The sequence below is a fragment of the Massiliimicrobium timonense genome (genome assembly GCF_002160865.1).
Taxonomy (GTDB): domain Bacteria; phylum Bacillota_I; class Bacilli_A; order Erysipelotrichales; family Coprobacillaceae; genus Allocoprobacillus.
In genome coordinates, this window is sequence record NZ_NFLJ01000012.1 from 1 (window position 1) to 57,671 (window position 57,671).

The 57,671-nt window shown below is 30.9% G+C and carries 53 protein-coding genes (1 of these 53 running past the window's edge); 30 read left to right on the top strand and 23 right to left on the bottom strand.

Going from position 1 to position 57,671, the window contains the following annotated elements; genetic code table 11:
- Positions 1 to 155: 155 nt before the first annotated feature.
- From rbr to B5E75_RS05190, 3 genes are read right to left on the bottom strand one after another with little or no spacing between them, the layout of a single operon-like run.
- Complete coding sequence (gene rbr / locus B5E75_RS05180) at positions 156 to 743, bottom strand: rubrerythrin (protein WP_087357724.1); 588 nt, start codon at positions 741 to 743, stop codon at positions 156 to 158.
- A 16-nt stretch (positions 744 to 759) separates the two neighbouring features.
- Complete coding sequence (locus B5E75_RS05185) at positions 760 to 1,164, bottom strand: Fur family transcriptional regulator (protein WP_087357725.1); 405 nt, start codon at positions 1,162 to 1,164, stop codon at positions 760 to 762.
- A gap of 49 nt (positions 1,165 to 1,213) precedes the next feature.
- On the bottom strand, positions 1,214 to 2,131 hold the full coding sequence (locus tag B5E75_RS05190; protein ID WP_087357726.1) for a nucleoside recognition domain-containing protein: 918 nt from the start codon (positions 2,129 to 2,131) through the stop codon (positions 1,214 to 1,216).
- Positions 2,132 to 2,162: 31 nt separating this feature from the next.
- Between B5E75_RS05190 and hflX the strand changes: the two genes are divergently transcribed.
- Complete coding sequence (hflX, locus tag B5E75_RS05195; RefSeq protein WP_087357727.1) at positions 2,163 to 3,383, top strand: GTPase HflX; 1,221 nt, start codon at positions 2,163 to 2,165, stop codon at positions 3,381 to 3,383.
- 4 nt (positions 3,384 to 3,387) lie between these two features.
- Here hflX and B5E75_RS05200 read toward each other — a convergent pair whose 3' ends face one another.
- Both B5E75_RS05200 and B5E75_RS05205 read right to left on the bottom strand, forming a co-directional pair.
- A complete protein-coding gene (locus tag B5E75_RS05200) occupies positions 3,388 to 4,986 on the bottom strand; it encodes an aryl-sulfate sulfotransferase (RefSeq protein WP_241146627.1) in 1,599 nt (532 codons plus the stop codon).
- A gap of 174 nt (positions 4,987 to 5,160) precedes the next feature.
- Entirely contained in the window at positions 5,161 to 5,793 is a 633-nt protein-coding gene (locus B5E75_RS05205) for a PTS sugar transporter subunit IIB (RefSeq protein WP_087357729.1), read from the bottom strand.
- A gap of 136 nt (positions 5,794 to 5,929) precedes the next feature.
- Here B5E75_RS05205 and B5E75_RS05210 point away from each other — a divergent pair, with 136 nt between their 5' ends.
- The 3 genes from B5E75_RS05210 to B5E75_RS05220 all read left to right on the top strand — a co-directional run bounded on the left by B5E75_RS05210 (position 5,930) and on the right by B5E75_RS05220 (position 8,007).
- Positions 5,930 to 6,298 (top strand): DUF11 domain-containing protein, encoded by a 369-nt coding sequence (locus tag B5E75_RS05210; protein ID WP_087357730.1) that lies wholly within the window; start codon positions 5,930 to 5,932, stop codon positions 6,296 to 6,298.
- 117 nt (positions 6,299 to 6,415) lie between these two features.
- Complete coding sequence (locus tag B5E75_RS05215) at positions 6,416 to 7,177, top strand: metallophosphoesterase (protein ID WP_087357731.1); 762 nt, start codon at positions 6,416 to 6,418, stop codon at positions 7,175 to 7,177.
- Positions 7,174 to 8,007 carry a MurR/RpiR family transcriptional regulator gene (locus B5E75_RS05220; RefSeq protein ID WP_087357732.1) on the top strand — a complete coding sequence of 278 codons (834 nt, stop codon included), beginning with the start codon at positions 7,174 to 7,176 and terminating at the stop codon, positions 8,005 to 8,007. The genes B5E75_RS05215 and B5E75_RS05220 overlap by 4 nt, the downstream gene beginning before the upstream one ends.
- Here the strand turns inward: B5E75_RS05220 and B5E75_RS05225 are convergent.
- The 3 genes from B5E75_RS05225 to B5E75_RS05235 all read right to left on the bottom strand — a co-directional run bounded on the left by B5E75_RS05225 (position 8,004) and on the right by B5E75_RS05235 (position 11,671).
- Complete coding sequence (locus B5E75_RS05225) at positions 8,004 to 8,819, bottom strand: metallophosphoesterase (RefSeq protein WP_087357733.1); 816 nt, start codon at positions 8,817 to 8,819, stop codon at positions 8,004 to 8,006. The genes B5E75_RS05220 and B5E75_RS05225 overlap by 4 nt on opposite strands.
- Complete coding sequence (rnjA, locus tag B5E75_RS05230) at positions 8,816 to 10,561, bottom strand: ribonuclease J1 (RefSeq protein WP_087357734.1); 1,746 nt, start codon at positions 10,559 to 10,561, stop codon at positions 8,816 to 8,818. Before rnjA ends, B5E75_RS05225 begins: the two co-directional genes overlap by 4 nt.
- Positions 10,562 to 10,801: 240 nt before the next feature.
- On the bottom strand, positions 10,802 to 11,671 hold the full coding sequence (locus B5E75_RS05235) for a DegV family protein (RefSeq protein WP_087357735.1): 870 nt from the start codon (positions 11,669 to 11,671) through the stop codon (positions 10,802 to 10,804).
- Between the two features lie 150 nt (positions 11,672 to 11,821).
- Here B5E75_RS05235 and B5E75_RS05240 point away from each other — a divergent pair, with 150 nt between their 5' ends.
- From B5E75_RS05240 to B5E75_RS05265, 6 genes are all read left to right on the top strand, one after another.
- Positions 11,822 to 12,628: a mechanosensitive ion channel family protein gene (locus B5E75_RS05240; protein WP_087357736.1), complete on the top strand. Its 807-nt coding sequence runs from the start codon at positions 11,822 to 11,824 to the stop codon at positions 12,626 to 12,628.
- Positions 12,629 to 12,853: 225 nt separating this feature from the next.
- Positions 12,854 to 14,524, top strand: a complete 1,671-nt coding sequence (locus tag B5E75_RS05245; protein ID WP_087357737.1) for a peptide ABC transporter substrate-binding protein — start codon at positions 12,854 to 12,856, stop codon at positions 14,522 to 14,524.
- Positions 14,525 to 14,632: 108 nt separating this feature from the next.
- Positions 14,633 to 15,577, top strand: coding sequence for an ABC transporter permease (locus tag B5E75_RS05250; RefSeq protein WP_087357738.1), 945 nt, complete (start codon positions 14,633 to 14,635; stop codon positions 15,575 to 15,577).
- A 6-nt stretch (positions 15,578 to 15,583) separates the two neighbouring features.
- Complete coding sequence (locus B5E75_RS05255) at positions 15,584 to 16,573, top strand: ABC transporter permease (RefSeq protein ID WP_087357739.1); 990 nt, start codon at positions 15,584 to 15,586, stop codon at positions 16,571 to 16,573.
- A 6-nt stretch (positions 16,574 to 16,579) separates the two neighbouring features.
- A complete protein-coding gene (locus tag B5E75_RS05260) occupies positions 16,580 to 17,581 on the top strand; it encodes an ABC transporter ATP-binding protein (protein ID WP_164483491.1) in 1,002 nt (333 codons plus the stop codon).
- Complete coding sequence (locus tag B5E75_RS05265) at positions 17,581 to 18,546, top strand: ABC transporter ATP-binding protein (protein ID WP_087244505.1); 966 nt, start codon at positions 17,581 to 17,583, stop codon at positions 18,544 to 18,546. The genes B5E75_RS05260 and B5E75_RS05265 overlap by 1 nt, the downstream gene beginning before the upstream one ends.
- 30 nt (positions 18,547 to 18,576) lie before the next feature.
- On the opposite strand, the gene B5E75_RS05270 is transcribed toward B5E75_RS05265, so the two are convergent.
- The 3 genes from B5E75_RS05270 to pepT all read right to left on the bottom strand — a co-directional run bounded on the left by B5E75_RS05270 (position 18,577) and on the right by pepT (position 22,316).
- Positions 18,577 to 19,638 (bottom strand): hypothetical protein, encoded by a 1,062-nt coding sequence (locus B5E75_RS05270; protein WP_087357740.1) that lies wholly within the window; start codon positions 19,636 to 19,638, stop codon positions 18,577 to 18,579.
- An 83-nt stretch (positions 19,639 to 19,721) separates the two neighbouring features.
- Positions 19,722 to 21,092, bottom strand: coding sequence for an aminopeptidase (locus B5E75_RS05275; protein ID WP_087357741.1), 1,371 nt, complete (start codon positions 21,090 to 21,092; stop codon positions 19,722 to 19,724).
- Positions 21,093 to 22,316, bottom strand: a complete 1,224-nt coding sequence (pepT, locus tag B5E75_RS05280) for a peptidase T (protein ID WP_087357742.1) — start codon at positions 22,314 to 22,316, stop codon at positions 21,093 to 21,095.
- A gap of 95 nt (positions 22,317 to 22,411) precedes the next feature.
- Between pepT and B5E75_RS05285 the strand changes: the two genes are divergently transcribed.
- Complete coding sequence (locus tag B5E75_RS05285; protein WP_087357743.1) at positions 22,412 to 23,146, top strand: nitroreductase family protein; 735 nt, start codon at positions 22,412 to 22,414, stop codon at positions 23,144 to 23,146.
- 24 nt (positions 23,147 to 23,170) lie between these two features.
- Here B5E75_RS05285 and B5E75_RS05290 read toward each other — a convergent pair whose 3' ends face one another.
- On the bottom strand, positions 23,171 to 24,340 hold the full coding sequence (locus B5E75_RS05290) for an AI-2E family transporter (protein ID WP_087357744.1): 1,170 nt from the start codon (positions 24,338 to 24,340) through the stop codon (positions 23,171 to 23,173).
- A 108-nt stretch (positions 24,341 to 24,448) separates the two neighbouring features.
- On the opposite strand from B5E75_RS05290, the gene B5E75_RS05295 reads away from it, so the two are divergent.
- Positions 24,449 to 24,994 (top strand): DJ-1 family glyoxalase III, encoded by a 546-nt coding sequence (locus B5E75_RS05295; RefSeq protein ID WP_087357745.1) that lies wholly within the window; start codon positions 24,449 to 24,451, stop codon positions 24,992 to 24,994.
- Between the two features lie 26 nt (positions 24,995 to 25,020).
- On the opposite strand, the gene B5E75_RS05300 is transcribed toward B5E75_RS05295, so the two are convergent.
- Genes B5E75_RS05300 through B5E75_RS05315 form a run of 4 tightly spaced genes read right to left on the bottom strand, consistent with a single transcriptional unit; the run spans position 25,021 to position 26,940 of the window.
- On the bottom strand, positions 25,021 to 25,350 hold the full coding sequence (locus tag B5E75_RS05300; protein ID WP_087357746.1) for an inorganic pyrophosphatase: 330 nt from the start codon (positions 25,348 to 25,350) through the stop codon (positions 25,021 to 25,023).
- A gap of 2 nt (positions 25,351 to 25,352) precedes the next feature.
- Positions 25,353 to 25,988 (bottom strand): GNAT family N-acetyltransferase, encoded by a 636-nt coding sequence (locus B5E75_RS05305; RefSeq protein WP_087357747.1) that lies wholly within the window; start codon positions 25,986 to 25,988, stop codon positions 25,353 to 25,355.
- On the bottom strand, positions 25,985 to 26,224 hold the full coding sequence (locus B5E75_RS05310) for a hypothetical protein (protein WP_087357748.1): 240 nt from the start codon (positions 26,222 to 26,224) through the stop codon (positions 25,985 to 25,987). The genes B5E75_RS05305 and B5E75_RS05310 overlap by 4 nt, the downstream gene beginning before the upstream one ends.
- A gap of 11 nt (positions 26,225 to 26,235) precedes the next feature.
- A complete protein-coding gene (locus B5E75_RS05315) occupies positions 26,236 to 26,940 on the bottom strand; it encodes a YaaA family protein (RefSeq protein ID WP_087357749.1) in 705 nt (234 codons plus the stop codon).
- A gap of 77 nt (positions 26,941 to 27,017) precedes the next feature.
- On the opposite strand from B5E75_RS05315, the gene B5E75_RS05320 reads away from it, so the two are divergent.
- The 8 genes from B5E75_RS05320 (at position 27,018) to mfd (ending at position 41,437) form a co-directional block, all read left to right on the top strand.
- Positions 27,018 to 28,004 (top strand): nucleoid-associated protein, encoded by a 987-nt coding sequence (locus tag B5E75_RS05320; RefSeq protein ID WP_087357750.1) that lies wholly within the window; start codon positions 27,018 to 27,020, stop codon positions 28,002 to 28,004.
- A 232-nt stretch (positions 28,005 to 28,236) separates the two neighbouring features.
- Positions 28,237 to 28,452 (top strand): helix-turn-helix domain-containing protein, encoded by a 216-nt coding sequence (locus B5E75_RS05325; RefSeq protein WP_087357751.1) that lies wholly within the window; start codon positions 28,237 to 28,239, stop codon positions 28,450 to 28,452.
- Positions 28,453 to 28,761: 309 nt separating this feature from the next.
- The gene (glgB, locus tag B5E75_RS05330) at positions 28,762 to 30,633 is read left to right on the top strand and encodes a 1,4-alpha-glucan branching protein GlgB (RefSeq protein ID WP_087357752.1); all 1,872 of its coding nucleotides are present in this window, start codon (positions 28,762 to 28,764) and stop codon (positions 30,631 to 30,633) included.
- Positions 30,634 to 30,649: 16 nt separating this feature from the next.
- Entirely contained in the window at positions 30,650 to 33,046 is a 2,397-nt protein-coding gene (locus B5E75_RS05335) for a glycogen/starch/alpha-glucan phosphorylase (protein WP_087357753.1), read from the top strand.
- Positions 33,047 to 33,491: 445 nt separating this feature from the next.
- Positions 33,492 to 35,159, top strand: coding sequence for a Na/Pi cotransporter family protein (locus B5E75_RS05340; RefSeq protein ID WP_087357754.1), 1,668 nt, complete (start codon positions 33,492 to 33,494; stop codon positions 35,157 to 35,159).
- Positions 35,160 to 35,331: 172 nt separating this feature from the next.
- Positions 35,332 to 37,428 carry a type I pullulanase gene (pulA, locus tag B5E75_RS05345; protein ID WP_087357755.1) on the top strand — a complete coding sequence of 699 codons (2,097 nt, stop codon included), beginning with the start codon at positions 35,332 to 35,334 and terminating at the stop codon, positions 37,426 to 37,428.
- Positions 37,429 to 37,437: 9 nt separating this feature from the next.
- Complete coding sequence (pth, locus tag B5E75_RS05350; protein ID WP_087357756.1) at positions 37,438 to 37,992, top strand: aminoacyl-tRNA hydrolase; 555 nt, start codon at positions 37,438 to 37,440, stop codon at positions 37,990 to 37,992.
- Positions 37,993 to 38,005: 13 nt separating this feature from the next.
- Complete coding sequence (mfd, locus tag B5E75_RS05355; protein ID WP_087357757.1) at positions 38,006 to 41,437, top strand: transcription-repair coupling factor; 3,432 nt, start codon at positions 38,006 to 38,008, stop codon at positions 41,435 to 41,437.
- 521 nt (positions 41,438 to 41,958) lie between these two features.
- Here the strand turns inward: mfd and B5E75_RS05360 are convergent.
- Positions 41,959 to 42,411, bottom strand: coding sequence for a dUTP diphosphatase (locus B5E75_RS05360; protein WP_087357758.1), 453 nt, complete (start codon positions 42,409 to 42,411; stop codon positions 41,959 to 41,961).
- Between the two features lie 151 nt (positions 42,412 to 42,562).
- On the opposite strand from B5E75_RS05360, the gene B5E75_RS05365 reads away from it, so the two are divergent.
- Positions 42,563 to 43,477, top strand: coding sequence for a restriction endonuclease (locus B5E75_RS05365; protein ID WP_087357759.1), 915 nt, complete (start codon positions 42,563 to 42,565; stop codon positions 43,475 to 43,477).
- 124 nt (positions 43,478 to 43,601) lie between these two features.
- Here the strand turns inward: B5E75_RS05365 and B5E75_RS05370 are convergent, their stop codons facing one another.
- Both B5E75_RS05370 and B5E75_RS05375 read right to left on the bottom strand, forming a co-directional pair.
- Positions 43,602 to 44,159, bottom strand: coding sequence for a manganese efflux pump MntP (locus B5E75_RS05370; protein ID WP_087357760.1), 558 nt, complete (start codon positions 44,157 to 44,159; stop codon positions 43,602 to 43,604).
- Between the two features lie 95 nt (positions 44,160 to 44,254).
- Positions 44,255 to 44,851 carry a YigZ family protein gene (locus tag B5E75_RS05375; protein WP_087357761.1) on the bottom strand — a complete coding sequence of 199 codons (597 nt, stop codon included), beginning with the start codon at positions 44,849 to 44,851 and terminating at the stop codon, positions 44,255 to 44,257.
- Positions 44,852 to 44,952: 101 nt separating this feature from the next.
- Between B5E75_RS05375 and B5E75_RS05380 the strand changes: the two genes are divergently transcribed.
- From B5E75_RS05380 to B5E75_RS05420, 9 genes are all read left to right on the top strand, one after another.
- Complete coding sequence (locus B5E75_RS05380) at positions 44,953 to 45,816, top strand: DegV family protein (RefSeq protein ID WP_087357762.1); 864 nt, start codon at positions 44,953 to 44,955, stop codon at positions 45,814 to 45,816.
- Between the two features lie 11 nt (positions 45,817 to 45,827).
- Positions 45,828 to 46,103, top strand: coding sequence for a hypothetical protein (locus tag B5E75_RS05385; protein ID WP_087357763.1), 276 nt, complete (start codon positions 45,828 to 45,830; stop codon positions 46,101 to 46,103).
- A gap of 67 nt (positions 46,104 to 46,170) precedes the next feature.
- Positions 46,171 to 47,238 (top strand): hypothetical protein, encoded by a 1,068-nt coding sequence (locus tag B5E75_RS05390; protein WP_087357764.1) that lies wholly within the window; start codon positions 46,171 to 46,173, stop codon positions 47,236 to 47,238.
- 130 nt (positions 47,239 to 47,368) lie between these two features.
- Positions 47,369 to 47,971 carry a hypothetical protein gene (locus B5E75_RS05395; RefSeq protein ID WP_087357765.1) on the top strand — a complete coding sequence of 201 codons (603 nt, stop codon included), beginning with the start codon at positions 47,369 to 47,371 and terminating at the stop codon, positions 47,969 to 47,971.
- Positions 47,972 to 47,980: 9 nt separating this feature from the next.
- Positions 47,981 to 48,976 carry a helix-turn-helix transcriptional regulator gene (locus tag B5E75_RS05400; RefSeq protein ID WP_087357766.1) on the top strand — a complete coding sequence of 332 codons (996 nt, stop codon included), beginning with the start codon at positions 47,981 to 47,983 and terminating at the stop codon, positions 48,974 to 48,976.
- Between the two features lie 19 nt (positions 48,977 to 48,995).
- The gene (locus tag B5E75_RS05405) at positions 48,996 to 49,673 is read left to right on the top strand and encodes a response regulator transcription factor (RefSeq protein ID WP_087357767.1); all 678 of its coding nucleotides are present in this window, start codon (positions 48,996 to 48,998) and stop codon (positions 49,671 to 49,673) included.
- Positions 49,666 to 50,649 carry a sensor histidine kinase gene (locus B5E75_RS05410; RefSeq protein WP_087357768.1) on the top strand — a complete coding sequence of 328 codons (984 nt, stop codon included), beginning with the start codon at positions 49,666 to 49,668 and terminating at the stop codon, positions 50,647 to 50,649. Before B5E75_RS05405 ends, B5E75_RS05410 begins: the two co-directional genes overlap by 8 nt.
- A 103-nt stretch (positions 50,650 to 50,752) precedes the next feature.
- Positions 50,753 to 51,511: an ABC transporter ATP-binding protein gene (locus tag B5E75_RS05415; protein WP_087357769.1), complete on the top strand. Its 759-nt coding sequence runs from the start codon at positions 50,753 to 50,755 to the stop codon at positions 51,509 to 51,511.
- A 1-nt stretch (position 51,512) separates the two neighbouring features.
- Complete coding sequence (locus B5E75_RS05420) at positions 51,513 to 53,531, top strand: ABC transporter permease (RefSeq protein ID WP_087357770.1); 2,019 nt, start codon at positions 51,513 to 51,515, stop codon at positions 53,529 to 53,531.
- Between the two features lie 644 nt (positions 53,532 to 54,175).
- Here B5E75_RS05420 and B5E75_RS05425 read toward each other — a convergent pair.
- The 4 genes in view from B5E75_RS05425 to B5E75_RS05440 are tightly spaced (at most 13 nt apart) and all read right to left on the bottom strand, a layout consistent with a single transcriptional unit that may run on beyond the window.
- Complete coding sequence (locus tag B5E75_RS05425) at positions 54,176 to 54,520, bottom strand: DUF2200 domain-containing protein (RefSeq protein WP_239480147.1); 345 nt, start codon at positions 54,518 to 54,520, stop codon at positions 54,176 to 54,178.
- Entirely contained in the window at positions 54,520 to 55,554 is a 1,035-nt protein-coding gene (locus B5E75_RS05430) for an aspartate-semialdehyde dehydrogenase (RefSeq protein WP_087357772.1), read from the bottom strand. The genes B5E75_RS05425 and B5E75_RS05430 overlap by 1 nt, the downstream gene beginning before the upstream one ends.
- Positions 55,555 to 55,567: 13 nt before the next feature.
- Complete coding sequence (locus B5E75_RS05435) at positions 55,568 to 56,797, bottom strand: aspartate kinase (RefSeq protein WP_087357773.1); 1,230 nt, start codon at positions 56,795 to 56,797, stop codon at positions 55,568 to 55,570.
- 6 nt (positions 56,798 to 56,803) lie between these two features.
- A protein-coding gene (locus B5E75_RS05440; RefSeq protein ID WP_087357774.1) for a homoserine dehydrogenase crosses the window boundary here: on the bottom strand, positions 56,804 to 57,671 show its 3' portion. It continues 287 nt past the right edge of the window; only the last 868 of its 1,155 coding nucleotides appear in the window; its start codon lies off the right edge, out of view; the stop codon is at positions 56,804 to 56,806.

The following is a 57,671-nucleotide window of genomic DNA, read 5'->3' on the forward strand; positions in this document are numbered from 1 at the left end:
TACGGATACACATTATGTTTTAGCAACAGATGAAGAATTGAAAGATTTCTTAAAACACCAAAATGATTTGTTCTAATATAAATAAATCTCTCATTTTTTGAGAGATTTTATTAATTTAAAAACCCAATCATGCAATGCATCATTGGGTTTCAATATTATCCTTTAAAGAAAGTATATGCTTCAAAATGAGCTTGTGGATGATCACATGCAGGACATCTTTCAGGTGCTTCTTTTCCTTCAAAAATAAATCCACAGTTATTACATTTCCACATCACAATTTCATCTTTTTTGAAAACTGTACCATTTTCAAGATTTTCTAATAATTTTAAATATCTTGCTTCATGCATTTTTTCAGCAACAGCAATGCTTCTACAAACATTAGCAATTTCAGGGAAACCTTCTTCATCAGCAATTTTTGCAAATTCTGGATACATATCAGTCCATTCTTCATTTTCTCCAGCAGCAGCAGCTTTTAAACATTCAGCAGTTGTTCCAAGCATGATTGGGAAATCACCTTCAACATGTAAAGCTTCACCTTTTAATTCAGCATTTAATAGTTTCATTAATCTTTTTGCATGTTCTTTTTCTTGATTAGCTGTTTCTTCAAAAATATTAGCAATTTGTACGTATCCTTCTTTTTTAGCGATTGAAGAATAATAAGTGTAACGATTTCTTGCTTGAGATTCTCCAGCAAAAGCATGTAATAAGTTGTTAGCAGTTTTTGTTCCTTTTAATGTAGGCATCATGATGCCCTCCTTCCTATGATTTTTGTTTTAAACAATGTAAACATGTTCCATGAAAAAGAATTTGTGCACTCTCAACAACATGTTCAGATTGTTCATTGACCTTATTAATAAGTTCTTCAAGTATTGCTGGTTGACAAACAATATCTTGAATTGATCCACATTGTTTACAAATCATATGAAAATGTGAATCCATACGTGCATCAAAACGAATCACTCCATCACCAATATCTAAGCGTGTAATTCTATGATGATCGGCCAGTAAATTCAAATTACGATAAACTGTTCCTAAACTAATGTCTGGAAGTAATTGTTTGACTTTTGTATAAATATCATCAACACAGGGATGGGTACAATCATTTTTTAAAACATCATAAATTGTTTCCCTTTGTTTAGAATATCTTAATTTTGTTTCAGACATACGCTCAACCCCTTATTAATAATGGTTACTATTATTATAGCATACATCTTTATATTGTCAAATATTGTAAACCTAAACAAATAAAAAATGAACATACACCATGCAATAATCTTGATAAGACATATGATTTAAATGAATAAGGAATACCATCTAATATATTATCAACTTGCATTAAAACAGATAATCCCGAAAAAGATAAATAAAAACTGACAAAAGGATAAACTAAAAAATGCTGATATTGTAAAAGTTGAATGGAACCAGAACTAAACTCTAAAAATCCTTTGATAATACTTAATAAAAATGGATCATGAATAATGGCTTGAAGACTATAACCAACAAATTGAAAGACAAGCATATAACCTAAAATAAAAATAAACGCAGTTAAAGAAGTCGTGATGCTTTTTTTTAATGCCTCAACAAAGCGTATATGAGGATGAATAATGGGAGTTAAACTTTGTTGAAAAGACATCCATTGATAATCATGGTGATAAAAAAGTGCTTTGAAAATGCTAGGAAGAATATGACTGAAATAAATCATCAAAGCGATAGAAAAAGGAAGTTTTAAAGAAACAAAGATAAAACTTAATGATGAAAAAGAGGCAATGGAAAGAAGATGCTGAAGTTGAGAAATATTGATATATCCTAGTTCATAAGATTCCTTTAACATTTTCGCGTTGGTTGGATAACCACAAAAAAATGACATAAAATATAAAGAGGACATATGAGGTGTTAGATGAAAGAGGGGAGAAAAGAGAAATTGGATAAAATAACTGATGAGTTGAAAGATTCCTAAGGATAAACATAAAGAAATGAGAATCATAAAGGGTAATAAAGAAGGTAATAAATTGGTGAGGACTATTTGAATGACTTGAGAAGATATTTTAACAATTTGAAACATATTAAAAAAAGAAAAAAGAGTTGTAAAAAGAACAAGGCAAAGTGTAAAATAATAATTAGCTTTTTTCATAAAGACTCCTTATTGAAAGTGGTGAATACATATGAAAGGAATATTAGTCGGTGTCAAATATCCTCAAATGACTTATGATTTTGAGGTTTCTATGCAGGAATTAGAACAGTTAGCTTTTGCTTGTGATATAGAAGTGAAGACAGTTGTTATTCAAAATTTAGAAGTGATTTCTCCTAAATATTATATTGGAAAAGGAAAAGTCATGGACATTGGGGAACTTTTAGAAACGGATGATATTGTTATCTTCAATGAAGAATTAACACCTTTACAAATGAAAAATCTAACAGATATCTGGCAGGTTGAAGTGACGGATCGCAGTGATTTGATATTACGTATATTTGCTTTAAGAGCTAAAACAAAAGAAGCCAAGTTACAGGTAGAAATGGCAAGACTGGAATATACTTTACCAAGACTGGCAGGAATGAAACAGAACCTTTATTCACAACAGGGAGGAATGGGATTTCGTGGTGCTGGGGAAAAGCAGATTGAATTGGATCGTCGCCGTATTCACCGTCAATTGACACAAGCCAAAAAAGAATTGGAAGCTATTGAAAAACAACGTCAAACACAAAGACAGTTAAGAAAACATCATCAAGAAAAGGTTGTTTGCCTTGTTGGTTATACTAATAGTGGAAAATCGTCTTTATTAAATCATTTTACAAAGAAAAAAGTAGACGCTAAGGATATGCTTTTTGCTTCGCTTCAAACAGCATCAAGACGAATTTATTTTAAAAAACATCATTTGATTATGAATGATACAGTAGGTTTTATACATCAATTGCCTCATTCTTTTGTACAGGCCTTTCGTTCTACATTAGAAGAAGTCAAAGAAGCAGATTTACTTTTACATATCATTGATGTTTCTTCACCATATTATCATAATCAAATAGAAACAACCTTATCTGTATTAAAAGATATTGGTGCTCATCATATTCCTATGATTTATGTGTATAATAAAATAGATTTGCTTCCTCAATTACCCATCTTTGAACAAGAAAACAGTATCGGAATATCAGTCAAAGAAAACTTATATTTCAACGAATTAGAAGATATGATTATTCATACTCTCTTTAAAGATTATGAATTAATACATGTATATATTCCCTATGAACAAGGAGATATTTTTAGTAATATTGAATATCAATATGAGATTGTTCAATTAGAATATTTAGACAACGGCATTGATGTGAGTTTCTATGTGAATCAGGCTCATAAATCACGTTATCTTCCTTTTATAAAAACTGACGGTTAATCCGTCAGTTTTCATCTTGAAACCAGAAATGATTATAAGTATATTTAAAGACACGGTACCACCAAGTATCACCTGTTCCTTTGATTGTTTGTATGATATTGTTTTGATCGTCTAATTCCACTGTTTCAAAAGCACTGCCACTATCAATAATTTTATGATTTTCATGTTCCTGTACAGAACTCACATAACCAGAATAAGTGACAGGAATACTTTCAACTAATTCAAATGTTCTTTCATTTTCATCAATGAGATATTTATAGTAGTATGATTGTTTACCTTTATTCCCTTCTCCTGTATCATAATAATAAGGATCATTTTTATAGTCATAATCACGTGTCGTAGAAATCGTGTTATTATTGTTGTAGAAGTACAAATAATATTGTCCATCAGCAAGTTTGTCATCTTGTTGATAAGTCACACAATGTTGACCCGCATTTAAAGAAAAATCACCGATTTGTGTTAAAAGGAATTCATCATAGCCACTTTCCTGCCAAAAAAGAGGAGAACCAATCATATAGTCTATAGTGGGAGAATCATAAATAGAATTGATTTTAATGATTGTTGATGTTTCTCTTGAACTGATGATTAAACTGTCTTTATCGACCAGCTGCAGGGCATTAATATGCATCCAGTCCAGAGCTTTATCTTGTGATGAATCTAAATTCTGACGATAGTTGATAAAGAGTTCTTCAAGATCAATAACTTTTTTGATTTCATGTGTTTCTTTATCAATACTGATGATTTTATCTTCTTCAGTATCTGTATTGCTTTGTGTTGCTAGAACAAGAAAATCATTGTTTGAACCATTAATATAATCATGATGTAAACGATAATGCCCTGTATCATAGAACTGTGTGATTTGTCCCAGTCTGTTCATTCCAGCTAAAAGTGAAGATGAAACACTATAATACATTGCATCATCATCAAAGAGTAAACGATGAGCACGATAGGAAATGATAGGAATTTCACTTCGAATGACACCATTATTATCATATAAGAAAATATAATCAATATCATCATCGTTTTCACTTGTGTCATTACCCAGTATTGTATAAAGACCATTGCTGAGTTGTTGTGTACTGTTTCCTTTTTCAATGGAAACATAGGCATTTTCATGACCACTTAATAATGCAGGAGCATCATAAGTCCATTGATAACTGGTAATAATGTCACCATCTTGATTTGTAGCAGTGAGCGTTAATGTGTTTTTTCGATTTGGAACAATACCGATTAATTGATATTCATGTTCAGTTGTATAATCACCGTACAGTTTACGGGAAAAATCTTCTAATCCATCTACATGAACTTGATAGGAAATAACGGCTGGTTCTTTTGTATAAAAATAAACATATAGACTGGTTGTATTTGTTTGGAAAGGATTTTCTAATATTAAAGGATCATCGAGTGTATAATTCTTATTTTTCATCACATTAATATTGTCTTTGATTTGATTTTGATAGGTTGGGGTATAGACTTCTTGAATATGTGATAATAATTCACTGGAGTGTGTTTGTACATTATCTAATTTTTGATAAATAAAAAAGGATGTGATAAGAATACAAATAAGAATTATTGTACATATAATGAGTTTTTTTCTATTCATCATATTCTCTCCTTACAATAAAGAAAATGATGTATCCTAATAAGAAAATAAATATAAAAATAAGTGGTATTATCTTTTTCATAGTATCTCCTCCTTATTAAAAGTATAAGGATATAATAACGAAAAAGATTGTGATAAAATATGGAAATTGTGGAGAATAAAAAAATCCAAGTTTTATGATTGAACTTGGATATTTTTTTGAATTGTTTGAATAATAGCACGATAATTCTTTGTCGCAAAGAGTGTAGCATCAATACGATAAACAGGAATCTGATGTTTTGTGAATGCTAAAATATCAGGCTCTAAATGAGCAATTTGGGGAGCCAGATATAAAGCATCATAATCTTGGTAATGTTTATAGAGTTGATCTAAAGATAAGGATACAAGCTGAAAATGAATGTTTTCTAATTCACAGACTTGTTGCATTTCTTCGATAAAAACAGATGTTGATAATCCACCCGTACAACATAATGCAATTTTCCATTCTTTTTGCTGAGTATATTGAACCATCGTCTGATAAAATTCTTTAAATAAATGGGTACATTGGGCTAAATCTGTCATTGTAAAATGTAAGTAAAAAATGAGTTTATCATCACTTAAACGTGAAATTTCTTCTTCTATAATGTGATTATACCAGATTGTGATTTTCCCTTTGACTTTTACAGATTCAAAACAAATAATTTGATGTTTTTCATTGTCCGTTTCAACAAAACAGTGAATATAGTCTTTTTGATATTGTTTTTGATATGAGAGAATCCATCGAAAGAAAAGTTGATTATAAACAGAAAGATAGAATTCATTGAACATGCTAATCACCTACTGCTTTTATCATATACTATTTTGATGAAGATGGCTAGTTTTTACCGAAATTGAAAAGAAACGTTGTAAACAAACAGAACAACTTTGAAAAGTGACATAAATTATAGAGAAAGGAGGGTGCTATATGGAATGTAGTCGAGTATATAATATTGCTCAAGTGGATACAGGTTGTCATATTAGTGTGAGTAATGGTGTAGAAACAGCTATTAAAAAACCACTTCAAATTACCAAAACAGTGGATAAAGAAAAGGCGTGTACAGGAGAAATTTTAACGTATACTATTTTTATTCAAAACACATCATTAGTGGAAGAAACACAAGTGGTCTTTAGTGATGAACTAGATGAAAATGTTGTTTATGTCAATGAGTCATTTACTGTCAATGGACAAGCACAAACACCAGCACTTGACAATCGTACACTTTATTATGTGATTTCAACTATTGAACCAATGTCCAGTGTTGAAATTATTTTCCAAGTGCGTATTATTGAATAGAGGCTTAAGCCTCTATTTTACATAGAAATTATTTTGAATAGAGATTTTTTTAAAATAAAGATGGGTTTAGTTTATAAAAAAATATAATTATGATAGAATGTAATGGGGTGATGATATATGGAAAAAAGAATATTTGTTATATCAGATCTTCATGGACAATTTGTATTACTTCAATTGTTGTTGGAACGTATTGGTTTTACAGAAAATGATGAACTTTATATATTAGGGGATATTATGGATCGTGGACCTAATAGTATTGATATTTATTATTTTGTGAAGGCTATGGATAATATTCATATGATTAAAGGAAATCATGAAATCATGATGCGTCAATCTATGTTGGCAGCTTTGAAATATAATGATTTAGATTCTGAACGTTCTAATCCTTATCGTTTATGGAAGCAAAATGGGGGACATAAAACAGTTGATAGTATTCGAGAATATTTACAAAAAGATTACATTCCCTATGAAGAATATTTTGATTTAAAACGTATGTTTATTAAAGAATTGATTTCGTTTATTGATTCATTACCAAGTTATTATGAATTAGATTTGAATGGAAAACATTATGTTTTAGTACATGCAGGTGTTGATCCGGAAATTCCTTTAGAAGAAAATGATGAAGAAATTTTAGCTTGGATTCGTGAATACTTCTATTTGAATGAAGCTAATCCGGATTATACGTATATCTTTGGGCATACACCTTGTTGTTTTATTAATGAAGATCATTCTTTTAATATTTGGTATGATCCAGATTATCATAATAAGATTGCAATAGATGGTGGCTTAGCTGTTGGTAATAAAGGACAATTAAATTGTTTATGTCTGACAACTGGAGAAGTCACAGTCTTAAAATATGATGAGGGGCAACCTCAATGAGAAGTGCTTTCTATAATCTCATCAATTTCATTAATATGACCAGTATTCATGATGTGTACTGGGGTGCTGCCAAAACGATTTTAAAGAATATTTATAAGATACCTGATAGTAGTATTACAGATGTCGCCAAAATGTGCTATGTTTCTACCGCAACGATTTCCAGACTTTGTCGTAAACTCAGTTATGAATCATTTACTGATTTTAAAAAAGATGTCACAATGAATTTGCATTTTTTTAATCAAGATGCGAAAAGATTACTGTTTGATCATCAGTTACCTGCACCTGAAACAATTGATGAAGGTAAGGATATTTTTAAAAATCATTTTCAAAACGTGATTCATAATTTACAGGATACTTATGATAATCTACGTTATGAGGATTTAATCTATATTGTTGATAAAATTCATGAAGCGAAACATATCTGTTTTGCAGGTAATTTCTTTACCCAGTCTGTATCTATGCAATTACAGATTGAACTTTCCTATTTAGGAAAAGACTGTGTTGCTATGTATCCTTTAGAACAACAAAAAAATATCTATAAAACATTAAAAGACTATGATTTGATTATTGTTTCATCTATTGCTGGGGGATTCTTTAAAGATCATATTGAAACAATGCGAGAATTGGTGAAAACAGAAGCTTATATTATTGCGATTACACAATTAGATGAGTTTCCATATAGTGATAAGGTAGATATGATATTGAAAGTGGGTAATGATCATCATTCATTGATTGGAAAGTTTTCTGTAACATATATTTTTGAAGTTTTAGAAGCGTTATATCATTTAAAATATGGAATGAAAAATAATGAGAAAAGCAACGATGATTAAACATCGTTGCTTTTTGAGTAGAAAGAAACAAGAAGCACTTGATTAGGACAGAAAACTTTATATGGGAATGATGAAGGACCACTGATTCCATTAGATACAATTAATGTAGCATTTTTTTCTTCATATGTTCCATGATTATATGTTTTTGCTCCTTCAATAGGGAACATACTGCCAAGATATGGGAAATACACAGAACCACCATAACTATGACCGGAGAGTTGTAAATCTACATAGTTTTTGGCTTGAATAAAAGTATCAGGTTGATGTGAAATGCCAACAACCAGTTTATCCTGTGTTTCTTTGAGTTTTGAGAAGTCGTATTCATCGTCATAGGCGACAAGTGTAAGTGATGTATCTTTGTAATATAATGGACGTGTTTCATTATTGAGCACTTCAAAACCACCATTGTTAAGCACTTGTGTGACTTCTAATGAAGATTTTTCATCTCGTTCACCAAGTATAGCAAGTTTTCCATATTGACATTGAATACTTTTTAAAATTTGTGAAACTTCATCAGTTTTAAAGACCTGATCATCATATAAATCCCCACCAAAAATAACCATATCAAAAGGATAATTGTTTAATTCTTTAACAATTTCTTGAAAACGAGTTATGCTTTCTTGGTTTGTTAAATTGATATCGGATAAAAAGGCAATCTTTAAACCATTGAGTTGTGAAGAAATTTGTGAATTGATATAATTTTGTTCATGAAATTCGTAATCTTTAGGTGAAACAGCATAGACATAATATCCCAGAAAACATAAACCAAAGACGATTAATAAAATCATTAATCGTCTGATGAGCTTTTTCATACTTTTTTATTCATAATGACAGGAATAATCATTGGATTTCTTTTTGTTTTTTGATAAAAATAAGGAGCCAATGTATCCCTGATTGTATTCTTGATTTCACCAAAAGTTGTCTTTCTCTTTAATAAATGAGAAAGTTCACGACTCACTAATAACTCTGCTTCACGAATCATTTCTTTACTATCCTGCATATAAACAAAACCACGTGACATAATAATAGGTTTATTTAATAAACATCCTGCACGAGAATCCATTGAAATAAGTACAGATACCATGCCATCTTCACTTAAAATCTGACGATCTCTTAATACAGCAGTTGATAAACCGGTAATATCATTACCATCAACATAAATATCATCAACATGAATACGTGGTCCTAAACGAGCTTCTCCATTATGCAATAAGATAGAATCACCATTTGATAAAACAAAAGCATTACCTTTTGTCAGTCCCACTTCTTCAAATAATTTAGCATGAATCTTCAACATACGATATTCACCATGCACTGGGAAAAAATACTTAGGACGTGTCAACAACAACATTAATTTCTGTTCTTCCTGTGAAGCATGTCCAGAAGTATGCAAGTTATTAATAGCCTCGTTTGTTAAAACTCTGGCACCCGCACGATAGAGTTTATTGATAACTTTGCTGACACTACTTGCATTACCGGGAATAGGGTTAGATGAAAAGACAACAGTATCACCCGGTTTAATAGATACTTGACGATGTGTTCCATTAGCAATTCGACTTAATGCAGCCAGTGCTTCTCCTTGACTTCCGGTACATAAAATAAGAATTTCATTATCGGGTAAATTCTTTGCTTCATCATTTTTGATAAAGAAACGGTCTGGACATTTGATGTAACCAAGTTTACGAGAAACTTGAATATTGTTTTCCATAGAACGTCCAAATACTAGAATCTTACGATTGAATTTCACAGCTGCATCAATAATCTGTTGAACACGATGGACGTTAGAAGCAAATGTCGCTACGATTAAACGACCTTCAGTTTTTCTAAATTCTTCCTGTACACTATAAGCCACTTGCTTTTCACTAATCGAAAAGTTAGGTACTTCAGCATTGGTAGAATCACTTAACAATAAAGTAACACCTGTTTCGCCAAGAAAAGACATCACTTGGAAATCAGCTGGATCACCAACCGGTGTTAAATCGAATTTAAAGTCACCTGTTGAAACAATGCGTCCATTAGGTGTATTAATAACGATTCCTAATGATTCAGGAATAGAATGATTTGTCTTAAAGAAACCAATATTAAAATATTTTGTTTTGACTTGAGATAAATTATTAATTTGAATTAATTTTGTTGCTTGAGTTAAACGTTTTTCTTCAAGCTTTCTTCGAATCATTGCACAAGCTAAAGGAGATGCATAGATAAAAGGAATATGAACAACCTGTAAAAGGAAAGGAATTCCTCCAATATGATCTTCATGACCATGTGTAATCAATAAAGCTTTGATTTTTTTCTGATTACGTTTTAAATATGTATAATCAGGAATAACATAATCGATACCAGGTAATCCATCTTCTGCAAATTTTACACCAGCATCAATAATGACTAATTCATCCTGATGTTCAATACAATACATATTTTTTCCAACTTCATTTAAACCTCCTAATGCAAATACCTTTGTATCAGAAGATAATGTTTCATTTTTCATTTGTCTGTTTTTATTATTATAGGGTGTTCTTCTTTGATAAGAACGTTTTTGAGGCATATCCGCCATTCACTTTCACCTTTCTTTCATTATAATATATGTCTTTTTCATGATTTTTCAATAAAATAAAAGTATTGATATGTATTTATATTATACCATTTTTTATATATTTTTTCATTAAAGCATATGATTTTTATCTGTGATTAACAATAAAAATTTATGATTTATCATGTTGACATACTGTATCATAACTGAAAATAAAGTGAAATGCAAGAATTTAACAAAAAAGCTACTCGATGAGTAGCTGGGTTAAATCTTTTTACATGCAGCAATGGCTAAAGAATGAGGACCAATATGGCAGGCTACACTTAAAGAAAGTGGATCACAGATAATGTCATGATTTGGGAAGGCTTCTTCGACTTCTTTTTTGAATTCTAAAGCCTGATCTCTATCATAAGTGTAGGCAATCATAATACGTGCATCAGACATATCTTCATGAGTTGGGTCAATACGTTCTTGGATGTCATGACGTAAAGCTTCAATCATGATTTTAGCGGCTTTTTGCATTGTACGTGTCTTTTGGAAAGAGTCTAGTTTTTCACCTTGAATTGTTAAAATTGGTTTGATTTTTAATAATCCTCCAAGTGTTGCAGCGGCAGGAGTAATACGTCCTCCTTTTTTTAAGTATTCTAGTGTATTCACTGTTATATAAATAGAAGCATTTAATTTGTTTTCCATTAAAATATCATAAATTTCTTGAGCGCTTTTGCCTTGTTTGGCCAAAGTCATAGCATCTAATACATCCCATTTTTGAGTGACAGAAATACGTTGAGAATCAACAACAAAAACTTTTCCTTTATAGGCTTCATCATCTGCCAACATCATAGCAGTCTGACAAGAACCACTTAATCCACTTGACATCGGAATATGCACAATCTGATCATAATCTTTTAAAATACGATCAAAGAAAGCTGTGACTTCTCCTGTGGCAGGTTGTGAAGTAAAGACTTCAGCACCATTCATTAACTTATCATAAAACTCATCTTGTGTGAGATTAATATCTTCTTTATATTCTTGACCATCTATTGTAAAAGGCATAGGTAAAACAAAGATTCCAAGTTCTTTTGCTTCACTTTGAGTGATACCACTATTACTGTCGGTCATGATTGCTACTTTCATGAAATAACCTCCTTATAACAATAATACCATTTTATCTCAATATAAAAATAATGCAACAATTTTTGTGAATTGAAGCTATAAATTCATAAAAAATTTAACTATATCAAATAAAATATGATAAAATAACGAAAAAAGAAAAGAGGAATAAAAATGGTAGAACAATTGATTCATAAATATGCAGATGCAGGTATAAATTTTTTAGAAGCAGCTATTCTTTTTGTTGTGGGATGGTATGTAGTGAAAATGATTTTACGTATTTTATCAAAAATGATGAAAAGAAGTCAGATTGATGCAATTATTGAAAACTTTGTGATATCTATATTAAACATTGGATTAAAGATTATTGTCATTATTACTGTGATTGCTAAATTAGGTGTTCCTACAACATCGTTAGTCGCTGTTTTAACAACAGCAGGAGCAGCAATCGCTTTAGGGTTGCAAGATTCTTTAAAAGGAATTGCTTCTGGTATCACAATTTTGTTTTCTAAGCCTTTTGTCAAAGGGGATATTATTGAAATTGATGGATATGTGGGAACAGTCCAAGAAATACAGCTCTTATATACGATTGTCATGACATTTGATAATAAGATGGTAGTGATTCCTAATAATGATTTAGTATCATCTAGCTTCGTCAATTATTCACATGAAGATGTACGTAGAGTGACAATGACTGTAGAACTTCATCCAGATAATGATATTCCCCAATTTAAAGCAGCACTTATGCAAGTCATTCAACAGCATCCCTATGCTTTAAAAGAACCAGCACCAGTCATTAAAATTGGTGAATATAAGGAAAGAAGTGTATCAATGCAAATATGGGTATGGGCAGAAAATGATCATTTTTATGATTTGAATGATGACTTATGGGTTGCTATTAGAAAGATATTTAAAGAACAAAATATCAAGATTCCAGCCCAACAAATTGATGTTCGTATCCAAAATTCTGATATAAAATAAGATGAAAATTGTATAAACTTTCGTACAATTTTTACATAATTGTATACATCATTAAAAAAACATATCATATATTTCTTTAAAACAGAAATAACGTATTGAATTGGTCGTATAATTACAAAAAAGAAAAAAATAATAAAAAAAACTATTCCCATATCAAAGAAGTTGTGATATATTAGTAGAAAATAACTGACGTGATTGGTTATTTTGGAGGAGGGAAATTAAATAATGAAAAAGAATTGGTTTGCAAAAGCTGCCGCTTCTGTAACATGCTTAGCTATGTTAGTTGGATGTGGTAGTGGTGGATCAGCTGGTGCTAATGAGATTACTATCAATTTAGGAGCAGAACCACCTGAAATGGATTCTATTTTAACAACATCTGCAGGATCAATGAACGTTTTACGTCACTGTGTTGAAGGTTTAGTTAGCTTAGATGCCAATGATGAAGCTGTACCTGGTATGGCAGAAAGCTGGGATGTATCAGATGATCAAAAAACTTATACATTCCATTTAAGAAAAGGAGCAAAATGGAGTAACGGAGAAGAAGTTACTGCTGAAGACTTCGTATTTGCATGGAATCAACATTTCAATGCAAGAACTGGTGCACCTTATGCATCAACTTGGATGACTAAAATTGCAGGGGCTGAAGATATTTTCAATGCAACTGCTGAAAAAGTAGATCCAAAAGATGAAAAATCAGATTACAAGATGGCTGAGGCAGATATTCCTAAATATATGGAAGAACATGCTGGATGGAAAGCAGTAGATAAATATACATTCCAAGTAACATTTACTGGTCCATTCCAATACGCTGTTGTATTGATGGCATTCCCATCATTCTTCCCAGTAAATAAAAAGGCTTATGACGCAGCTGGTGGAAACAACAACTATGGTACTGATGCTGATAAATTAGCATATAATGGTCCATTTACAATTACTTCATGGGCTCATGAAGACAGTATTGTCTTAGAAAAAAATCCAGATTACTGGAACGCTGAAAATATTAAATTAGACAAAATCACTATGAGAATGATCAGTCAAGAAACAACTGCTATTAATGAATTTAATAATGGTTCTATTGACATGATTGGTTTAACTGGTGATAATATTAAACAATTTAAAAATGCTCAAGGATTTGATGATGGTGGAGCTTGGTATTTTGAATTCAATTCAAAAGTCAATCCATTTAACAATGCTAAAGTTCGTAAAGCTTTAACTTTAGGTGTAGATGCTCAAGCAATGATTGATACAATTGTAAAAAATGATTCCAAAGTAGCAACTACATTCACACCACCAGCAGTAGCTCAAGGTGAATTTACTGAATACTGTGGTGATCTTTTCAAACATATCACTAATAATGATTACAGTGAAGCAAAAGCATTATTAGAAGAAGGATTAAAAGAAGAAGGATTAACACTTGCAGAATTCTCACCAGAATTACTTTGTGATGATTCAAGTGCTGCAAAACAACAAGCAGAATTCCTTCAAGCACAATTAAAAGAACATTTAGGTGTGACTCTAAATATTAGACAAGTCACTTACAATGCAAGATTAGATGCAATGGATCAAGGTGATTTCGAAATCGTATTCGCTGGATGGTCACCAGATTACAATGACCCAATGACTTATCTTGATATGTGGGTAACTGGAAATGGTAATAATCATGGTAAATGGTCTAATGCTGAATATGATAAGATTATCAAAGAAGCTTCTCAAATTGCTGATAAAGAAGCATATTATGCTAAATTAAAAGAAGCTGAAGAAATCTTAGCTGAAGAATGTCCAATTGGATTCATTTATGATAGACAAACAAGTTATGTAACAAGCGATAGATTAAAAGGTGTTATTAGAACTGCATTCCAAGACATCAATTTAAACTATGCGTATGTTGAAGAATAGTCAAATGTAATACTGATATTTTTTGAAAAAAGATGGGCTATATAATATTGTCTATATAGCCTTTCTTTATTTTAATGTAGAGAAAAATGTCTAGAAAGGTGTGAATTTATGAAAAAGTATGTATTAAAAAGACTTATATATGCTCTAATCACTATTTTTGTCCTTCTAGCATTGACATTTGTAATGATGCATATGTTACCGGGTGATCCATTTAATACGGGTAAAGCAATGAGTGAGAGTACAAAACAGGCTTTACGTGAGTTTTATGGGTTAGATAAACCTTTGGTAGAGCAATTTATTATGTATGTTAAAAATGCTTGTATAGGCGATTTAGGTGTATCTATTAAATATAATAGACCTGTTATGGATATTATCTTAGATACATTCCCAGTTTCATTCCAGTTAGGGATGTTCTCATTAATTTTTGCAGTTATTGCAGGAGTGGCTCTAGGGGCAATTGCAGCTATTCGTCGAGGAAAAGCTGCTGATACTATTGCTATGACTTTATCTGTTATTGGAGTTTCAATTCCTAGTTTTATTGTTGCAGCGTTACTTCAATATTTTATAGCATTAAAGTTGAATCAGCTGCTGGGAACCCAGATTTTTGCGATTACAGGATGGGGTAATTTGAATCAGATTATTTTACCTGCTTTGGCATTGAGTTTCAGTTCACTAGCAACAGTTTCACGTTTAATGCGTACAAGTATGCTGGATGTTTTAAGTTCTGATTATATCAAAACAGCGAAAGCAAAAGGATTGTCAGAACGTCAGATTTTATGGAAACATGCTTTAAGAAATGCAATTATGCCAGTTATTACGGTTTTAGGTCCAATTGCGGCTGCTGTATTAACAGGAGGATTTGTTGTTGAAAATATCTTTAATATTCCTGGTATGGGGAAATTCTTCGTATTGGCTATTAAAGAAAATGATTATACGTTAATTGCTGGAACAACATTGTTCTATGGTGCATTCTTAATTATTGCTGTATTAATTGTCGATTTATTATATGGTGTTATTGATCCTCGTATCAATTTAGCAAGTGAAAAGGAGTAGTGTAGAATGAAAAAGAAAGAAATATTAAAACAAGAATTCGTTCCAGAAGAAGCATTATCTCCAGATTGTCATGTTGATGCAGCAGATTTTGAATGGGTTGGACAAGATAGTGAGAAAATGCAATCTATCACACGTCCAAGCATTAGTTTCTGGAAAGACGCATTTTCAAGAATTAAAAAGGATAAAGTGGCGATTACATTTTTAGCTATTTTAGCTGTAATGGTTGTTTTAGCGATTATTATTCCAGCTGTTTACCCATACAAATTTGATATGACAGATGATCTTCATAAACATGTAGGTATGTTTTTCTCTGGTGATGGTCACTTCCATCTCTTTGGAACTGATTATTTAGGTAGAGATATGTTTGCCAGAATTTGGCGTGGAGCACGTATTTCATTATTTATTGCATTTGCTGCCGTTATTATCAATGTTATTATTGGTGTTATTTATGGTGGTATTGCTGGATATTTTGGTGGTATGGTTGATAATATTTTAATGCGTATTGCCGAAATTATTAATGGTATTCCATACTTATTAATCGTTATTTTATTAATGGTTATTATGACTGGTGGGGTATTTACAATTATCGTTGCTTACTCGCTTGTTGGTTGGGTAGGAACCGCCAGGCTGGTACGTGGTGAAGTTATGCGTTTAAAGGAACAGGAGTTTGTTGTTTCTGCTAAGAGTATGGGGGCTTCTTCTGCACGTATTATTAGAAAGCATTTAATTCCAAATATTTTATCTATCATTATTGTTAACTTAACATTAGCAATCCCTAATGCTATTTTTACTGAAGCATTCTTGTCTTTCTTAGGTTTAGGGGTACCTTTACCTGAAGCTTCATGGGGAACTTTAGCAAATGATGGAATTCAATATTTCCAACAATATCCTATTGAATTGATTATTCCTGCTATTTTCATTAGTATTACAATGTTAAGCTTTAACTTATTGGGTGATAAGCTTAGAGATGCTTTTGATCCTAAATTAAGGAGGTAACGGATAATGGCAAAAGTATTAGACATCAAAGATTTATATGTTTCATTCGACACATATGCTGGAGAAGTACAGGCTGTAAGAGGTGTTTCTTATTCTGTGGATGAAGGACAAGTTCTTGCAGTTGTTGGTGAATCTGGTTGTGGTAAGAGTGTAACTGCTCAAACAATCATGAAATTAAATCCTATGCCTCCTGCACGTATCAAATATGGAACTTTAACTTTAGGTGATATTGATATTATTAATACACCAGAAGAAGACATGCAAAAGATTCGTGGAAAAGAAGTGAGTATGATTTTCCAAGATCCTATGACATGTTTAAATCCAACAATGAAAGTTGGTAAACAAATTGTTGAAGCAATTGTTCATCATCAACATTTATCTAAAGAAGAAGCACAAAAGAAAGCTATTGAAATGTTGAAATTAGTACAAATTCCCAATGCTGAAGAAAGAGCTAATCAATATCCTCATCAATTCTCTGGTGGGATGCGTCAACGTGCAATGATTGCAATGGCTCTATCATGTAATCCAAAATTATTGATTGCTGATGAACCAACAACAGCATTAGATGTAACAATTCAAGCACAGATTATTGATTTATTGGATGATATTAGAAAGAAAACAGGAACAGCAATTGTTTTAATTACTCATGACTTAGGAGTTGTTGCTTCTTTAGCAGATAAAATTGCAGTTATGTATGCAGGAAAAGTTGTTGAAACGGGAACTGCAAATGATATTTTCTATAATCCATCTCATCCATATACAAGTGCATTATTAAACAGTTTACCTAAACACGATACAAATAAATCTGATAAATTATCTTCAATTCCAGGAACACCACCTGATTTATTAGATCCACCAAAAGGTTGTGCTTTTGCATCACGTTGTGAAAAATGTATGAAGATTTGTCAAAAGAAACAACCACCTATTTTCAAATTAAATGATGGTCATGAAGCTTCTTGCTGGTTATTGCATAAAGATTGTCCATCATCTCAAGGAGGAAAATCATAATGGCTGATGAAAATATTTTATTAAAAATTGATAATGTTTCTAAACATTTTAGAGTCAGTGGAGGAATTTTAAAGGCTGTTAATGGTGTAAGTCTTGAAATTAAAAAAGGGGAAACTTTAGGTTTAGTTGGTGAATCTGGTTGTGGTAAATCAACATTAGGTCGTGTTGTTATGGGAATTTATGAACCTACAAAAGGTAAGATTGTTTATAATGGAAAAGAAGTTCATATTAATAATGCAAAAAATCGTTTAGCATATGCAAAACATGCACAGATGATTTTCCAAGATCCATATGCGTCATTGAATCCACGTATGACAGTTGAATCAATTATTGCTGAAGGTATGGAAATTCATGGAATGTACACACCTGAAAAAAGAAAACAAAGAGTTCATGAATTACTTGAACTTGTTGGTTTAAATAAAGAACATGCAAACCGTTTCCCTCATGAGTTCTCAGGTGGTCAACGTCAACGTATTGGTATTGCAAGAGCACTGGCTATTGAACCAGAATTCTTAGTATGTGATGAACCAATCTCTGCTTTGGACGTTTCTATCCAATCACAGGTTATTAACTTATTAATTGATTTACAAAAGAAATTAGGATTAACATATTTATTTATTGCTCATGATTTGGATATTGTAAAATATATTTCTGATCGTATTGCAGTTATGTATTTAGGACATTTGGTTGAATTAGGTTCTAGTGAAGAAGTTTATTCTCACTCTTTACACCCATATTCAGAAGCTTTATTATCAGCTGTACCAATTCCTGATCCAAACTTAGAAAAAGAGAAAAAACGTATTATTCTTGAAGGAGATGTTCCAAGTCCAATTGACTTACCAGCTGGATGTCCATTTGCTGGTAGATGTCGTTATGCTACTGAAGAATGTAGAACAACAAAACCAGAACTTGTTGAAGCAAAACCAGGACATTTTGTGGCTTGTCATCATCCTGTGAAAAGATAAAAAAAGTTTATGAAAATTCATAAACTTTTTTTATGCATAAAATTGTGAAATGATTTGGATATTTTCTTCTGTTAATGGAAATGAAGGGATAATGATTGTAACAGACTGATTATGTAAAAGTGTTAATGAAACAATTTCATCATCATAATACCCATATAATAATGATCCATCAATAACAGCATGATTTCCAGCATATAAACTTGGTAAACCTTTTATTTCAGTAAATCTTTGTTTGGCTTTTTCTGGAGATGAAAATTTAAATTCTTTGACATAAAGAGCTTCTTTCCCATCTTTTGCTTCTTCTAATGAAATATATGTATGTGGGATGGTAAAACTTGAATAACTTTGACTTGAGAAGGATGTTTCCTTATCAATTTGAAAATCACTTAATTGAATGAGTTGATGATCTTGTTGATGAAATGATTTTTGATTGAATACATCTTCAATTAATCCACCAAAGATAAGAATAATTGTTAGTAATGATAAAAAGAAATAAACGATTCTCATTGATTTGAATGTTTTTAAAGAAAAGCGAGGTGCTCCATTTTTGAGTTGATGATGCATCGTACTCATTTGATGAAAACTAAAGTAATTTCTAAAAATAGAAGTTATAAAAAGGAGAAGAATACCAATATAGGCGAGTGTAATTCCATAACTCATAAACTTATCAAAACTGGCATTATATAAATACTGAGAAAATAAGGTTAAAGCAACGAGAGATATAAAAAATCCAATAAATGAAAGAATTTTAAATGAACCAGTTGCTATATCTTTTTTATCTTCCCAAGAAAAAGGAAGGTCTTTTTGTTTTTTAGAAACAAAAACAAACATATGATGTTTTGCATAAATAGGTTGATATCCTTTTTGTTGATATTTTCTAGCAAAAGCATCTTTATCTTTTTGGCGTTCTATTTTTGTAGAACCTATAGTTTTGTGAAAATCTATATGATAATAAACAGGATAATCAACTTTATTAAAGATTGTAACGAATGATAGTTCTTGAGTTATGTAACCCTGTTGACCAAGTTTATTAAGTTTGGTTTGTAATAATTCATATTCGTATGGTTTATAGTTCATAATCATAAATTTCATGGTTGTGTAACCTCCTTAATGGGCTTATTATATCAAAGAGATAATCACTTGTCTATGAAAGAAAAAAAGCTCATGATGAGCTTTTATAATTGAAGTAAGAATTGTGTATAAGCTAAGTAAGCTTCATAAACATCGACTTTTGATACAATTTCATGAGGAGCATGCATGTTTAAAACAGCAATTCCTGCATCAATAACATTCATATCATAATTTCCTAAGATGTAGGCAATAGTACCTCCACCACCTTGATCAACTTTACCAAGTTCAGCAGTTTGGAAATGAATACCGTTTTGATCCATAACATTTCTTATTTTAGCAAAGTATTCAGGATTAGCATCATTGCTACCACTCTTACCACGAGCACCTGTATATTTATTGAAAACAATACCATTTCCTAAATAAGCAGCATTTTTAGGGTCATTCACTTCCTTATAAAGTGGATCAAAACCAGCACTGACATCACTTGATAACATCATAGAATTTGCTAATGCTTTTCTCACAGACAAGAAAGTATCATCACCACATAAATGTAAGATTTGTGCAATTGTGTTTTCAAAGAATAAAGATTGCGCACCAGTTGCCCCAACACTACCGATTTCTTCTTTATCTACCAAAATACAACAAGATGTATATTGAGGAATATCTTGAATATCTAGAATTGCTTTTAATGATGTATAGGCACATACACGGTCATCATGACCATATCCCATCACCATACTTCTATCTAATCCATAATCTCTGGCTTTTCCACTAGGAACAACTTCTATTTCAGCACTTAAGAAATCTTCTTCTTCAATATCATATTTTTCTTTAAGAAGTCTTAAAACATTCGCTTTCACAGCATCTTTTTCAGTATCTTTTAAAGGAATGCTTCCTAATGTTACATCTAAGTTTTCACCTTCAATGACTTTAGCAGCAGTTTTTTGTAATTGATCAGCAGATAAGTGAATCAATAAATCTGTGATACCCACAACTGGATCATTATCATCTTCACCAATCACAACATCAACCTTTGTTCCATCTTTTTTAATGACAACACCATATAAAGATAAAGGAATAGTCACCCATTGATATTTTTTAACCCCACCATAATAATGAGTATCTAATAAAGCAAATCCGTCACTTTCATAAAGAGGATTTTGTTTTAAATCTAAGCGTGGTGAATCAATATGAGCACCTAAAATTCTCATTCCATCAGTTAAAGGTTTTTCACCCATAATAAATAAAGCCAAATTTTTATCTTTATTAACAACATAAAATTTATCACCAGCTTTTAAGCTCTGTAAATCTTGGATATCTTGAAAACCAGCTTTTTGAGCTAATTCAACAGATTCTTTGACACAAGCTCTTTCTGTTTTACTTGAAGATAAAAATGTTTTATATCCTTCATTAAAATCCATAACATCTTTATATTGATTATCTTCGTATTTATTCCATGCATTTTTTGCGTACATTTACATTACCTCATTTCTTTCAATCATTTTTAATAATACTTCTACTTGTTTTTTCATCATTGTGATAGATACATATTCAAAAGGTCCATGAAAATTATATCCACCAGTTCCTAGATTTGGACAAGGAAGTCCCATATATGTGAGATTAGCACCATCAGTTCCTCCACGAATAGGAACAGCATAAGGCTCAATACCACATTCCTTCATGGCTGTCATAGCGTTATCGACAATATACATGTGTTGTTCAATATGTTCACGCATATTCAAATAGTCTTGTTGAATAGTGACTTTGATCATATCATACCCATATTTTTGATTGAGAAAACTAGCAATATTTTCAAAATCCTGACATTGTTTTTTCGCTAATGCAAGGTCATGATTTCTAATGATATACCCCATGACTGTTTTTTCACAATTACCTTGAATATCATGCAAATGATTAAAACCTTCATAACCTTCAGTATATTCTGGTCTAGCATGAACAGGTAACATCGCATCAAATTCTTGAGCAATATGAATAGAATTAATCATCGCATTTTTGGCACTGCCAGGATGAATACTTTTTCCTGTAATTTCAACAACGGCACTAAAAGCATTAAAGTTTTCATATTCAATTTCAGCAATATTACCTCCATCAATTGTATAGGCATAATCTGCTTTAAAACCATCTATATCAAAATTTTCAGTTCCTCTACCCACTTCTTCATCAGGCGTAAAGGCAATTTTAATATCACTATGGTTGAATTCTGGATGCTGGTATAAATATTCAGCCATACTCATGATAATTGCAACACCTGCTTTATCATCTGCACCAAGTAGCGTTGTTCCATCCGTTGTGATTAAATCATGATGAATGACATTCAACAATTCAGGGAATTCATGAGGATCAAGATATAAGTTTTTTTCCTGATTTAAACAGATTGTATCTCCCTGATAATCTCTGATGACCTGTGGCTTTACATTTTGCCCAGAAGCATCTGGTGATGTATCCATATGAGCTACAAATCCAATCACTGGACCATGATGCTCTCCACGAGCTGGAATTGTTCCATAAACAATACCACTTTGATCTAAACGTGCATCTTCAATACCAATCTTTTTCATTTCTTCAACAAGATACTTTCCTAATTCTAATTGTTTCATAGAAGAAGGTGTTGTTGTTGATTGAGGATCAGATTGTGTATCAAAACTAATATATTTCAAAAATCTTTCTTCTATATTCATTCATCGTCCCTCGCTTTCTTTTTATTATTATACATGCATTTGTTTAAATAATCCATGATTATGATATAATTAAATGGATGTAGGAGGAAGAAAAAATGAACCAGATTATCAAAGAACTTATAGAAAGAAAATCTGTTCGTGCTTATCGTGATGAAAAGATAACTTTAGAAGAAAAGAATATGATTTTACAATCAGCTATTCAAGCTCCAACAGCTGGAAATATGGCACTCTATTCAATTATTGATGTTCAAGATCAACAACTTAAAGATCAACTAGCTAATACCTGTGATCATCAGCCTTTTATCAGTCAGGCACCACTTGTTTTATTGTTTTTAGCAGATTATCAAAAATGGTATGATATGTATTGTGCCTATCATGATGAAGACTTTAAACTTGAAGAAGCTGATATGATATTAGCTCTAGAAGATGCGATGATTGCAGCTCAAAACGCTGTTATGGGAGCATGGTCATTAGGTATTGGTTCTTGTTATATTGGGGATATATTGGAAAACTTTGAAATTCATCAAGAACTTTTTGATTTACCAAAATATGCTGTACCTGCGACACTTGTTGTTTTTGGAAAACCAACACCACAACAACAAAATCGTCAAAAACCACCACGTTTTGATATCAATGATATGGTGAGTGTCAATACTTATCATCATAAAAGTATGGATGAAACAAAACAAATGTTTATCAAACAAAGTGGAAGAAGTGAACAACAATTACAAAGCTATATTCAAGCTTTTGCAAAAAGAAAGTTTTTTGCTCAATATCATCAAGAAATGAATCGTTCTGTTCGAAAAATCATTGAATCATGGACAAAATAAAAAACAGACAATTTTGTCTGCTTTTTAATCAAATTTTTTAATCGTTTTATCCGTAATTTCAATATGGTTACGATATAAAGAAATATTAACAACACGACTTCCAACAGCATAAATTAAAGCCATGCTTGGTACAGCTATCAATAGTCCAAAGAAACCAAAGAGATTTCCAAAAATAACTAATGAAAGTAAGACATATAATCCAGAAATACCAACGGCTCCACCGACAACACGAGGATAAATGATATTAGCTTCAAACTGTTGAATAATCACAAAACAGATTGTAAAGATGATTGCTTGAGTAGAATTGATAGCTAAGACAAGGATAAAGCCAACCGCAAAACCAAAATATCCTCCAAACATTGGAATTAAACTAGCAAGTCCAATAATAAAAGCAATTAATTCTGGAAAAGGAAGTCCTGTTATTTTAAAACCAACATACATTAAAAACATTAAAATGCAGCTTTCTAATAATTGTCCAGAAACAAAACCATTAAAGTAATGATTAGCTTCTGCTCCAATATCAAAGATGACTAAGGAACGATGATAGCCAAAGAGAAAAGTAACAATTTTCTTTAATTGTCTAAGATGTGCTTCTTTATTGGCGAGTAAATAAATCGCCATAATAAAAGATGTAATTGTATTAATAAAAACACCAAAAATGCCAATAGACTGGAAAATAATATTAATACCGGCATTTCCTAACAGATTTCCACTTTGTGAAAGAAGATGATTCAAATCAAGATTTGTCAGTGCTTCTTGAATAGAATCATAGTTAATAGCGTAATTAATATTAAAATGGGCTAATGCATCATTAATCATTGTCACTAAACGATCAGCATAATTAAAGATATTTGTGATAATTAAAGCAATACTTTCACCAAGTCTAGGGATAATAAATGAAGAAAAGAGAATAATTAAGATAATAGCTAATAATAATGTTGTCGCAATACTTAAACCTCTTTTTAAACCATGACGTTTTATTTTCTTACCATACAAATGTTCGATATTACGCATAGGGATATTTAAAACAAATGCTATGATTATCGCAATATAAAATGGTGTTGCAAGAGATAATATATCACTTAGCATAGAAAATACTGTTTCATAGTTAAACACAATAAATGCTAATATAATAGCATACGTTAAATAAAAAATTGTTTTATTCTTTTTGACAATATGGGTTTTGTCAATCATAGATTCACCTTCTTTTATGGTTATAATCATAACATAATTACATATAAAAGTGTAGTTCATTGTTTATTTAAAAAAATGTGATAAAATAATAAAGAAGGAGGCAGTTAAATGAAAGTTGTAGTTTTATTAAAAGATGGTTTTGAAGAATTAGAAGCATTAAGTGTTGTAGATGTTTTAAGACGTGCAAATATTACATGTCAAATGATAGGAATGGATGCTTTGTCAGTGACAAGTTCTCATGGTATTGAGATAAAAGTTGATCAAATGTTTGATGAAAGTGTTTATGAAGCTGATATGGTTGTGTTGCCAGGAGGATTACCGGGAGCGACTTCACTTTGTGATGATGAAAGAGTTATTGATATTTTGAAGACATTTAATCAACAAAAGAAATGGATTGCTGCCATTTGTGCAGGACCTATTTCATTAGAAAAAGCAGATGTTGTTGCAGGAAAAAAATTTACATGTTATCCAGGATTTGAAAAAGAAATCCCTTCAGGGATTTATCAGGATGTATTAGTATGTTGTGATCAGAATATCATTACTGGACGTGGACCAGCTGCTGCTTTAGAATTTGCTTATACTATTTTAGAAAAACTTGGTCAACCTTCAAAAGATATTCGTGAAGGTATGCAGTATCATTATTTAGTGAAATAAAAAACGACTTCTCTCATAGAAAGTCGTTAAAAATGTGGAATCATCATTTCAATTTCATATTCAAAGAATTGTTCTTGGAAATAGACATAGTGTTCTATTTCTTTTTTTGTATAGGTTTTTGATGTAGGAGCAACAACCCATTTATCTTCATTATCATTCAAACGATGAATAATCGCAATGACTTCTCCTGTAAAATGAGATAAAGGTGTATCAATACCAATGACATAAGCATCTTGATACTCTCCATCACCACCCATGATTCCTTCGATGTATCCATAGTTAATAGGATAATATAGATTTTTATGTTGAGGGTGAAAACTACCCATAGGACGATCAATAGTCACAGTAACTTGCATGTTTATTCTATAAATGAGCGACTGATAATCGCAAATTCATCTTGACTGGCAAGATGTTTCTTTTCTATTTTTTCTAAGGAATCATCAAAATCTTTCGCAACTTGAGGGTCAAATGCCATAGCTGGGCTTTCATAAAAAGTCCATGAGTGATGATCTAAAGCATGAGGAACGAAAGTTTTCACCAGCAAAGCAGTAGGATATTTTCCATTTTCCAGACTGACATGTAAATCTTTACAACTTTGAAATCCAAAACGAACATATGTTCGAGGATGTCCCATAATCACAATGGTATCATATCCAAGCTGATAGGCTTCTTTCATTGAATATTCAATCAGTCTTTTCCCATAGCCCTGTTTTTGATATTCAGGTAAAATGCAGACAGGACCAAAAGTGAGAACAACTTTTTCATTTTTATTTTCATCTATAAGTTTTGCTTTGGTATACATGATTTGACCAATAATTTTTCCATCTTTTTCTAAAACAAAGTCTAGTTCATGGATAAAATCTTCATGTTGACGTATAATATGGGCTAAATAATGTTCATAACATCCGGGCATATAAACATTATAAAAGGATTGTCTAATGATATTTTCTACGGTTGTGTAATCATCAGGTGTTTCATGACGGATTGTTATCACTTGTTTATTTCCTCCCTCAGTTGATTTATTTTTTTAATAATAACATAGCTACAACAAATAATAATAGCCCCAATAAGAGCAATCCCACTATATATGGGCATCAGATAGGAGAGTACATATTCATCTCCACCTACAATAAGAAATGATAGAATATAAGATAAAAAATAAGAGTTCAAGATAAACAACCCTATAAAAGATCCAATTCCAATAACGATAACTTTTTCACTTTTTAACATAATAGTCTCCTTTACATATTTTTGACGAAGGCAAGAGTACCTTCTTGATTATAATCTGGCTGATATGTAAAACCATCAATATTGAGTGTTTTCAATTCATCCAATGTTTTGATCTCATTTAAAATCATCTGATTTAACATTTGACCTCTGGCTTTTTTGATAATCATAGCGTTTCTTTTCATTTTCCCATGATCGTTGATAATGAAATCTATAAAATAAATATGAGGATGTCTTAACATATTGCTAAATTCTTTAGAAGCTAAAGAAATAATGAAATCAACTTGTTCAAAATATTGATATAAAGGTGTATACCAATAATCATATAAGTTGATATGATCAGGTTTCATTGTCATATCTAAACGATAAGGCGTTATTAAAGTATTGTATTTTAAAACACCATAGTAAGCATCTAAAATACATAAGTGTTCAGATAAGTAGTCTTGATGATTCATGTAAGATGCTAATTCAAGTTGTTTAAAAACTGTTCCTTGATAAAAAGCTAAAGCAGGATGAGCAGTCTGTTCTTCATGAAAATACTGATAAACTTGAGTTGCCTGTTTATAAGATATTTTCATGAGCTGACATAACTGTTCATCATTATATTGTTTTAAAATGTTTGTAAGATATTGTGTTTCTTCTTGAAACAAAGGTTCACTACCAACAAAAGGAACCTTTTGATATTTCATTGTTTTACTTGGGGCAATGACAATTTTCATAATTTCACCTCGAGATTATTATAAAGTATTTAATGTCATAGATAAAGAAATATGTTATAATCTTTGCGGGTGGTAAGATGAATACAATAGTCATAAATAAAATTTTAATGCATATGTTAGATTTTGAACATCGTAAGATTTATCATTCTACTGACTTTGTCGATATGAATGAAACATCTATTGATTATTATCGTAAGAAAGTAGAAAAAGCTTTAAATTCTCCTTCACTTAAAGAATTAACAGTTGGTTCTTTACATGAGATGATGTTAAGAAGTGAAAAAATGATTGAAAGTCAAGAAGAATTTATCAAACAGGCTCATGAAATGACGGACAAATTATTTGCTTTAGGCTCAGTGATTGAAGAAATGCCTAATAGTAATGTTTTATTTGTAGATTGTTATAAAAATGGGGAAAGATATGTGGCAGCATTAAAGCTCAACTATCGTTATATTCCTATGAGTGTGATTGATGAAGAAAACATTCGTATTACCAAAAAACAGGTTTTACCAACAATGGGTTCACCGGTAGATGAAGCGATTATTGTGAATGTGGATGCGAAAAAGTTATTTTTAATTGAAAAGAAATATAACATTGATGGGAAATTGGATTTTTATTTAAATGCACAGTGGATTAAAGGTGAAGAAAAGCTAACAGATAAGCAGAAAATATCAACCATGAAAAAAGTTGTGAGAAAGATGGATGATATTTATAATGTTAATGATGGAAAAGCGTTGCCTTTAATGAAACATGAAATACAGGAAAAAATTGATACCAATCAACCTGTTAAACCTTTAGAAATTGTCAAAAAGGTATTAGAAAAAGATGGACAGGCACAAGAAGAAAGTGAAATTATGATGAAAGACTTAGGAATTGGTGAAGAAGATCAGATTGAAAGTTTATCATTAACAGCTATGGATAAATGTAAACTTGTATTGGATGATGAAATTGAGATTAGTTTACCAATTGAGGAATATTTATCTGGTGATAAGGTGGAAAAGGTTAAACAGGAAGATGGAACATATTCTATTTTATTAAAAGATGTTAGTGAAGTGATTGTAAAATAATCTAAAGGACAACATGAATCCAGTTTTGCATTGGATTGTAAAAATGTATCTGTTGTAGTCATTGCATTGACACATGTCCACAACAGACTATTACAATTCAAAATGAATGTTTTGATAGAAAGTATGATTTGAAATCATGCTTTTTATTATTGTCTTGATATTTTATAGTTACTTTTTTCAATATATTCATCATCTTAAGAAATGGGCATAATAGTATAAAGGTTGTGATACGATGATCAGTTATGCTCCATTATTTAAGACAATGAAAGATAAATCCATAACAACATATACTTTGATTCATGTGCATGGATTGAATTCAAGAACAATTCATAATATTAAACATGGCAAAGGAATTTCAACTTTTACTTTGGAAAAACTATGTGTGGCATTGGATTGTACACCTAATGATGTTATTGAATTTATTAAAGAAGATAATCAAAAAATATAAGAGTTTATGAATACTATAAGGATTCGATATTCAAATTTCGAATCTTTTTTTTGTACAAACTTATATCAAAGTATATATTGATTTTTTTAATTGATAATGAAACAGTTATGATTATTTTAATAGTATACTCAATAGGCAACAAAAAAAACTTTAAAATATGAGTTATTGTTTGTTATGAGAGGATAAAAGAAATATTAAGAATTTGCATATATATTCTTGTATTTCTTTTTTTGTTTATTCGCTATAAATAAAAAGAGTGCTTTTTTAAGCGTTTTCATGTATAATAAAAACTATGAAAGGGGTTTGACTATGGCACAATTAGATAACTTTTTGATTCAGCTTTTCCATGAAGGAAACTGTTTAGAGATGTATAAAGTTTTTGGTGCACATTTTGAAGAAATGGATGGGCAAAAAGGTGTAAGATTTACTGTTTATGCTCCAAATGCTAGAAGTGTGCAGGTTGTAGGTGATTTCAACAAATGGGATGGTGAAAATCACTATATGGAAAAATATACAGATGGTGGTATATATACTTTATTTATTCCTAAAATCAAACAATATGATACATATAAATATCGTATTGAAACACCTAATGGTTCTTGGGTGGATCGTGCTGATCCTTATGCTTTCTTTAGTGAATTAAGACCGGGAACAGCTTCTAAGGTTTATAAAATTGATGGTTTTAGATGGGCTGATAAACGTTGGTTAAATAAGCGCACAAAGAATTTTGATAAAGTTTTGAATATCTATGAAGCTAATATTGGTTCATGGAAAATGAAAAAAGATTTTACTGATGAAGAAGATGGTGAATATTACAGCTATGAAGAAATGATTGATCAGATCATTCCTTATGTTGTAGAAAATGGGTTCTCACATATTGAATTAATGCCTTTAACTGAATTTCCTTTTGATGGGTCATGGGGATATCAGGCAACAGGATATTTTAGTGCAACAAGTCGTTACGGTAATCCAAAACAATTAATGGCATTTATCAATGCTTGTCATAAAAATAATATTGGCGTGATTATGGATTTTGTACCTGCTCATTTTGTAAAAGATGGACATGGATTGCATCAATTTGATGGTGGCTTTGTTTACGAATATCCAGATATCAATTTAAGATATACAGAATGGGATAGCTGTTATTTTGATTTGGGCAGAGAAGAAGTACGTAGTTTCTTGATGTCTTCTGTTCATTTCTGGGCAAATTACTTTCATGTGGATGGTATTCGTTTTGATGCGATTAGTAATTTGATTTATTGGAAAGGAAATAAAGAACGTGGTGTCAATGATGGTGCCATTGAATTCATGAAACGTATGAATTCGCATATGAATGGATTATTTCCTGGTGTCATGTTGATTGCGGAAGATTCAACTGATTATCCAAATGTCACAACAGCTCCACAATCTGGAGGACTTGGATTTGATTATAAATGGGATTTAGGTTGGATGAATGATACATTGGCTTATTTTAAAAAGGATCCAATTTATCGACAATATCCAGATGTTCACAATAAACTGACTTTTTCTATGATGTATTTCTATCGTGAAAATTATATTTTGCCTTTCTCACATGATGAAGTGGTTCATAGTAAAGGAACAATTCTAGATAAAATGTGGGGGAATAATGATCAGAAATTCGCTCAGTGTAAGTCTTTATACTTATATATGATGACACATCCTGGTAAGAAATTGAACTTTATGGGAAATGAGCTGGCTGAATATAAAGAATGGGATGAAAAGAAAGCTTTAGGATGGGTATTATTAAAATATCCACAACATGATTCATTCCATAGATATTTTAGTGATTTAAATCATCTGATTTTAAAACATCCGGCTTTATATCAATATGATTACTATCCAGAAGGATTTGAATGGTTAGTTGTGGATGATATGAAACAAAGTGTCTTTGCTTATGCACGTTATGCACCGGATGGGGAAGTGCTTGTTTGTGTTATGAATTTTGTAGGAAATACACATCATGGTTATCGTATTCCTGTTCCTGTAGAAGGAACTTATAAGGAAATCATTAACACAGATACAGATTATTACACTGGTAGCAATTTTACGAATAAACGTGCTATTAAATCACAAAAAATACACGCTGTAAACAAAGAAAATTCGATTTTGGTTGACATTGCACCATTTTCGAGTATGATATTTGAATTGAAAAGAAAATAGTTGAGGGAGACGAGATATGTTTAAGACAAAAGAAGAATTTAAATATGAATTTTCAAGAAGAATTATCGAATCTTACGGACGTACAGTTGAGGAGTCACATATTACTGAAAAATTTATGACACTTGAAAGAATGGTTCGTGACTATGCTTCTGTCAATTGGGCTATGACAAAAATGGCAACAAGAACAAATTATCAAAAACAGGTTCATTATTTCTCTATGGAGTTTTTGATTGGACGTTTACTAGTCAACAACATGATGAATTTAGGAATTTATGAAATCGCTAAAGAAGGATTAGCTGATTATGGTATTAATATTCATGATTTGGAAGAATTGGAATCTGATGCAGGTCTTGGAAATGGTGGTTTAGGAAGATTGGCTGCTTGTTTCATGGATTCATTGGCTTCACTTTCTTATCCAGCTTTTGGAAATACCATTCGCTATGAATATGGTTTATTTAAACAGAAAATTGAAAATGGATATCAAGTTGAAGTTCCTGATCAATGGTTAAAATTAGGAAATATGTGGGAAGTGAGAAAACCTAAACATGCTGTTGATGTTAAATTCTGGGGACGTGTTGTATGGAATGAAGAAACTGGAAAGTGGGATCATGTGGATGCTGAATGTGTCAAGGCTGTTCCTTATGATATGCCAATTGTTGGTAATGATACAACTGTCACAAATACACTTCGTTTATGGTCTTCAGAACCAAGTGATGAAATTCCATCTAATAAAGATTTTAGACAATATGCTCAAGAAGTCAGAGATATTTGTCAGACATTATATCCAGATGATTCAACACTTGCTGGACGTACATTACGTTTAAAACAACAATATTTCTTTGTATCAGCAGGATTACGTGCTATTATTAAAAATCATTTAAGAGTTTATCCATCATTATCTAATTTCCATGAAAAGAATGTTATTCAGTTAAATGATACACATCCAGTATTGGTGATTCCTGAATTGATGAGAATCTTAATTGATGAATATGATATGGATTGGGATGAAGCATGGCATATTACAACACAAACATGTGCCTATACAAATCATACAATCTTATCAGAAGCCCTGGAAAAATGGCCAATTTCAACAATGCAGGCATTACTTCCAAGAGTTTATCAGATTATTGAAGAAATCAATAGAAGATTTATTGGTTATGTGAAACATATCAGTGATAACGATGAAGATTTATTAAATCGTGTGATGATTTTAAAAGATGGACAAGTGCATATGGCACACCTTGCGATTGTTGGAAGCTTTAGTGTCAATGGTGTTGCCAGACTTCATACACAAATTTTAATGGAACAGGAAATGAAAGACTTCTATTTCTTATATCCAAAGAAATTCAATAACAAAACAAATGGAATTACACATCGTAGATGGTTGGCTTACTCTAATCCGGAATTAACTTCATTATTAAATGAAACAATTGGTGATGATTGGATTAAACATCCAGAAGAATTAGAAAAACTCATGGATTATGTAGATGATTCCATTGTTCAAGGTAAATTCTACAATGTGAAACAACAAAGAAAACAAGTTTTAGCTGATTATATTTATAAACACAATGGTATCAAAGTAGATGTAAACAGTATTTTCGATATTCAAGTCAAAAGACTACATGCCTATAAACGTCAGTTATTAAATATTATGCATGTGATTTACTTATATCAACAAATGAAGATGAATCCTGAATTTAAGATTTATCCAAGAACATTTATCTTTGGTGCAAAAGCAGCTCCTGCTTACTATTTTGCAAAGAAAGTTATCAAATTAATCAACAGTGTTGCTGATGTTGTGAATAATGATCCAGATACAAATGCTTATTTAAAGGTTGTCTTTATTGAAAACTATGGTGTTACAATTGCTGAAAAGATTATGCCTGCTGCAGATGTTTCTGAACAGATTTCTACAGCTGGAAAAGAAGCAAGTGGAACAGGTAACATGAAGTTCATGATGAATGGTGCTGTCACTGTAGGGACACTTGATGGTGCAAATGTAGAAATTGCTGAACGTGTTGGCGATGACAATGTGATTATCTTTGGTTTAAAAGATAATGAAATCAATGAATTAAGATGGAATGGACAATATAATGCATGGGATTATTATAATAATGATCCTCGTATTAAAAATGTTGTTGATTCATTAGTTGATGGAACATTCCATGCTTCAAGAGAAGAATTTAGAATGATTTTTGATGAATTGATGAATCGTAATGATGAATACTTCTTATTTGCAGATTTTGAAGCTTACTTAAAAGCACAGGCAAAAGTTGATGAATTGTATCGTGATCGCGCAAAATGGTCTAAGATGTGTCTTGTCAATATTGCACAGTCTGGATATTTCTCATCAGATCGTACAATTGAAGAATATGTAAAAGATATCTGGAAATTAGATAGAGTGAAAAGATAAAAACAGAAAACCAATGAAGTAAGGTCACTTATTTTGTTGGTTTTTTATATTTCTAAAAAATTGAAAAGTCATGAAAAAATATAGCTAATATTATTGAAAGTTTTAATTCTATAAACTATTTACATTCATTGTGGAGAGTGAAGTCTGGAAAAGATTATACAGTTTATTATAGTGCATTGAATAACTTATTAAAAAATGAAAGCTATCATATTCAAAAAAGCTTATGGTTTATCTAATGAAAGACAAATAAAAGTCAAAAGGAAAATTATTTATATACTCATATATTTTATAATATTCTTTTAGAAAGGAATATTCAAAGCAGTTATTGTGCCTGCTTTGTTTTATGTACAAATAATCAACATTTATTGTCTAGAAATGTTAAAATTATGTTTACAATATATTAAGATTATGTTAAGTTTTATTTGTATGTAAATAGGAGGAACAGATGGAACTGACAAATATATTCTCAATGTTAGGTGGTTTGGCTTTATTCCTTTATGGGATGACAATGATGTCAAATGGTTTAGAGCTGGCTGCCGGGAATAAGATGAAGTCAATTTTAGAAAAATTGACAACAAATCGTTTTTTAGGAACAATAGTTGGTGCTTTAACGACAGCGATTATGCAATCATCTTCAGCAACAACAGTTATGGCAGTAGGATTTGTGAATGCTGGATTGATGCAGTTGAAAAATGCTGTATGGGTGATTATGGGAGCTAATATTGGAACAACCATTACAGGACAGCTGATTGCCTTGGATATTACAGCATTAGCACCGATTATTGCTTTTGTTGGGGTTGTTTTGATAGCATTCTTTAAAAGCAAGAAACTTGATGCTTTTGGAGAAATCATTGCTGGTTTAGGTATTTTATTTATGGGAATGGAAATGATGTCAACGGCGATGATACCTTTACGTGATTCTCCAGAATTTGCGAGTCTTGTTGCAAACTTCCAGAACCCATTGATTGGTATTCTTGTGGGGGCAGTCTTTACAGCAATCATTCAATCATCTTCAGCATCAGTTGGTATTTTACAGGCTTTAGCGATGAGTGGCGTTGTCACACTCCCATCAGCAATCTATGTTTTATTTGGACAAAACATTGGAACATGTATCACGGCTGTATTGGCTTCAATTGGTGCTAATCGTAATGCGAAACGTACAACAATCATTCATTTATCATTTAATATCATTGGAACAATTATCTTTGTGATTGTTAGTATGTTGACACCATTTGCATCGTTTATGGCATCATTGACACCAACAAATGTTGTTGCTCAAATTGCTAATGTTCATACGGTCTTTAATGTTGTTACAACAATCATTTTATTACCTATTGGTGAAAAGCTGGTTGATTTATCATTTATTATCTTACCAGAAAAACCAGAACTGGAAGGAAAGATGCAGTTGAGATATCTGGATTTTGGTATCTTTACAAATGATTATCATATTGGGACAAGTGCAATAGCGAATACACAATTATTCAATGAAACACAAAACATGTTGAATGTAGCAATTGATAATGTCAGAAAATCATTTGAACTTTTGATAGAGTTCAAGGAAGACAAATATGAAAAGCTACAAAAGAATGAAGAATATATCAACTATCTCAATAAAAATATTGTAGACTTTACAACAAATGCGATTTCAACAGAATTTCCAATAGAAGGATCACAGGCTATTGGTTTATTCATGAAGATATCATCAGACATTGAAAGAATTGGAGATCATGCGGTGAACATAGCTCAAAGGGCCGAGCTGCTTCAAAGTGAAGACAGACGATTCTCACATGAAGCCATGGATGAGATAGGAATCATGAGCAGTCTTTGTGTCAATATACTAGATGAGCTGAGAATCATGAACTATGATGAGTTCAGTAGCATTGTAGACAAAGTTGATGTAATAGAAGAGAACATAGACAAGACACATCATCAGTTTACAGTGAATCAGTTAAGCCGATTAAAGGATAAAAGATGTACAACAGAGAACAGTGTTGTCTATACAAAGATTCTTACAGATTTTGAAAGAATTGGAGATCATGGATTGAACATAGCCGAAGGTTTCTATAAAGCCAGAGAAGCAATGAAAGCTATGAAGATGATAGAACATCAATAAAAAGCAGATATACCTATTGAAAGGTATATTTGTTTTTTTATATGACAATTGATATAAAGTATCAAACCTAAACAAGAAAAGTAAAGGGGTTACATTCTTTGATAGTTTTTTAGATTTGTTTATGTTATACTTGGAATGGTTAATAGTCGTGTTAAAGAGAAAGGATGGTTATATGGAAGAAAGTGCAGTAAGGATGAAAGCTTATGCAGTTGCTTTTGACGAGATTAGAGTTTACTTATCTAAAGGATATTATAATGGCATTAGTAGCCAATTTTATATTAAAAATATTGAAAATGATGAATTGATACCACTGAATGGAGATTCGTTGAATAATAGTAGTCAGGACGGATTTCAGGAATATGTATTTCATACCAATTTTACAATGGGAAAAGTTTATAAGATTGTTGATGCCTATGGTTTAAGCTGTTATTTAGATTTTTCAAAACTATCTATGTGTGAGCAATTTGATGAATTATATTTTTATGATCGTGATGATTTAGGAAGCCAATATACAAAAGAAAAAACAACATTTAAAGTATGGGCACCACTTGCGACAGGTGTTATTTTAAAAATCATGAAGTGGAATGGAGAAACAGAACTGTTTCCAATGAAAAGACAAAAGAAAGGTGTATATTTTGTTGAAGTTCATGAAGATTTAGAGTTAGAACAATATGTTTATTTGATTCGTCATACAAATAGTTATGAAGTGACATTGGATCCCTATGCTTATTCTTCATCTTCTAATGGACATGCGAGTATCATTGTTGATTTAAATACCGTTCCATGTCGTCGTTTCCAGTTACCATCATTAGAAAAAATGACTGATATGATTATTTATGAAACAAGTGTCAGAGATTTTTCTATGTCATCAACAAGTGGAATGAAAAATAAAGGAAAATTTTTAGCTTTTACTGAACTCAATACATCAACAGATAGTGGTAATCCAACAGGATTAGATTATTTATCATGTCTGGGAATTACTCATTTACAGTTGATGCCAATTGCTGATTTTGCGACAGTGGATGAAAAGAATCCTATAGAACTTTATAATTGGGGATATGATCCTCTAGCGTACAATGTGACAGAGGGAAGTTATGTCACAGATCCAGATGATGGATATATGCGTATTACAGAAGCTCAGCGTATGATTGAAGCTTTACATTCACGTGGTATTCGTGTTGTCATGGATGTTGTGTTTAATCATATGCATGATGTCAATATCAATGCTTTAGAAAGAACGGTTCCACATTATTTCTTTAGAAGAAATCAAGATGGAACACTATCTAATGGCTCATGGTGTGGTAATGATTTAAATACAACAGCTTTAATGTGTCGTAAATATATTCTAGATATGTGTAAACGTTGGCAGGTTTTATATGGTATTGATGGTTTCCGTTTTGATTTAATGGGGATTATTGATCAAGAAACAATCAAACTTGTAGATGCTCAAGGGAAAGCTTTAGATCCATCCTTTGTTGTTTATGGAGAAGGGTGGAATATGGCAACAGCATTAGATGAATCCATGCGTACAACCATTCAAAATAATCATAAGACACCTTATATTGGTTTCTTCAATGATTTCTTTAGAGATACTTTAAGAGGAACAAACCAGATGGAAACAAAAGGATATTTTTCTGGTGATACGTATAAAACAAATGATGCAATGAAAGCTATATGTAATCTAAATATGTTTGCGAAAATTACGCAATCAATTAATTATGTAGAATGTCATGATAATGCAACATGTTATGATAAATTACAGATTTCTAATTATGATGAGTCTGAAAAAATGCGAAAAAGACGTGCTCGTCTAATGATGGCTGCTGTTATCTTATCACAGGGTGTTCCTTTCTTGCATAGTGGACAGGAGTTTTTTAGGACAAAAGGTGGTCTTTCCAATACATATAATGCGGGAGATCAAGTCAATGCTTTGGATTGGAACCGTAAGGATATGGAAATTGATACAACACAGTTTGTACAGTTTTTAATTCATTTAAGAAAAAATAATCCTTGTTTTAGATATGGAAGTTATGATATGATACGTAAAAATGTCAAAACAGAAAATATTGATCATCGTATGATTAAATATTCATTGCATCAAAATGATGGTGAGTATAAAGATTTTATCATTTATTTTAATGCTTCTTTAGAAACGATTTCTGTTGAGGTAGAAGATGGTTTTACACTTCTATATCATAGTGAAAAAGGTAAAATACTAGATCATCATCTAGATGTCAATGGTGTTTGTTGTGCGATATTAGTAAGATAGGAGTTGTTTATGAAATTAATTGTTGGATTAGGAAATCCGGGCAAAGAATATACATCGACAAGACATAATGTAGGATTTATGGTGATGGATGCTTTAGCAGATTATTGGCATGTATCAATCAACACAAAGAAATTTAAAGGTGAATATGTCAAAGTGAAGTATCAAGGTGAGGATGTCATATTATTAAAACCATTAACATATATGAATAATTCCGGTGAATCTGTGATTCAAGTCATGAATTATTTTAAAATAGATGTTGATGATTTAATTGTGATTTATGATGATATGGACATGCCAACTGGAAAATTACGTTTAAGACAAAGTGGCAGTGCTGGAGGGCATAATGGGATGAAAAGCATTATTGCTCATGTGGGGACACAGAATTTTAAACGTATTCGAGTGGGCATTGATAAACATGCTTATATACCTGTTGTTGATTATGTTTTGGGGCGTTTTACAAAGGAGCAGCAGCCATTGATTGAAAAAGGAATTCAAGATGCAAAAGAGGCTGTCATAACCATTCTTGATAAAGATTTTACTGCTGCTATGAATGCCTATAATTAGGAGATGATAAGATATGAAGAAGATTATTCAGATTTTGAAAAATAATCCAGCATATCTTGCAATGCTTAAAGGAAAAGGCGAGATTGTTGTATCTCACGCTAGTGATGAGGCGATTCTTATTGCTAGTGCTTTTTTCACTTGCCCAAAAATGATGCTGGTTATTAAAGATAGTTTATATCAGGCACAACTTTTATATCAGGAGCTTTACCCTTTGCTTCATCAAAAAGTTGTCTTTTTTCCATGTGATGAATCTTTGCGTGTTGAAGCTCTGGCTTCTTCTCAAGAACTTGTAGGAGAACGTATTCATGCATTGTCAAGGATTTCTTCACAACAGCCACTTGTTGTGATTTGTCATACCCAAAGTTATTTACGTTATTTACCACATCCTCAAATCTTTAAAAAACATACTCTGCATTTAGAAGTAGGAATGACGATTGATCCACTTTTTTTAAGAGAAAAGTTGATATATAGTGGTTATCAGATGATACAGAGGGTGGATGAACCTTTCTATTATTCTAAACGTGGTGGAGTTATTGATGTTTATTCTATTCAATATGATAATCCTATTCGTATAGAATTTTTTGATGATGAAATTGAAAGTTTACGTTTCTTTGACAAGAATACGCAACGCTCTTTAGAAAACGTGAAAGATGTTCTGATTTTACCAGCTACAGATATTCTTTATGATGATCAGGATATTGAAAATGTGATTTCACAGATAGAAATGATGAAAGAACAGACAGATTGTGAAGAGTATCAAGATGAACTGGATGAGGACATTTCTATTGATATAGAAGCGATTAAAAATCATCAAAGTACATCCCGTCTGTATCAATATATGGGATTGTTTCCAACATCTACGACGTTACGTTCTTATTTTGATGATGTTCTGATTTTAACATCTAGCCAAGAAAAAATAAAAACTGTCTATCATCAATATGTAGAAGAAACATTTTATTATTCTCATGAATTACAAAGTATGGGGAAAATGGTTAAAGGACTTTCTTTATATCATGAATTACCTTCACTATTAACGAAATCAGACATAGATTTTCTAGATTTTAGAGAAAATGAAAAACAAATTGTCTTTTTCACTAGAGAAGTTCAATTATCTTTATTAAATGAAGCACAACTGATTCAACAGATTAAAGATTATTTAGTTCAAAATACCATTTTAATGTGTCTGGAAAATAGTCATCAGATTCAAATGATGACGGATTTACTAGAACAACACCAACTGAGTTATACTTTGATTGGTCATGATGATCATATTTATCAAGGTATTAATATTTATATGGGGGAACTTTCAACAGGGATTGATTTTTGTGAAGAACATGTTGTCTTAATGACAGAAAAAGAATTATTTAAAGTCAATACCCAAAAGAAAAAAGGTTATATTAAATATAAAGATGCTAAAATTATTAATGATTATACGGAATTAAATATTGGTGACTATGTTGTTCATGATATTCATGGGATTGGACAATACATGGGAATTAAAACATTGGAAGTTAAAGGTTCTAAGAAAGATTATTTATATATTGCTTATAAAGGAAATGATACTTTATACATACCTGTAGAAAACTTTAAGCTAGTCAGAAAATACGCATCGAGAGATGGAAAAGTACCAAAGATTCATTCATTAAATAGTACTGAATGGCAAAAGGCGAAACAAAAAGTCAGAAAGAAAGTGGATGATCTGGCAGATCGTTTAATTGAAATTTATTCTCAAAGAATGAAACAGCCCGGTTTTGCTTTTCCAAAAGACGATGCTTTGCAGATACAGTTTGAAGAATGCTTTGGATATGAATTAACTCCAGATCAAAAAGAAGCTGTTAAAGAAATTAAGGCAGATATGGAAATGCCTCGTCCTATGGATAGATTATTGTGTGGAGATGTGGGATTTGGAAAAACTGAAGTTGCTTTACGTGCTTGTTTTAAAGCTATTTTAGGTGGTAAGCAAGTTGCTTTTCTATGTCCAACAACAATATTATCTTCACAGCATTATCATACGATGATCAAACGATTTGAAAATTTCCCTGTTCAAGTTGCTTTATTAAATCGTTTTACTTCTACCAAACAAAGAAAACAGATTTTAGAAGATGTGAAAGAGGGAAAAATTGATTTATTAGTAGGAACACATCGTATTTTATCTAATGATGTTGTATTTAAAGATTTAGGATTGTTATGTATTGATGAAGAACAACGCTTTGGTGTCAAACAAAAAGAAAAGATTAAAGAAATACGAAAAACAATAGATGTCTTGACCTTAACAGCAACACCCATACCGAGAACTCTACAAATGTCTTTAATGGGGATTCGTGGTTTATCACAAATTGAAACACCTCCATTAAATCGTTTGCCAGTTCAGACTTATGTCATGGAAAAGAACCCACAATTAGTGAAACAAGTGATTGAAAGAGAGTTAGGAAGAAAAGGGCAAGTATTCTATTTACATAACCAGACTGCCAATATTGAAAGTGTCGCTAATGAAATTGCCAGATTAGTGCCACAGGCTCGTATTGGAATTGGACATGGAAGAATGAGTAAGGATGAACTTGAAAAAGTCATGCAGTCATTTGTTGATCATGAATATGATATTCTTGTGTGTACAACGATTATTGAAACGGGAATTGATATTCCTAATGCAAATACAATTATTATTGAAAATGCCGATCGCTTTGGATTATCTCAATTGTATCAGATTAAAGGACGTGTGGGGCGTAGTGAACGTTTAGCCTATGCTTATCTATTATATGCGAAAAACAAACAAATGAATGAAGAAGCAACAAAACGTTTAAAAGCAATCAAAGAATTTGCTCAATTAGGTAGTGGTTATAAAATCGCTATGCGTGACTTATCGATTCGAGGATCAGGCGATATACTAGGAGGAGAACAGGCTGGTTTTATTGATACAGTTGGATTTGACATGTATATGAAGATTCTTCAGGAAGCCATTGATGAAAAAACGGGTGAGAAAAAAGAAGAACAGGAAGTACCAGTTCAAAATGTTCCTGTAGATGGGTATATACCAGAAAACTATGTGGAAAATGATATGGAAAAATTAAATCTGTATCAACGTATTTATAAAGCGCAGCATTTAACACAGTTACAGGCACTTGAAAGTGAGTTAAAGGATTTATATGGAACATTACCAAGAGAAGTTCAAAATATTGTATTCAAACGTCAATATGAAATCTTATGTACTGAACCATTTATTGATGAGGTCAAGGAAACGGGTAATGATGTTCAATTAATGCTGACACAGGAATTTTCTTCACATGTTGCAGGTGATCAGCTTTTTGAATTAGTCAATCGTTTATATGACAAACCACAATTAAAATATATTAAAAATGAAATTGTCATTGTTATATCTACAACTGGAAAATGGTTACCACATACAATAGAATTATTGAATGAATTAAAGAAAATGAATGAACAATAATTTGATATCAAAGAATAGTCAACGATTAGGATAAGTGTCATATCTTTCAATATGATAATGTAAAAAACGGAATCAAAACAATGATTCCGTTTTTATATAACAAGTTTTATTGAATTTTTCTATCTTTTAGAAATCTTTTCAAAAAGAAAGCTAAAAAATAGGGGAAAGTATAGAAATATTCATTGAATCCAATGTTTTTGTTTGCAAACTTGATTGCATAATGAATATCTAAATATTGATCATCTCGAATCATAGAATTTATTTTGTGAGATTGCCTTATTTAACTATAAGTTTATCTTATCACAAAATTCAGGCTATTTTCAATGAGATACACACATTTTTCCAGCTGTTTATAGACTTTATATTCACATTTTTCCAACAATATTTTCTATTATCTATCACAATTTTCCAATTATAATCAAAAAAACTGTTGAATTAATAGATTTCCATATAAAATATAACAGTTTATTACAAAAAAAGAGCTTAAGGAAATAACTCATAAAAAGTTATTTCGTATCGCTCTAATCATTTTGATAATTATCAATGATTTCGTCAATATCAATACCTAATTGAAAACCTAAAGTGAAGTAATCATCAATTGCATCTTGATAATCATCACTAGAATATTGATTTTGTACATTTAAAATAGATCGATGAATTTTAAAGAATAAAGAATAGATATCTAAATCTTCGGGAATTTCTGTATGATTTTTAATACTATCAATACGAAGTTCATATCCTATTGACATCAACATTGTTAAACCTTCAAGATATTTTTCTAATAGTTGTTGATGATTGATAGGTTCTTCTTTTTCCCAAAATAAATAGCAGCGAGATTCTAAAGAGACTTCTGATAAATCATGTAAAAAAGCAAGGATTTTCTGATTGATTCTTTTTGTATTCAGGATCTCATTTTTTGCTGTTTGAATTTCTCTGTTGACATAAACTTGATAGAGTTTAGCGACATCATTCATATTTTACCACCCCTTATTATTATCATACTCCAATATGAATAAAATTTGAATTGCTGATATTTAAAAAATTATAATATATGAAATTAATATAAACTATTTGAAAATGAAAAAATCTTAATATATACTGTTGAAATGAAAGAGGGGAAACACTATGATAAGAATTTTTATTAATATCTCTATTTATATCATTGTTATAGCGTTAATTATGTATATTATATATTGCTTATATAATTACATATTAAAAAAAGATTTTTTAAATACATACCATATTGGAAAATTGCCATCGGGCATTGTAATCAGAAAATGCAATAATGAAAACGAAAAGAATCATTATGAATTGGAGTATCCTTATTGGTCAGTAAGTAAAAAAGATGGTACAGCTGATAAAAGGGTTAAGAATAATTCTATTATTTGGAGAAAAAGCAAATTATATATTGGACATTATTTAGTTTATTCAAAAAAACCTTATGAATTGCTTGTGGTTGTGAAAGATTTACGTCATTTAGGAATAGAAATATCTATGTGTAAAGAAGAAAAGGAAAAATATTTTCGTATTTTAAAAAGAAAACAGACTTTTTGTCTTAATAATAGTGTTCAAAAGATTGTAGACTATTTTGTAAATAAGCCTACTGATTTTGAAAATCTTTGCGCTCAAGTATATGAAACTATGGGATATAATGTACAAATTACACCTCCGACTAATGATGGAGGATATGATTTAGTAATGATGAAAGATGATGAAAAGACAATTGTTGAATGCAAATGTTATTCAATAAATCATAAAGTTGGACGACCAAGTATTCAAAAAGTTGTAGGTGCAAATAATGTAGTATTAGCTGATCATGTTATTTTTATTACAACAAGTGACTATAGTGCGGCTGCAATTTCATATGCAAAAGAAGCAGGGGTAGAACTTATCAATGGTATGGATTTTATAAATATTTTGGAGAAATATGGGTTTATGGATCAAAATGATATAGAGGTTGATGCTTCTGAGTATCAGCTGAAAAATATAGATTTATATCCTTATGTACCTAATGACATTTATGAAAAATTTTTTAGATAGAATGTAATAAAGAATATTTTATGTTTTAAGTTTTCAATTTGATATAGTCAATGCCGATATAAATTCTTTCATAATAATGTGAAAGTTTTATATCGGCATTTATGATAAAATGAGAATGAATTTATCATAATATATGAAGATGTTCCAATAAAATTTTTAATCCCATACAAATTAAAATGATACCACCAGCGATTTCTGCTTTGGCTTTATACTTCATTCCAAAGACATGTCCAATTTTGACACCAGCCATTGAAATGATAAAAGTTGTTAAAGCAATGATGGAAATCGCAATGAAAATATTAACATTTAAAAAAGCAAAAGTGACACCAACAGCTAAGGCATCAATAGATGTTGCAATAGCAAGGGGTATCATGATTTTAGGTGAAAATTCTGTATTACAGCTTTCTTCATTTTCAAATGATTCTTTAATCATGTTGATACCAATCAAAGCTAATAAAATAAAAGCAATCCAATGGTCAATGCTTTCAATTTTATCTTTAAACTGAATGCCTAGAAGATAACCAAGTAAAGGCATGAAACCTTGAAAAAAACCAAAATAGCAACCACAAATGAGAGCATGTTTTAATTGAAGTTTTCTGGTTGATAATCCTTTACATATGCTTACTGCGAAGGCATCCATTGATAAACCAATACCAATAATCAATATTTCTAAAAAACCCATATGTCCTCCTTGTAATAAAAAAGACAGGCTGTAAAAACAGACAAGTCTTATTTATTTTCATCACTTCCAAATTATAACAAGTATCTATATACGTGTCAAACGTCTTTTTTGATGTAATCAGTGCCGATTTTATGTGCTTCAAATTGATTATTTGTCAGTTCCTGAATCTGTTTCAAAAAGTCTAAATCCCTTATATAACATTGATAACAGACTTGTTCTAAATATTGAATGTCAATACATTGTATATGTTGGACTTTTAATAAATGTTCAAATTTACGTGTATAAGTATAATCAATAGTAATTGTGTATAAATCAACAGGCTCTTTTTCAACAATTTTAGCTTCTTTTAATGCTTGAGAGACACTTTGACTGTAAGCACGTGTTAAGCCACCAGCACCTAATTTAATGCCACCAAAATATCTAGTGACAATAGCGATGATATTTGTTAAACCTTGCATTTTTAATACATTCAACATAGGCATCCCAGCAGTTCCAGAGGGTTCACCATCATCATATGCACGTTCGTGTGTTCCAATGATATAAGCAACACAGTTATGTGTCGCTTGAGGATCACTGTATTTTTCAATGAGTTGTTTGGCTTGTTCAATTTGACTGCAAGGAATCAAATGACAAATAAATTCTGATTTTTTGATGACAAGAGTATGAGTAGTATAATTTTCTACGGATATCATATGGTCACACCTTTCTTTCTTTATTATATATGATTTCATTTTATTGTCAAAAGTGTTATAATAGTTAGAGAAAATTAACTGCGAGAAAGAGGGAGAGTAAAATGACTCGAATTGCAATATTAGCTGATAGTGGTTGCCAAATAGAATTAAAACAATATGAAAATCAAGGAATATATATTGTTCCTTTATGTATTACAATGAAAAATCATACATATTTAGATCAACAAGATATAACAAGTTTAAAAGTCTTTGAAACAATGGAAAAAGAAGATATTATGGTGATGACATCACAACCGGCAACAGGTGAACTTGTGAATATTTTACAAAGAATCAAGGATGCAGGATATGATGAAGTGATTGGTTTACCTATTGCGACTGGCTTATCATCAACTTTAAATGGAATGAAAGTTGCTTCTGAGATGGTTGATATTCCAATCACATTAATTGATACAAAAGGGACAGCAGGGAATCAAAAATATCTGGTTTTTACTGCTGCCAAACTAGTTCAAGAAGGGAAAAGTATCAAAGAAATTCAAGTGATTCTTGAAGACATGATTCAACATTCTGGAACAATTATCATGGCTCCTAATTTAGAACATTTGAAAAAAGGTGGACGTATTACACCAGCTGTAGCATTACTTGCTAGTATGTTGAAAATTGTTCCAGTTATGGAACTCAATTATGATTTAGGTGGAAAGATAGATGTTCTTGGTAAAGTAAGAACCCTTTCTAAAGCAAAGGCAACACTTGTTAATCGTATGGTTGAATTAGGTGTCAATGCGAAAGAATATAAGATTACAATTGAACATGTTTTATGTGAAAGTTCTGCTTTAGATGTCAAACAGATGGTTTTAGATAAAATTGGTGAAGTAGAACTGGAATTAAGAGAACTTCCGGCAGTCGTAGGGGCCCATATGGGTGTTGGTGGTATCGGTGTTCAATATATTAAAAAATATATAGGATAGGAGGAAGAAAGATGCCTTTATTTGATGATTTCACAAAGAAAGCGGCGAAGTTTACAGAAGAAGCAATTGATAAAACACAGGAACTGGCAGGGACTGCTAAGTTAAAATTAAAGATGAAAAACTTGGAATCAGATCGTGATGATGTTTTTCGTGAATTAGGAAAGTACTATTATCAACAAATTCATGATTCTGGTGTTATTGATGATGAGGTTATGGAAATGTATCGTCATATTGGTGAATACAATGATAAAATTGAAGAATTAAAAAGACAACTCAATGAAAGCTAGGATAAATCCTGGCTTTTCTTTTTTTTATCTTTGTGCTTTGTTATAATGTAAGAGAGGAGTGGTACATATGGATAAAAGATGGCATTATTTATTGGAATATATAGGAGCGCTTTTATGTGCCTTTTTAGCCAATATGGAATATTCATTTTCATATATGAATGGTATTCATCTCTTTTTATGGATTATTTATTTTTGTATGTTTTTATATTTTAGAGAGACTATCTTATATTGTTTTATTCATTTTTTTATGATATTTGCTATTTTGATATCATGGATCATTGGTATAACAACAAATCCTCAGATTGTTCCTATGATTTTTGATGTCATCATGATGATTGTTTTACTTGTTTTGGTTGTTGTAATGTTGATAAAACGAAAACATCTCCATCAAAAACAAAATGATTTTTTAATCAATGAATTTAAAGATACTTTGTTGAGAGGAAATGGAACAGCCCAATATCCTTATATTTTAGATGAAAAGAAATTATCCTCATCATGGCAACAAATGGTTGATGAATATCATCATCAAGTCATTTATGCTTTAAATGGTGCCGGGCAAGAATATAAAGATGAGCATTTTGGCTTTGCTGATTGTATTTTAGCTGGAAAAAAACATCAACAAGAATATCTAGGTGGTTACTGGATTTATCAAAGTGATAGACCAACTATTCAAAAGCAGGGAACATTATGGTTTCAAACCGTTATTTATGTGTCTTATGAGGATTGTCAAATCATATATGAGTTATTACAGGACCATCAAAAATGGCAAACTATTCAAAAATTGAGTTCATCTTTATCAAAAGCATCTTATCATCATGCAATGCAAATACTTAAAGAACATGAAATATCTAAAAAGCATAGCCAAGTTTTACTTAAAGTGATTGGCATACAGGATCATTTTTTAGATTCAGAGATTATTTTGAAACTTTTAAAGTATCATTTTCAATTAACTCATTATCAAGAAGCTGTAGAATATCAATGTGGAATGATGTATTGTATCTATTGTATGTCATATCAAGGACAATGGTTTCAATGGATTCTTGAGGAAAACTGGAATCTTTATCCAATCCTCTATGAACCATCTATTTATTATGGAAAAGGTATTTATCAGCCATTTCAAAAAGATTTTGTATAAAGCAAAATCTTTTTTTAATGAAAAAATCAAAAAAAGTGTTTTAACTCCGTTTTTTCGGTGTTAAAATGGGTATAAAGTCATCTTCAAAATCATAAAATGGGTATAATGAGAGTACAAGGAGATGACATATATGAAAAACAATTATCAAAAACAAGAAACGATTACTTTTATTCAAAAGAAAAATTATGTATTAAACATTATGAAAGATGCATCTATATTAGATTTATTTGCTGGGTGTTTACGTGAAAAAGAATTCAATCATTTGTTACATGATCAAAAAGTTTATCATCAACTTTTTATAGCTGCATTGAAGCATTTATATAGAGTTCAAAATTATCAGGATATGGAACATGATTTAATGATGATGAATAGTTTGTTTTCACATCAAGATTATTTAAAATTGAAAGAAGATATTTTTAAAAGAATAACCAGAAAAACGATCACATTGCAAGAATATTGTGTGATACGTTATTTAATTCCTTTTGAAAAGATGACTTTTTCTCAAGTGATTTCTATTCTTGAACATCAATATCATGTTGGAATATTAGATTGTGCAAAAATATGTCTATTAGAAGATGAATATCATTTGGCTTACCAATATTTATTACAATTAGATGACTGTCAAGATGATGTTGTTTTAGATTTACTTTGTAGTTACAGCATGAAAGATTATCTTTCATTAATACGTCATTATAACAGGAAGAAAAGTTATCAGCTTGTTATGAGTCATTAGGAGTCTATTATGGGAAAAAGAATGTTTTGTGTATTAAAGATTATTTTACAAACACCACATAGAGCCATTACAGCTTTAGAAATACAAGAAAATTTAATGAAACAGGATATAAAAATTGAAATTAAGACTGTTTATTCTTGTATTAAACAAATCAATGATTTTTTTCACAGCTGGTTGGATAGAGATTTGATTATCTCTTATCATAAATTAGGTTATAAGATAGATGAAGATATATTTGATGATGGTGAATTACAGTTTTTATTGGATCAAATAGCATTTCATCAAGATTTGAACAGAGAAGATCAACAACATTTACAAAATAAGCTTCTTATGTTGTCTTCTTTTCACCAACAACAACGTTTAGTCAATTTTCAACCAAGCCAACGTCAACATTCTTTTTCTTTATTTGTGAATCTTTCTGTTATTATGAAAGCTATTGAACACCAAAAAGCCATATCTTTTCAATATATTGATTATAATATCCAGCATGAACAATTGATAGAAGTGGCATCTCAAAGAGGAAATAAAGGTGACCAGTATATTGTTTCACCTTATTCATTGACTTCACAAAATAATCATTATTATATGATTGCTTATAATGAAAAACATCCTCAACAATTAACGAACTATCGTATTGATCGTATGCGTCAAATACAGACATTAAATAAAGGGTACATTGATATTCAAGAACAATTTGATATTCAAAATGAAATAGAAAAAATGATGAATATGTTCATTTCTCATCATCGTGATACATTAGTGATTGAATGTGATTATAAGCAGCTAAGAGAAATGGTATCACGTTTTGGTCAACAGATGAAAGTACAACGTTTATATCAAGACAGATTGTTGTTGACGATTGAAGATGTTTCAATATCAGAAGGACTCATTGGATGGATTATGATGATGCAGACACAGATTAAAGTGATTTCTCCCCAATATCTTCAAGATGAAATGAAAGCACGAATAAAAGCTATGCACAACCTTTATCAAGATGTGATATAATACTAATTAGGTGATCAAAATGCAAAAAATTATGATTGTAGAAGATGATGAAGTGATTGCTTCAGCAATTCAAAAACATTTAGAAACGTGGAACTATGAAGTTTATGTCATTGATGATTTTGAACATGTTTTAGAAAAATATGTTCAAATACAACCAGAATTAATCTTATTAGATATTTCTTTACCCTTTTATAATGGTTATCACTGGTGTGAGCAGATTCGTAAGATTTCTTCTGTACCGATTATTTTCATTTCATCAGCCAGTGAAAATATGAATATTGTGATGGCTATCTCAATGGGGGCTGATGATTTTATTACGAAACCCTTTGATTTTTCTGTTTTAACGGCGAAAATACAGGCATTATTGCGTAGAACATATTCTTTTTCTAAATCTATGCAAGTATTAACTTATAAGGAACTTGTTTTAAATATTTTAGATGCAACAATTTCTTATCAAGAACAAACCATAGATTTAACAAAAAATGAATTAAAGATTTTACAGATTTTGTTTGAAAAATCTGAAACATTTGTATCTCGTGATGATTTAATGATGGCATTATGGCAAAGTAATGAATTTATAGATGATAATACTTTAAGTGTGAATATGAACAGATTAAGAAAGAAACTGGATGATTTTCATATTGAACATCTCATTCAAACAAAAAAAGGATTAGGATATAAACTTTATTATGAATAAATTATTTCATTATTTCTATGATAAAAAAGCTTTTTATATTCTTTCTTTATCTTTTATTGTGATATTTTATGTGATTCTTTATTTGTATGATGCTTTAATAGATGCTATTATCTATGCTACAATTTTATGCCTAGTTTTGTTGTTTGTTTATTTTTGTATTGATTTTATATTATATGTACGTCGATTACATAATTTAAATGCTAATCAACAACTTAAAGATTATTATACTTTGGATTTGCCTTCTTGTTCTTCATGGATTGAAAAAGAATATCAGTTGTTGTTATATCAAATAAATGACTTACTCAAAGAAACAAAAGAACTTGAAGAAAATAATCATCAAGAAATGCTAGAATATTTTACCATGTGGGTTCATCAAATCAAGACACCTATTTTTGCATTACGTTTATTGATTGATTCAAAGAATGCGTCGACGCATGATATGCTTTTACAAGTTTTAAAGATTGAACAATATGTAGATATGGCATTACATTATATGAAATTAGGGCAGATTTCATCAGATTTACATATTCAATATTATTCACTTCATGATATTCTTCAAGACGTTTTAAAAAAACAGGCAACATTCTTTATTCATAAGAAACTGACATTGCAGTTAGATGACATTGATCTAAAAGTTTTAACTGATGAAAAATGGTTATCTTTTGTTTTGGAACAGATTTTATCCAATGCGTTAAAATATACCAAGACAGGAGGTATTCATATTTATGTTGAAGATGAAGTTTTGTATATTGAAGATACGGGTATTGGCATCAAAGCAGAAGATTTACCAAGAATATTTGAAAAGGGATTTACAGGATATAATGGGAGAGTGGATAAGAAAGCCAGTGGATTAGGTTTGTATCTGTGTGAGAGAATTTTAAAATATCTCGGTCATCCTATATCAATGGAATCATCACAAGGGAAAGGGACAACTGTAAAGATTGATTTTCATGTTCAGGATTTACAGGTTGAATAAATCTTACAAAGATGTAAGGTCATAAGGAGAAAATGTAAGATAAATCAATGGTACATTTTTCTCTTTTTTTATAAACTATAAATGTACAAAGGAGGGATGACAGATGTCATTACTAGAAGTTAAAAATGTAAAGAAAATTTATACAACACGTTTTTCAAATCAACAAGTTCAAGCCTTATCCAATGTTACATTTAGTGTGGAAAAAGGAGAATATGTTGCGATTATGGGTGAATCTGGAAGTGGGAAAACAACTTTATTAAATATTCTGGCTTCATTAGATCAGCCAACAAGTGGTCAGGTTCTATTGAATGGAAAAGATATTACACATTTAAAAGAAAAAGAAATTTCACAGTTTAGAAGACAAAATCTTGGTTTTGTTTTTCAGGAATTTAATTTATTAGATACTTTTTCAGTGAAAGATAATATCTTTTTACCTCTTGTTTTATCAAAAGAATCTTATCCTGAAATGAATCAGAAATTAAAAACATTAGTACCTCAATTAGGAATTGAAAACTTATTAGAAAAATATCCTTATGAAATATCTGGTGGTCAAAAACAAAGAGTTGCAGTTGCAAGAGCATTGATTACACAGCCACAACTGGTTCTGGCAGATGAGCCAACGGGGGCCCTTGATTCTAAATCAACCGATCAGTTGTTAGAAATCTTTGATCGTGTAAATAAGAAAGGACAAACAATCTTGATGGTAACACATAGTACAAAAGCAGCCAGTTGGGCATCTCGAGTTTTATTTATTAGAGATGGTGAAGTCTTTCATCAAATCTATAGAGGAAATCAAACGTATCAACAAATGTATCAAAGTATTTCAGATACATTAACATTACTTGCTTCAGGAGGGAAATAAGATGAAATCATTCTTTTATCCTCGTCTGGCATTCACAAATTTAAAAAAGAATGCAAAACTTTATTTCCCGTATTTATTAACAAGTTCTTTTACTGTCATGATGTTTTATTTAATTAATTATCTTTCATCTCATGATGGGATTGATCAGATGTCTACAGGTTCAAGAACAATGCAGGTGATTTTAAATTTAGGAAAGATTGTCATTATTATATTTTCTGTGATTTTTCTCTTTTATATGAATAGTTTTTTAATGAAACGTCGTAAAAAAGAGATTGCTTTATATAATATCTTAGGATTAGAAAAGAAACATATTATGATTATGATGTTTTATGAAACATTTTTTACTACATTTGTTTCTTTGCTTGTAGGATTTCTTTTTGGGATTATATTTAGTCAACTGGTTTCTTTATTGTTGATACGTTTAATGGGTATAACAACATTATTGACTTTTCATATTTCATGGTCATCATTATTGATAACAGTGATTATATTTTTACCAATTTATTTTATGACTTATTTAATTCATGTGATTCAAATTCAATTAGCAAACCCTATTGAATTATTAAGAGGATCACAAAGTGGAGAAAAAGAACCAAAAACAAAATGGTTAATGACTCTTGTTGGTATTTTGTCTTTAGGTATTGGCTATTATATTGCTGTGACTATAGATGATCCTTTGACAGCTGTATATTTATTCTTTATCGCAGTTATATTGGTTATTATTGGAACATATTGTTTGTTTACAGCAGGGTCTATTACAATTTTAAAATTCTTAAAAAAGAATAAACATTTTTATTATCAGACAAAGCATTTTACTTCTGTTTCACAATTGATTTATCGTATGAAACAAAATGCTGTTGGACTAGCCAGTATATGTATTTTATGTACATGTATTTTAGTCATGTTATCGAGTACAGTGTCACTATATTTTGGAATAGAAGATACAATCTCATCTTATCAACAAGATAGTTATCAGTTAAAAGTCTATGGTTATGAAGATGGGACATTACCAACAGAAAAACAGTTTCAGACATTTTATGCGGATATACAAGATCAGTTAAAAAGAAATGGTATAGGAATTGACAGTTTTATTCACTTACAAAGATATAGTGTATCAGTTCGTTTCAAAGATAATCAGCATATCATGATGGATAGAGAATCAGGCAATTTTACAGTAGGTTACTTAATTGGTGTGACGGAAGATGAATATAATCGAGCTTATCATCAAGATGTTCATTTGCAAGATGATGAAGTTCTTGTAACAAGTAATTTCTTTGAATTTGGTAAGACTTTTGATATTGATAATACAAAATATCAAATCAAAGATGTTATTCATCAGCCATATTTATTACCTAATGAAAATTCAACTGCTGAAAAAAATATTATTGTTATTATGAAAGATGAAGCAGCAATTCAAAAGATGATGTCATCATTCTTTGGTGATGAAATCCAACCTACAGAAAATCTTTCAATTAAGTATAGTAACCAATCTCAGGAAAAAGAAGCAGAAGATATTTTGGAAAGATGTTTAGAGAAATTTACGATCAGTGCCAATGCTTCTGGACAGGAACATGGTGAAATCTCTTTCTATTATTCATCACAGTATACGGTTCGTTTAATGTTGATGGAATTATATGGTAGTTTATTCTTTTTAGGAATATTCTTAGGCATCTTATTTTTAATGGCTACAATATTAATTATGTATTATAAACAATTATCTGAAGGATATGAAGATCAAAAACGTTTTGAAATCATGCAAAAAGTTGGAATGAGTACAAAAGAAGTCAAACAGACGATTCGTTCACAAGTTTTAATTTTCTTCTTTTTACCACTCATTGTTTCTGTTATTCATATGGCATTTGCCTTCAATATGATTACAATGATGTTTAGCTTCCTTGTCACATCTGGTATTCAAATCTTTGTTATATGCACTGTTATTTCTGTAGTGACTGTAGCAATCATTTATGCTATTGTCTATGCAATTACTTCAAGAACGTATTATCGTATTGTGAAATATTAAAGAGAACTGTTGCCCCAGTTCTCTTTCTCATTTGAGTATTTTTACTTACTCAGATACTTCTCGTTTATAGTATACCACAAAAAAAGTAATGTAAATTGAAAAGATATTAAAAATGAGCAAAATAATAAAAACAAAAATCTGACTGGATAAAGATACTTTATTCAGTATATTTTTTTGTCGAATCATGATAAAATAAAAAGGCCCTCAATGGGCGGAGGTGAAATCATGCCTCAGTTTTATAGCACCGATAGCTTTAACATGGGAGAACGTGGCCGAGTATTTTTATTTATTCAAGATACTTTTTATGTATTCAGAAGTTTTAACATTAATTGTTATACTTTTGATAATCAAAGAATTACGTAAGTAATAGATAAAAAGAAAGGTCACGAAAAAAGAGAACTGGGCCAACAGTTCTCTTTCTCATTTGAGTATTTTTATCTACTCAGATACTTTTCATCTATAGTATACCACAAAAAAAAGTAATGTAAATTGAAAAGATGTTAAAATGTTAATAACTTTTTAAATCACATCTTATTTTTTTGACCATCTTATAACATTTAAGAATCAAATATAAATGAAGTTTTCCATTAGTTCATCATGTCCATCTTCTAATCAATTCTTATCATAGTAAGATAACGCTCTTTTTAGCGTAAAATTTTATCTAAACTCTTTCCTCTAGCAAGTTCATCAATGAGTTTATCAAGAAAACGTATATTTTGCATAAGAGGGTCTTCAATCATCTCCAGCTTAACACCACAGATACTGCCTTTAATTAAAAATCTGCGTTCATTTAAAGCTGGAGCATTTTCAAAGAACTGTTGATAATTGATATCTGTTTCTAACATATGGTGAATGTTATCAAAAGTATAACCCGTTAACCACTGAATCACTGTATCTACTTCTTCTTGCGTACGTCCTTTTTTCAAGGCTTTTTGAAGAAGTAGAGGATAAATCTTTGAATAGGGCATTTGAAAGACTTTTTGACTCATTATAACAAGTCCATTTCAATCATTTTTAATCCAATATCAATAGAGTTGTAAGCAGCACCTTTCATTAATTGATCAGCAACAATCCATAAACTTAAAGCATGATCATTATCTAAATCTTTTCTTACACGTCCGACATGGACAAGTTCATCACCAATAAATAAAGTTGCCATTGGATAAATCTGATTTTCAATATCATCATAGAGTTCAACACCATGAGAATTTGATAATAATTCAAAGACTTTATCTATATCAATAGGTTTTTTCGTTTCAATATAAACAGATTCACTATGACCTCTAAGTACAGGAACACGAACACAAGTCGCATTGACTTTAATATCTTTATTAAAGATTTTCTTTGTTTCATTGACCATTTTCATTTCTTCTTTTGTGAAATGATTGTCTAAATCAAATTTATCAACTTGTGGAATACAGTTGAAGGCAATTGGATAATGTTTTTTATCAGAAGCACAAGGCAAAGTTTTGGCTACTGGTTCTTTACCATCTAGCACTTCCTGTGATTGACGATATAATTCTTCCATACCAGCAACACCAGCCCCTGAAACAGCCTGATAAGTAGAAACAATAATTCTTTCAATATCAAAATACTCATTTAAACGGTTTAATGCACTGACCATTTGAATTGTTGTACAGTTTGGATTAGCAATAATTCCTTTATGTTCCTTTAAAGCATAAGCATTGACTTCTGGAACAACTAATGGAACATCAGGATCCATTCTAAAATGTGATGTATTATCAATATTGATACATCCGGCCTTTACAGCATAAGGCATATACTTTTCTGAAATACTTCCTCCAGCACTCCAGAAAGCCACTTCAATACCTTCAAAAGAATTTTCAGTTAATTCTTCCACAACAAATTCATGTCCTTCATATTCAATGACTTTTCCTGCGCTTCTCGCAGAAGCTAATAATTTTAAACTTTCAAAAGGGAAGTGAAACTGAAAAATACATCTCAACATTTCTCTCCCAACGGCACCAGTAGCACCTACAATTGCAACTTTATATTTCTTCATTTTGATAATCCTCCTAACCTAAGAATGCTTCATGTAATAAAACTTGAGCTTTTTTGACATCATCTCGATCAATATAACAAGATATATTAATTTCACTACAAGATGTCATTTCGACATTAATATCATGACTCATCAATGTATTATAAACTTTCTGGAACATGCCTTTATTATTTTTGATACCTACACCAATCACAGCGACTTTTCCAATATTTCCTCTGACAATTGTTTTCTTTGCCTGTAAAGTATCTTTTAAATCATTAATGACTTCAACGACAGCAGGAACATCCTTATCATTAATAATTAAAGAAATATCCATTCTTCCACCACCAACTAAAGCCTGATTAAAGACATTGACGTTAACATTGGCATCAGAAATTTTTTCAAAAAGTTCACCAGCACCATTGATTTTGGCATCTACACCTACAAGAGTAATACGGGCTTCATTTTGTGAACCTGTAATACCTGATATAATAAATTGATTTAAATGATCTTTCATAATTTTTTCATCTCCTAATACATATGTTCCCTGACTTTCATCGAATGAACTTCTGGCATGAATCACAATATCATGTTTAGCAGCCAGTTGTACACAACGATGATTTAAAACTTTTGCTCCATTGTTGGAAAGTTCCAGCATTTCGGCATAGCTGATATAGTTCAGTTTCTTCGCATCGGGAACAATACGGGGATCCGCTGTATAAATTCCATTGACATCACTATATATTTCTACTTCATTGGCATCAATGGCGACACCAATAGCGACGGCAGACAAGTCACTACCTCCACGTCCTAGAGTCGTAATCTTACCATTTTGAGAATATCCCTGAAATCCGGGACATATGACAATATCAGCATTTTTCAGTTTATCTAATATATGTTTTCCTTCAACCGTTGTAATGGTAGCATTTTGATGATGAGAATCTGTCAAAATACCAAGTTCAGCATTTGTGACAGTTTCTACAGTATAGCCTTTTTTAGCCAGTTCACTTTTAACAACGAGTGTAGAAATTGTTTCACCAATACTTGTTAAACGATCAATTTCTTCATCTGTCAATTGATCCGTATGCACAATGGATAAAAGGGTATCTGTCGCATAAGGGTCATCATAACGCCCCATCGCACTGACGACAGCGACCACTTTATTTCCTTTATCATGTTCACGAATAATATTTTTATACATATGTTCACGTGTTTCAATACTACGTGTTGAGGTTCCACCAAATTTTTGAACAATTATCTTCATGTTATATTAACCCCTTACCTTCAATAAATTATAAGATTCATTTTGAAGTTGATGTTTTAAATCATTCAGTTCAATAGGATTTGTAATATAGATATGATCATGATCTTGAGAGTAATACATCTCATAATCAATATCTAATGGATGATCACATCTGATATAATATTTAGAATATGTAATTGGAAAAATATCTTCAACATATTGATATTGGTGCTGCCACATTGTTGGCTGATGTGTTTTCATAATATCGCTGACAACGGCACTGGCTGTGACATAACGTCCTGCACCTTTTCCATAAAAAATAACATTTTCTAAATAATTACAAGTGATTTCTACTACATTATATGCTTGATTGACATTAGCAACCATGTCTTTTATACCAATTAATGTTGGAGAAACATCAATACCATAACCATTTTCTAATTTTTTAGCTTGAGCAATTAATTTGATACGATATCCTAATTTTTTAGCATAATCAATATCTTTCTTTGTTACACCACGAATACCTGTACATTGAATCTTATGGAAATCAAAGAAAATTTCAAAAGCATTCATCGCCAGAATACAAATCTTATGAGCAGCATCCTTGCCATCTAAATCTAAACTGGCATCTGCTTCTACATATCCTAATCCATCAGCAATCGTTAAGGCTTCTTCAAAATCCAAATTATCTGTTTCCATTAACGTTAATATAAAATTTGTTGTTCCATTTAAAATACCTTCAATTTTTTCAATTTCATTAGCCACTAAATCTTCTTTGGCTGGAACAACAACGGGAATTCCACCACCTACAGCAGCTTCATAATAAATTTTTGATTGATATTTCATAGCCATTTCAAAGATTTCCTGTCCGTCATGAGCAATCAAAGCTTTATTA

What these genes read in the sequence shown, in the direction of transcription:
- rbr (WP_087357724.1), bottom strand. Translation starts at nt 743, where the DNA reads ATGCCTACATTAAAAGGAACAAAAACTGCTAACAACTTATTACATGCT.
- B5E75_RS05185 (WP_087357725.1), bottom strand. Translation starts at nt 1,164, where the DNA reads ATGTCTGAAACAAAATTAAGATATTCTAAACAAAGGGAAACAATTTAT.
- B5E75_RS05190 (WP_087357726.1), bottom strand. Translation starts at nt 2,131, where the DNA reads ATGAAAAAAGCTAATTATTATTTTACACTTTGCCTTGTTCTTTTTACA.
- hflX (WP_087357727.1), top strand. Translation starts at nt 2,163, where the DNA reads ATGAAAGGAATATTAGTCGGTGTCAAATATCCTCAAATGACTTATGAT.
- B5E75_RS05200 (WP_241146627.1), bottom strand. Translation starts at nt 4,986, where the DNA reads ATGAATAGAAAAAAACTCATTATATGTACAATAATTCTTATTTGTATT.
- B5E75_RS05205 (WP_087357729.1), bottom strand. Translation starts at nt 5,793, where the DNA reads ATGTTCAATGAATTCTATCTTTCTGTTTATAATCAACTTTTCTTTCGA.
- B5E75_RS05210 (WP_087357730.1), top strand. Translation starts at nt 5,930, where the DNA reads ATGGAATGTAGTCGAGTATATAATATTGCTCAAGTGGATACAGGTTGT.
- B5E75_RS05215 (WP_087357731.1), top strand. Translation starts at nt 6,416, where the DNA reads ATGGAAAAAAGAATATTTGTTATATCAGATCTTCATGGACAATTTGTA.
- B5E75_RS05220 (WP_087357732.1), top strand. Translation starts at nt 7,174, where the DNA reads ATGAGAAGTGCTTTCTATAATCTCATCAATTTCATTAATATGACCAGT.
- B5E75_RS05225 (WP_087357733.1), bottom strand. Translation starts at nt 8,819, where the DNA reads ATGAAAAAGCTCATCAGACGATTAATGATTTTATTAATCGTCTTTGGT.
- rnjA (WP_087357734.1), bottom strand. Translation starts at nt 10,561, where the DNA reads ATGGCGGATATGCCTCAAAAACGTTCTTATCAAAGAAGAACACCCTAT.
- B5E75_RS05235 (WP_087357735.1), bottom strand. Translation starts at nt 11,671, where the DNA reads ATGAAAGTAGCAATCATGACCGACAGTAATAGTGGTATCACTCAAAGT.
- B5E75_RS05240 (WP_087357736.1), top strand. Translation starts at nt 11,822, where the DNA reads ATGGTAGAACAATTGATTCATAAATATGCAGATGCAGGTATAAATTTT.
- B5E75_RS05245 (WP_087357737.1), top strand. Translation starts at nt 12,854, where the DNA reads ATGAAAAAGAATTGGTTTGCAAAAGCTGCCGCTTCTGTAACATGCTTA.
- B5E75_RS05250 (WP_087357738.1), top strand. Translation starts at nt 14,633, where the DNA reads ATGAAAAAGTATGTATTAAAAAGACTTATATATGCTCTAATCACTATT.
- B5E75_RS05255 (WP_087357739.1), top strand. Translation starts at nt 15,584, where the DNA reads ATGAAAAAGAAAGAAATATTAAAACAAGAATTCGTTCCAGAAGAAGCA.
- B5E75_RS05260 (WP_164483491.1), top strand. Translation starts at nt 16,580, where the DNA reads ATGGCAAAAGTATTAGACATCAAAGATTTATATGTTTCATTCGACACA.
- B5E75_RS05265 (WP_087244505.1), top strand. Translation starts at nt 17,581, where the DNA reads ATGGCTGATGAAAATATTTTATTAAAAATTGATAATGTTTCTAAACAT.
- B5E75_RS05270 (WP_087357740.1), bottom strand. Translation starts at nt 19,638, where the DNA reads ATGAAATTTATGATTATGAACTATAAACCATACGAATATGAATTATTA.
- B5E75_RS05275 (WP_087357741.1), bottom strand. Translation starts at nt 21,092, where the DNA reads ATGTACGCAAAAAATGCATGGAATAAATACGAAGATAATCAATATAAA.
- pepT (WP_087357742.1), bottom strand. Translation starts at nt 22,316, where the DNA reads ATGAATATAGAAGAAAGATTTTTGAAATATATTAGTTTTGATACACAA.
- B5E75_RS05285 (WP_087357743.1), top strand. Translation starts at nt 22,412, where the DNA reads ATGAACCAGATTATCAAAGAACTTATAGAAAGAAAATCTGTTCGTGCT.
- B5E75_RS05290 (WP_087357744.1), bottom strand. Translation starts at nt 24,340, where the DNA reads ATGATTGACAAAACCCATATTGTCAAAAAGAATAAAACAATTTTTTAT.
- B5E75_RS05295 (WP_087357745.1), top strand. Translation starts at nt 24,449, where the DNA reads ATGAAAGTTGTAGTTTTATTAAAAGATGGTTTTGAAGAATTAGAAGCA.
- B5E75_RS05300 (WP_087357746.1), bottom strand. Translation starts at nt 25,350, where the DNA reads ATGCAAGTTACTGTGACTATTGATCGTCCTATGGGTAGTTTTCACCCT.
- B5E75_RS05310 (WP_087357748.1), bottom strand. Translation starts at nt 26,224, where the DNA reads ATGTTAAAAAGTGAAAAAGTTATCGTTATTGGAATTGGATCTTTTATA.
- B5E75_RS05315 (WP_087357749.1), bottom strand. Translation starts at nt 26,940, where the DNA reads ATGAAAATTGTCATTGCCCCAAGTAAAACAATGAAATATCAAAAGGTT.
- B5E75_RS05320 (WP_087357750.1), top strand. Translation starts at nt 27,018, where the DNA reads ATGAATACAATAGTCATAAATAAAATTTTAATGCATATGTTAGATTTT.
- B5E75_RS05325 (WP_087357751.1), top strand. Translation starts at nt 28,237, where the DNA reads ATGATCAGTTATGCTCCATTATTTAAGACAATGAAAGATAAATCCATA.
- glgB (WP_087357752.1), top strand. Translation starts at nt 28,762, where the DNA reads ATGGCACAATTAGATAACTTTTTGATTCAGCTTTTCCATGAAGGAAAC.
- B5E75_RS05335 (WP_087357753.1), top strand. Translation starts at nt 30,650, where the DNA reads ATGTTTAAGACAAAAGAAGAATTTAAATATGAATTTTCAAGAAGAATT.
- B5E75_RS05340 (WP_087357754.1), top strand. Translation starts at nt 33,492, where the DNA reads ATGGAACTGACAAATATATTCTCAATGTTAGGTGGTTTGGCTTTATTC.
- pulA (WP_087357755.1), top strand. Translation starts at nt 35,332, where the DNA reads ATGGAAGAAAGTGCAGTAAGGATGAAAGCTTATGCAGTTGCTTTTGAC.
- pth (WP_087357756.1), top strand. Translation starts at nt 37,438, where the DNA reads ATGAAATTAATTGTTGGATTAGGAAATCCGGGCAAAGAATATACATCG.
- mfd (WP_087357757.1), top strand. Translation starts at nt 38,006, where the DNA reads ATGAAGAAGATTATTCAGATTTTGAAAAATAATCCAGCATATCTTGCA.
- B5E75_RS05360 (WP_087357758.1), bottom strand. Translation starts at nt 42,411, where the DNA reads ATGAATGATGTCGCTAAACTCTATCAAGTTTATGTCAACAGAGAAATT.
- B5E75_RS05365 (WP_087357759.1), top strand. Translation starts at nt 42,563, where the DNA reads ATGATAAGAATTTTTATTAATATCTCTATTTATATCATTGTTATAGCG.
- B5E75_RS05370 (WP_087357760.1), bottom strand. Translation starts at nt 44,159, where the DNA reads ATGGGTTTTTTAGAAATATTGATTATTGGTATTGGTTTATCAATGGAT.
- B5E75_RS05375 (WP_087357761.1), bottom strand. Translation starts at nt 44,851, where the DNA reads ATGATATCCGTAGAAAATTATACTACTCATACTCTTGTCATCAAAAAA.
- B5E75_RS05380 (WP_087357762.1), top strand. Translation starts at nt 44,953, where the DNA reads ATGACTCGAATTGCAATATTAGCTGATAGTGGTTGCCAAATAGAATTA.
- B5E75_RS05385 (WP_087357763.1), top strand. Translation starts at nt 45,828, where the DNA reads ATGCCTTTATTTGATGATTTCACAAAGAAAGCGGCGAAGTTTACAGAA.
- B5E75_RS05390 (WP_087357764.1), top strand. Translation starts at nt 46,171, where the DNA reads ATGGATAAAAGATGGCATTATTTATTGGAATATATAGGAGCGCTTTTA.
- B5E75_RS05395 (WP_087357765.1), top strand. Translation starts at nt 47,369, where the DNA reads ATGAAAAACAATTATCAAAAACAAGAAACGATTACTTTTATTCAAAAG.
- B5E75_RS05400 (WP_087357766.1), top strand. Translation starts at nt 47,981, where the DNA reads ATGGGAAAAAGAATGTTTTGTGTATTAAAGATTATTTTACAAACACCA.
- B5E75_RS05405 (WP_087357767.1), top strand. Translation starts at nt 48,996, where the DNA reads ATGCAAAAAATTATGATTGTAGAAGATGATGAAGTGATTGCTTCAGCA.
- B5E75_RS05410 (WP_087357768.1), top strand. Translation starts at nt 49,666, where the DNA reads ATGAATAAATTATTTCATTATTTCTATGATAAAAAAGCTTTTTATATT.
- B5E75_RS05415 (WP_087357769.1), top strand. Translation starts at nt 50,753, where the DNA reads ATGTCATTACTAGAAGTTAAAAATGTAAAGAAAATTTATACAACACGT.
- B5E75_RS05420 (WP_087357770.1), top strand. Translation starts at nt 51,513, where the DNA reads ATGAAATCATTCTTTTATCCTCGTCTGGCATTCACAAATTTAAAAAAG.
- B5E75_RS05425 (WP_239480147.1), bottom strand. Translation starts at nt 54,520, where the DNA reads ATGAGTCAAAAAGTCTTTCAAATGCCCTATTCAAAGATTTATCCTCTA.
- B5E75_RS05430 (WP_087357772.1), bottom strand. Translation starts at nt 55,554, where the DNA reads ATGAAGAAATATAAAGTTGCAATTGTAGGTGCTACTGGTGCCGTTGGG.
- B5E75_RS05435 (WP_087357773.1), bottom strand. Translation starts at nt 56,797, where the DNA reads ATGAAGATAATTGTTCAAAAATTTGGTGGAACCTCAACACGTAGTATT.